Origin of the sequence: Shewanella sp. SW1 (assembly GCF_025653545.1) — a bacterium.
GTDB lineage: Bacteria > Pseudomonadota > Gammaproteobacteria > Enterobacterales > Shewanellaceae > Shewanella > Shewanella oncorhynchi.
Genome location: NZ_JAKKSG010000018.1, coordinates 57672 through 115342 on the forward strand (window position 1 = coordinate 57672; position 57671 = coordinate 115342).

Genomic DNA, 57671 nt, shown 5'->3' on the forward strand with positions numbered 1-57671 from the left:
GCTTGGTGTATGTTGTGGCCGGCGCCGTGAATACTATGGACGAGGATGGGCGCGTGTAATTGCCACTCTTGGGCGAGGGCGTGGAACTTAGCATCTTGGTTGCCAGCAAAGAAATGGCACTCACAGGTAAGCTGCAAAGGTACATCCCACATCGATGCTTGGTGTGCGAGTGAGGTGGCTATGAATACCTCTTTAAGCCGCTGTTTAGGATGCAGATCTAATGCTGGAGAACGATGCTCGATTAAGGTTTTTCGTTTGGTAGCCGTCATATCGGCAAATACGGGCTGCTGATACCACAAGCTTAAAAAGTCTTTGCTATTCAGATGCAGTAAACGCTCGGCCCACTGAGTATCATTTTTGATTCTGGCAAGTTTTTCTTGCGGGTCTGTAAGTCCAGGATGGCAGGATTCGAGGTTTAGGCTCAGTAGTCTTTCTGGATAGGCTTTGGCAAGGTGCAGAGCAATACGGCCACCGAGAGAATAACCGTAGAGATGGAATTGACCAATGTGAAGGTCATTCAGGTGTGCCAACACATCTTCAACACATTGGTTAAATCCATTTAATTCGGTTGGCTTCAACTCCCTTTGGTTATCCCCATGGCCCGGCAGATCTAAGCAAATACAGTGAAAGTGCTGGCTTAGCGCAGGCATTAACGGCAACCAGTCGGCCTTAGTGCCTAAAAATCCATGCAGTAGCACTAAGGTCGGTAGTGAAGAATTGCCGTAACGGGCCATGGTTGGCATTAGCTTTGTTTCACCCACAAGTTGAGCTCGGCGATTTGGTCGCTGGCTTGTGTTTGACTTACATTGACTTCAATGATCGAAGCCCCCTGAAAATCCAGCGCTTCATTATAGCTATCTTGAAAATCGGCTAAATTATCCACTTGATTATAGGGCAAATTAAACATAGCTGCGGCGTAGCCAAATTCTAAACCGTGGCTGAGTCGATAATAATCGCTACGGACTTGTTCATTGGGAACGGGCAATAAGTTAAAGATGTTACCGCCATCGTTATTGAGGATCACGATCACCAGCGGGCTGGTTAAGCCTTTAGCGATGGCCAGCGAGTTAAGATCGTGCAGTTGTGATAAATCACCGATGATTAAACTCGTGGGTTTGCCTTCATGGGCCGCAATACCGCAGGCGGTGGCGAGTAATCCGTCAATACCCGATGCGCCACGATTAGTATAAGTGGTTGCCGTACAACAACTGACAGGGGCATACATGTCGTACAAGCGTACAGGCAGGCTGTTGCCGATAAAAAGCTGCTGTTCTAGCGGACGAGTATTGGCGATGGCGCGCACAACTTGTGCTTCACCAAATTCCCCTTGGTCGATATTGCGCACAAATAAGTTATGCAATTCATCGTTATAGGTGATTAGGGTATTCGCCCAGTTTGCCGAGGATGAGCGATACCAATTTAAGGCTGCAAACTGCTGTGCATTCGCGTGCCAAATGTGTTTAGCATTGTGGCTAGGGTCAAGCCTGTCTTGTTCTGGTAAAACCTGCCAATAGCTGTGCCAATTTTGCTCGGCGAGATAACCTATCAAGCGTTTTGATAATAAACGGCCGCCGAATACGAGTACACGATCCGCTTCCTGCAATAGATTGCGCGCCCTTGGATGTTGCAGCAGTTGATCAATATTACCTATTGCCGCGGGATGCTGACGCAGTTGCGACTGGGCATCGGTAAGTAATGGCCAGCCGATTTTTTGCGATAGGGCAATGAGCTGTTGTGGATCTTGTTCAGGCGTGAGAGTACCGACAACGATCACCCCTTTACCGTGGACGAACCGCATAATGGCATCGTCACTTGGGCCGCTCACCTGTTTGCTCTTACCGTATTGGGTATACGGGCGTGCGAGCTGTAGCCAAGTTTGCAATGGTTTGAGATAAGGTGATTCGGCATCGAGAATCGCGCCACCGAGTTCACTCGGATACAAGGGCTCCCGGTACATGCAGTTGATATGCACTGGGCGAGTTTGATTCGCCACTGCTTCATCCACTGTGGTAAGCAACGCCTGCGGTGCGATATGTGTATCCGGTGTTGGCAAATTCACTTGAGTGGCATAATTCGCAAAAATTCCCGGTTGGACTATGGCTTGATTAGCACCGCAGCCGAGTAATTCTGGCGGACGATCGCCACTTAAGACGATTAAAGGTACATGGGTCAGCCACGCCTCCACAATGGCAGGGTACAAGTTGGCGACTGCTGTGCCTGAGGTCGTAATGATGGCGACCGGTGCGCGGCTGGCTTTGGCTAGACCTAAGGCCATAAAGCCGAGCCCACGCTCATCGAAATGTAAGTGACGCTGGAGTTTAGTTTGCTGGGCGGCGGCGAGGGTTAACGGTGTTGAGCGCGAGCCCGGCGCCATACACACATGTTGCACGCCAAGACGTGCTAACTCCTCAAGAATAAGGGCGCCCCAAATAAGATTAAGAGTGGCTGTATTTTCGGTCCGCATAGCTGAATCTATTAGGATAAAGATGGGCTTAGTGTAACGTGTTTATGCTCCAAGATGTATGCTTGGTTTAACAATTCTCGAGTGGATCGCATGGGGGCTGAGGTGGAGCCTAAGCTAAGGCAGAGGATGCCTGTCACCTCGTGTATCGGTGGTTTGTTGTTTGGATATGTTGAGCTATTACTTGGCTAGATAATACGATCGACGATTTTTTTAATCTCTCCGCTTAACCATTTCAAGTCCTCATTGATTGCATTAGGCTGATTTTTTTGCACTAAGAAAATCGTTGGGGTTTCTGTATCTGCATATAAACGTTCTGCTTCATACTGCGATAGTTGACACGCATGCAGTTCAGGAACATCGCTCACCATTTCGTAAACTATCCGATAAGGCAATAGGGAGACTGCATTACTTTCGCTTAGATATTCAAACAAACTTGAAATACTGGTAATGGTAATTTCAGTATTGAGTTTAATGCCATTCGTTATGCAAAACTCTTGGTATGGACTCAATTTGGTGCTGGGATTACCAAGATCCGTATTGACATAGGGGTATTCCGCAATCGTTTCTAGGGTGATTTCCCGTTTAAAAATAGGATGATGCCTGCTAGCAATCAGGTAGAGTTTGTCCATACGTTGCAATTCTGTCGTTAGCAGTTTATCGCCGAAGGCGGCAACATCGGCAGCACTTTTATTGCAACAAATACCTAGGGTTGTATCACCATTAATAATGTCTTGAGTCGTATGCATAGACCAAGGGTTTATATTAATGTGCATGGGTTTTTGCTCTTCTTTAATAGCCTGCATCAAGGCCTTAGGGAAGGTGTAGGCAATTAATCCTGGCGCTGCTATTTCGACATGCGTCTTAACTTGGCGAGTGTTTGCTATTCTGGCTTTTTGAAACTTATCAGTACACTCAATTGCTTCTTTTGCAATTGGATATAAATGAGTAGCAAACTCATTTGGGAATAAGCCATATTTACGACGGATAAATAACTCATCACCAAAAATTTCCCGTAGATTTTTAAGGCTACGGCTGATTTTAGGAGCTGGAATGTCTAGCGCTTTCGATACATAGGTTGCTGACTTGTTCTCATATAATGAAACAAGTATTTTTAAACTCAGAATATCGAGGCCATCCATGTTACTAATGTGCATTTTTTATATTCCTTAATATTGAGCAAATACTTAAATCAACGCCTAATTATGGTGCTAATTAATAATTTTAATGTGAAACTAATCCCAAGTTTTGGATCTAGATTTTATCTATGTGTATCAAAGGTTTTTTTGTTTTATTTTTAATGTTTAAAATGGTTTTTCATAAAATTTAAAATTTCAAAAACTAATATTTACATATTTAAAATGCAAATGCTGAATTATCAAGTATCAATATTTGTATTTAAGATTTACATAATTTTGCAATGTGACGCGCAATGTAAATCATTGTTTATATTTAAGTTGTTGTTTGCAAGTGTGACATGCATCAAGAAAAAATAAGTGTTTTAAAATAATACTAAAGTTGCTTTAAAGGAGATAACAAAAAATAAATTAGTTTTTGGAGGCGTGTATGAATACTTCAGTCATTTTCAGCTATGCGTTTATGTACTTCGTACTATTCGTAGCAGTACCATTCGTGTTTGTGATGTTTGTCATGACTTGCATTAAGTTTTTTAAAGCAGGTCCTGATGAAGCCGCACATCATGAGATGAAACTTAAACCAGTATTGTTTGATAAACAAAGCTTCAATTTTTTTAAATCATTAAAAACAGTTGTTGAAGGTAAATACGATGTTTGTTGTAACGTGCCATTAGACACTGTATTTGAGATGGACAAACATGATACGGAATTAAATCATGAATGCCGACTCGATTATGTATTGATCGACCATGATTCATCTGAAGTGAAAATGGTGATCAGTGATTTTGGCAAAGAAACTAACTCACCACTGAAAAAACTGTTTAGCAAGTTCAATATCAGTTTCATTGAAATGAACCAGCATAAACAGTGGGATACTCAGAGTCTTAAGCAAGCCTTGGCTGTGTGATCTTGACCGTCGGGTTCGGAATTATCCGAACTCGACCCCTTCTTTACCTTCCTACGGATAAATGTGAGGACTTCCTATGTCCAAAAGACAATGGCTGTGGTCGTTACGCTTAGGTGCTGCTGCGTTGCTTTTAAGCTTTTCTGCAATGAGTGCTGAGCCAGCCAATCAAATTAACAGTGATGCTTGTATGAAGTGTCACAAGCGTAATGGTCAAATGTTAGGGCATCATGGTCAAGATGCGATGAAAATGAGCTGTTCTTCCTGTCATGGAGAAAAGGGCGACCACCCTAAGAAACCGAATGATATGGTGGTCTTTGGTATGGAAGAATCGTCGGATCTGACGGTTCAGCTGAGAGTGTGTCAGAAATGTCATACCAAGAAAAAACTCAGTGGAGCAGATTGGACGCATAACGTACATGCTCAAAAAGTGCCTTGTGCCGCCTGCCATAAATTACATAGCCCAACGGATCCAATGGCGGATATGACGCCGAAGATTCGCAGTGAGCTATGTAGCAGTTGCCACACTGGCAAGCAGGAGTAGGTTATGGAAAATTCAAAAAGAAGATTTCTAAAAGGCACCTGTGCCTTATTTGCCGGCGCTACAGGTGCATCATTACTCGCCACAGTGAATGCATCGGATAGTGTTAAAGCAGAACCTGATGTCAAATATGCACTTATTCATGATGAAACTAAGTGTATAGGTTGCCAAGCGTGTGAGGTGGCCTGCCGTGAAGTGAATAATGTACCCGAAGGTGTGTCTAGGCTTCAAATTAAGCAAGCGGGTCCTTTTGGCGAATACCCTAATCAGTTTTATCACTTTAGTCGCAAGTCTTGCCAGCATTGTGAAGACGCGCCCTGTGTAAATGTATGTCCAACGGGAGCTGCATTTATTGATAAAGAAACGGGTATCGTTTCTGTCGATGCATGGAAATGCGTAGGTTGCCAATACTGTATTGCAGCTTGTCCTTATCAAGTCCGTTTTATTAATCCTGTCACCCATGCGGCGGATAAGTGTGATTTCTGCCGAGAAACTAACCTAGCTCAAGGTAAACAACCTGCCTGTGTTGCTGCTTGCCCAACAAAGGCACTCGTGTTCGGTAATTTAAAAGATCCGACTTCTGAGGTTGTTCAAGTTCTGCGGTCTAATCCAACCCAGCGCACTAAGGTTGATCTTGGAACGAGACCTAAATTGTTCCGTATCGTTGCAAAATCAGGGGAGGTGATACTATGAGTGCCCTACATTTTGATACCTTAGTGTGGCATTGGCCGATTGCAATTTACCTGTTTTTAGCGGGTGTATCTGCGGGAGCCATGTTCTTCGCCGTACTGTTGAAACATTTTGTTTTGAAGCAAAACGCCTATCAGTCTGGTTTTGTGCGAGCCGCTTGTATTGTCGCGCCTGTAGCTGTGATGGCCGGGTTAGGGATATTGGTCGCAGACTTAACTAAACCTCTCGATTTTTGGAAGATTTTGGTGTTCTACAACCCTAAATCTGTCATGTCGATGGGCGTGCTTATTCTGCTGATTTACCAAGTATTTATGTTTATGTGGATTGGTTTGACCTTCCGTAAACCTGTTGATGCTTGGTGTGAAACACGCTTTCCTATTGTGCTTAAGTTGACCGCATTATTGGCTCGATTTGAAGCGACAATTACAGGATTGCTCGTGATTCTATCCTTGGCATTGGGCGCGTATACAGGCTTCCTGCTCTCGGCCTTGCCAGGCTATCCCATGCTTAAAAACCCTGTGTTACCTCTGCTGTTTTTGGCATCTGGTTTGTCTTCCGGTGCGGCATCATCTTTACTCGGTGGCGTGTTGATGAATGGTAAACCTAATGACAAAGAGGTGCACTTTATCCACAAGGTTGAAATCCCACTGATTTTAGTTGAAATCGTGCTGATTTTTACCTTCTTTATGGGCTTAGTGCTAACAGGTGGACAGAGTAAAATAGCCGCCTTTAATGCCTTAGGGTATGGCTTCTGGGGATGGATTTTCTGGCTTGGTATTATTGGACTCGGTTTGTCTGGACCATTGGCGATGAATCTGTTTATGACGGCGACATCTAAACGGAAATGGGCCTATGTGGCGGGGACGGCTTGCTTGAGCTTGATAGGGGTATTACTGCTACGTAACTTCATACTCTATACAGGACAAATGACGATCGCTTAAGGCGTGCCGTTAATTAATGACGAAAAAATCATAATAATCAATGGAATCGACGGATCGCGGAAACAATGTCAAAGGAAAACATTGTAGATGAGGCCCTTGCGGCGCTGGCTGAGCTCTCAAGGGTTAAGTCTAGCCGCGGTTGGTTGTGTAACAGGGAGGTCGCTGGGCAAGGATGCCATATTTTACACTTCAATATTTTGCCCTGCCTCCAAACGGGCCTCGCCACCTTATTCCTAAGGGTGGCGTTTCTTGTTTTAGGGAGGCACGATTTACTCGCCGAGGTTATTAATCCATTCACTCATTACCACATGGGTTTTGATCTTGATGATGTCAGTGTGAGTGTCGATATACTCACGGATCTCATGCAGGCGGCGCATCGAAGGCGCATGCACGTACACGAGTAAATCCATATCACCAGAAATACCACGGCAGGTAATCACTTCGGGAATCGCTTGGAATACGTGTACCACGTCGGCGCAACGTGGACATTGATGCTGGATTTCGAAATAAGCCGATACTCCTTCTTTTTGCGACTCACTCAAGAGCACTTGATAGCCACGGATCACTCCCGTTTGTTCGAGCTTTTTTATGCGCTCGGCTACCGCGCTGCGGGAAAGGTTCACCTGTTCGGCGATATTCGACACGCTCTGGCGTGCATCCTGACGCAAACTATGAATGATGGCCGTATCGAATTTATCCAAGGGTGACTCCAGTGAAAATGGCTATATTGAATCTGTGTGTTATTTTGCCATTGGTTTGAATAACCACAGAATTTGCTGAGTATTTTTGCTTAAAATTTTACCAAAATTTAAGCTGGCCGTCATTTTGATGGAAATAACGTTATTTGCCGCGATTTTGCCGGTATTGGACGTGGAGAACACTGAAATTAACGGCAGATTGTAGGGCGAAATCTCATTATACTGACAGCTCAAAAACCACAGAATATTAACAGATGAATTCAAATAGCGGAACTATAGGTCGTTGGCAAGGTGCGGGTTTAATGGCGACCACTTTGCTCGGTACAGGGGTATTTATTTTGCCTCAGATGACTATTGAAAAAGCGCATTCTGGCGCCTTAGTCGCATGGATCTTGTTAACCTTGGCCATTATTCCAGTGGCACTGGTCTTTGGTCGTTTAGCGAGTGTATTTCCACATGCCGCAGGCCCCGCTTACTTTGTCGAGAAAGCCTTTGGTCGCACTGCTGGTCGAACAATTGGACTGATCTTTTTACTGGTTGTGCCCATGGGGGCGCCGGCCGCGATTTTGATGACCTTCCAGTTTGTGAATGCCTTAATACCGATATCTGGTTGGTCCAAGGTTGGTGTTGAAATACTCGTGATTTTTGGCTTGTTTCTGATTAATTTAAGAGGCATCCAAGTGTCGGCTAAGCTGCAATTTGGCCTGACACTTTGCATTGTCGCCGTTGTTGTGGTTTTGTTTGGTGCGAGTAGTTTTCAGCAAGGTCATCTCACGACACTTGCTAGCCATGGTATGCCTGAAATGCCAACCGTGATGATTGCCGCTGGCATCGCTTTTTGGAGTTTCTTGGGTATAGAAGCTATGACGCATCTTGCCGATGATTTTCGTCGTCCGCAGCAGGATATGATCCCCGCTATGATGATGGGCACAGTGCTGGTGGGCGTGATTTATGTGGCTTGTACACTTTTATTGCTATTAGTGCCGACAGATAAAAGTGTTGCCATGATCGGCGTGTTTGACCAACTACTCGGTGGTTACGGCGCACAAGTGATTGGTGTGTTAGGTATCGCAAGTGGATTGGCAACCGTTAACGTGTATGCGGCCAGTGCGGCACGTCTGGTCTGGAGTTTTAGTTGTGAAGGCATTTTACCGCGCTTCTTTGCCGTTAAGAATGCTCATGGTGTACCTATTCGAGCACTTGCTGCGCTGTTATCTGTGATGGCAAGCGTTATCGTACTGACTTATTTTACCGGGCAAGAGTTAGAGCACCTTATTGCATGGAGCAACGGCGTATTTGTGGTGATCTATTTGATGGCTATGCTCGCTGCCGCTAAGTTATTACCACGGCACAATTGGCCGCTGGTGGCGCTGGGTTGTGCGTTTTGCTTAGTATTAGGTTTTGCCCTAGGTGCAAGTATGTCCTACGTGCTTGTGTTGATCTTAGTGGTCGCGCCATTTTTGTGGTGGCAAAAGACCCATATTAGTCGCAAACAAAGTTTGGCGTTACCTGAGTAATATTCGCACCCTCTGGGGCTAAATCAACATGATGGGTTAATTAAAAAAGCCCCGAACTCTTTATTGTCATAAGAGTTTGGGGCTTTTTTGTGTGGCTTAGTGGATTTCGAAACTGGATATGATTGAGTGCGATTAAATTGAATGAAATAAAGAGGTAAACCTTAAGTCTGATGGCCGCCAAGCTTTGTTGCCGAAGGACTGCACATTACTGATATTTAATGTATCTCGGTGAGCGAGGCGATAACTTGTGTTCTATATTTTGATCATTCATACGGAAGGAGAATAAATATGGATTCAGCTGCGTTGCTCAATCGTGTCGATGAGTTACCTAGGTTACCTAAGGCGATCAGTGAATTGTTAGATGCGGTCAATGATGACAATGCGACAGTAAAAAGCATTGCCACTAAAGTTTCACACGATCCCTTAATTAGCGCTAGGGTGTTACGCCTTGCTAACTGTGCCCACTATGGACGCAGTCGAGAGGTTGGCACTATCGATGAAGCTGTTGTGCGTCTTGGGATGCAAACCCTACGAACCTTAGTGCTAGCATCGGCGGTGATTGGTGCCGTCCCTAAGTGTGAAGGAATAGATTTAGCCCAGTTTTGGGGGCAAACCTTTGAGATTGCGCTTTATAGCCAAGAAATGGCAAAGCGTTGTGGCGCAGTCCCAGAAGAAGCTTTTACTTGCGGTATCTTACATCGTATTGGCGATCTATTGATTGCGGCAGTATCGCCTGAAGATGCGGCGAAAATTGCCGAAGCTGTGGCGCAGGGTAAAGATAAGCATCAGTTTGAGCGCGAGTTACTTGGATATGATTCCCCTGATATTGGCGCATTACTAGCGAAAAATTGGAAGTTTACACCAGCGTTAGTGCAAGGCATTTTGTATCAAGACCACCCTAAGGATTCAAACCCATTTTCAAAACTTGCTGCGTTATTATGCTTATCTTACAAAGTTCTAGATGAGTGGGATACGATTGAGGATGATGAAAAAACCAGTTGGTTATCTCAATTAGCGACTAAGAAAGGATTGAAGATGGAGATGGGCGGGCTAAGGACTAAGTTGACTGAATTACACGGTTCGGGATATGAAATCGGTAAAGCGTTAGCTTAGGAGCTTGTTTAGCTTAGTGTTTTGGTGAGTAGGGCGGCAGTAAAAATATTTTTAGCCAAAGAGCGATATCAATTTAGTCTTAAGAAAGCAATCGCGTGAATGGGGAACGGGTGTTTCGCATTCACGCTTTTTTATGGGCTTTTGTTGATTTGCACTTTGATTGAATAGTGGATGTGGCTAGCCAGTTTGTTGGGTTGCAGCTATGGCAAGATTACGCATTTGGATCAACTCGCTGTGTTTGAGGTGCAACAAATCGGCGGTGCGTCGAATGATCTGGTCTTCATATTGGGATAGCTGGCCATCGGCGTAGGCCAGTTGCCACATTGCGAGCAACAATTGCTGCTTTTGCGCTAGGCTAAATTCAGCGTTAATGGCTGAGGTGAATTCAAAGAGTGAGGTCGCGCTGCCTTGTACGCTTTTAGCTTCATCAATCAGTATCTTAGCGTCTACTTCTGACATTGATAAGGTATCGGTTAGCAGCTTAGGTAATAAGGCTTCTTCCTCTGCCGTTAAGGTCTCATCGGCAAACACGACTTCAAGTAACATACTCGCTGCGGCCAGTTTAAGTTGATGTGCCTTGTCTTCAGGGGAGACTGCTTGAGTATGAGCTTCAAAAAATCGTCTTAATTTCGCAATCATATTTGGCGGTTCTCATGCTGGAGGGAATATAAAGTAGAGTCGATTGGGAAGTGAAAGTTCACCCTAAACCTTGTATTGCTTAGGGTGAGGTAAGACTGAATTACAGTAGCGAGTTCAGACCTTTCACCAGTAAGTCTGAGGTGCCTTCAGTGCCATTGGTATCTAAGTAAGACTTAGCTATGTTGATCATTGGCATTGCTAGATCTTTAGAAATGCCCAATTTTTCAAAGGCGTCTAAAACCATAGCACTGCCTTGCAGTGATGAACCTAAATCACCCGCTTTGGATAATAAGCCAGAAACACCCGATTTTGAGTCCAATTTAGGCGCAGCGGCGAGCAAACTATCGGCATTAGGAATGCTGGCAGCCAGTTTTGAGTAGTCGGTTGTTCCTAGGCTTGATTGCGCTAAGCCTAATAAACTGCCTAAGCCACCTTCGGCTTGAGTTTGGTTTAAACCCAATTGTGACATGACGCTGCCAACTAAATCATTCGACTGAGTTGCCGCTGCTGTAGTGGTCGCTTTTTCAGTTTTGGCTTGAGTTCCTGCCAAGTTATCTAACCAGCCTGCACTGGCGGGCGCCGCTAAAATACAAGTGCTGAGGAGGATAGAGAAGGTCAGAGTGTGTTTCATATGGAAGCGTCCTTTGATGGTTTGCGCACGAGTTCGCTGGACAGTTTAGCGGGTTTGTCACTTTTGTTGCAGTAGTTTTCTGTGATTTACGGTTCACACTGGTGATTTCTACTGTGCATTGCCAAGGGATTTTCGGTATCCTTAGCGGCAATTCTAAGTGTTAATTCATTTCAATTATTTGGAAAGTCGCATGTCACTATCCGCAATTTTGTCAGAAGCCTATAACTTCTTCCGTAATCATCTGGCGCAACTCGCTATGCTGACGATCCCATTACTCTTGATCCAAGTGGGGATCCAGTTATGGCTTGGTATAGAGATGAGTAAAGTTGATCTAGAAAACCCACAGTTTGGCGCGCCGCATATGATCGCCATGATGCTGTTACTACTTACTTTTTCGGTATTAATTGCCGCTTTGACTCTGTTTTTAGAACTGCGCTCACAAGGGCATAGTCCTTCAGCGGGAGTGGTGTTGAAGGCGAGTTTACCTTTTGTTCCACCATTATTATTGGCTGGGGTGTTTTCTGGTCTAGCGATTTTAGCACCAGTGATGCTGTTTGCCGCCTTCGGTCCTGTGTGGCTGGTAGGATTGGTAATTAGCTTCTATCTCTTTGCGCGTTTAGCCTATGTGAACTTTATGGTTGTGGTTGAGCGCTTAACACCGCTAGAAGCGATTAAGGGTAGTTTTAGTTTTAGTGGCCCTATCGTACTGAAAACCATTGCATTATTGATGTTATATTTACCACTCTCAGTCATAGGTAGCCAGCTTTCTGGGTTAGCGTCCATGGGCGGATTACCTGTGCAAATGTTAGCGGATACTTTTATGTCTTTTATTGGATTATTCGTTAACGTCGCTTTGTTCCGCTTATATATGGTGTCGAAAAAACCAAGCGTCGAATAGTGCAACATCAATTCAGCCTGCAGGGAATCACTCATGGGGACGAAAACAGTCATTAAGGATAGTGAGTTTATCCACGATTTTTCGGTCTCCTTGAGTGATGATTACCTCAAGGCGAAAAGCTATGTGCAGGATGTGCCGACACAGTCGCTGCTGCACATTCGCAGTTTTACCCATAAACTTACAGAGTTACTGGGGCAAGATAAGCAAATCGCGTTTTCCAGTCCGAATTTATACGATAGGATCGAACAGCTAAATCAGCGGCGCGTGATTGATGTGAAGACCACTCGTGCCCTGCATCGATTGCGTGCCGACGGTAACCGCGGTGCTCATCCTGAGAAATACCATCTCACCCAAGAACAATTACTCGCGCTAGCGCAAAAATCCATTAAAGATGTCCTGACTTTAGTTGAGCACTTGTATCCTAAGGTTAAAGGTCGAGTTGCCCCTGACTACTGTTATGAAGCGACTGACGCAATGACGGTGAGGGACTTATGTTACCGCGCTGTGATGGAAGATGACCCGCAAGCGCAGTATTTGGTGGGGATATCGTTTAAGATCAAGGCTTTGATACTGAAAGAACAAGAACTGCTCAAAGAGCAAGAACTTGCGGCAGAAGCCGAAGCTATATCAAGCCAAGATTTATCCACAGTTTCACCTCTAAATACCATTTCTCACATTAGCGCAGCTGACAGTTTTGCCCGAGCGGCCTATTGGTTTTCCCTTGCGGCACCTAAGCACATGGAAGCCTTACATGAGCATGGCGTAGCACTGATCCACGGTTATCAAGGCGCGCCAGAAGTGGCTAAAGGTGAACAGATCATTGCCACTGCAGCAGCAGCAGGTGTGGTCAATGCGATGGCGTTATTGGGATATTTTTATCTTGTAGGCAGTGAGTCGTTTCAACCCGACAGCAAGTTAGCACAGCAATATTTACAAGGTGCGGCAGATGGCGAGCAAACCGAAGCGATGGCGAATCTAGGTGTATTGCATTACCAGCAAAAGAACTTAACTCAAGCTTATCATTTTATAAGCAAAGCCGCGCAAGCAGGTTATCCCCATGCTCAGTATCATTTAGCATTAATGCTTGCCAATGGAGATGGTTGTACTCGAGATATGATTGCCAGTGAGCATTGGATGGCCGAAGCTGCCGAGCAAGGACAACTCGATGCTATGCTCACGCGGGCGCAACATATGCTCAATGATGACAATGCCTTTGGCAGTGATTTGACTCAAGCTGAGGATTATTTGCGCCAAGTGATCAAATATAGCCACAGTGTGCCTGCGATGATTGAGCTGAGTATGGCACTGGCCGACGGTATCTTAGGGCGAATTGATGTCGTTGGATCTGCGGCTTTACTTAAGCTGGCACGGCAAAATGCCAATAAAAAAGAGGCGGATATTATCGAGCCTCTGTGGCGTTCACTGGTATTACAGATTGAAAATGTGCTTGAGGTAACCCAAGATCCCGCCGAAATTCATAGCCTTAAACGCGCCCAGACCTTACTCGCTTGAGCGCAGTTTTGCTTCGATTGAACTAGTGTTCATCCTCTTTATGCTCAAAAGTGCGCCCTTGATGGCGTGCCGCATTAGATTCCCTAACAATAGTGTCAGATCCATAAACCTGACTCTGCGGCTCCTCTGTCGCGTGGGCATGCTGCGTTGCGTTTGCCTGAGCCTGATTAAATTTAGCCAACTGACGTGCCATATAAAAACGGCTAAATAGGACTAAACAACCGAGCGCAATGGCGCCAAATAAGAGCACGAAGGGCAATAAAAATAGTGATAAACAAATTAGGCTAATGCTAATTGCCATCGCTAACCAAGCCCGTGGGCCAGAAATTCGGGTCTGCAGTGGGCTCTGTTGGAACTGTTGAAAAATCATAAGAACTCCTCGATAGGCAGTGGACATTTAGTGTGCAATAGCGAGTGCGTCTAGGTCACGTTAATCTTGATTAATTTACTTTATTTTACTCCAGAGGCCATTTGGGTGTTGCGCATTACTTTGATATGTGATCGCATGCCTATCTATATGTTGTTGCTCGAATAACGGTTGGTTAATTATATGTGTTTGCTAAAATCTTTTTGATGTAAATCTGAGCAATTTCTTTGCTAACTGTACAGAATATGAGAAAATTCAGCTCAAATTTAACTGCAGTTTTAACTCAGTTAGCCGCCTTATTATATTGGTTGTAAATGTTCGTTCGACCCGCTCAAACACCCTCTTGTTTCACTGCTTTGTTAATTAATTAGACGCCAACATGAACTCATATTCGCTCAAGCAAAAAATTCTGTTCTCTGTCGTGGCAGCCCTTTCACTCGTGATTGGTTTGTTGTCATGGCAAAGTTATTCCAGCCAAAAATCCCAGCTGTTACAAAACAGCCTAGAACAAGTGCAGCGCTTAGGTGAACAGCAGGCTGAGCGGATCCAAGAATGGTTGGCTGGCCGCCAAGATATTATGGGAGCCCTGGCGAACAAAGTTGAAGGTGACAGCCTCAATACACTTCAACAAGCACAGGCATCGGGCCGTTTTCAGCTGACCTATTTTGGCTCTCAAGCAGGGCAAATGTTGGATTCTGATCCGAGTATTGATCGTACGGGCTATGATCCTCGCAGCCGCCCTTGGTATCAACAAGCCATCAGTGAACGCGGTCTTATTTTGACAAAACCTTACGTGGATGTTGCATATAACATTCTGGTTGTGACTATGGCGCAGCCTACCGCACAAGGTGTTGTGGGTGGTGACTTATCTATCGCAAGCCTAGTTGACGGTGTTAATCGGATGAAGTTACCGGCAAACGGTTATGCCATCATGATGCACAAAGACGGCACAGTGATCGCTTATAAAGATCAAGCTAAGACGATGAAACCTATAGCTGAAATCGATAACGAGCTTAATCGCAACTTACCAGAACAAAGCCGTGCAGCGGGCACTCTGTTACCTATGTATTTTGAAAATGAAGGACGTGACAAATTAGTCTGGAGCGTTGATATCCCTAATACAGATTGGGAATTAGTGTTAGTGCTTGATAAGGAAACGCTAGAGTCGCCACTGTCGAGCTTGTTACTCACTCAGTTTGGGCTTTCTGCACTCGTGTTGATCTTAAGTGTATTAGCCATTTCTTGGCTAGTAAGTGTCTTGCTGGGTCCTCTGAGTCGAGTATCGCAAGCACTTGCGCGTATTGCCGATGGCAATGGTGATTTAACTCAACGTATTTCTGTTGATACTCAAGATGAAGTGGGCGTGCTTGCCGACAGCTTTAACCGCTTTGTGGGTAGTCAACATCAGCTGATCAGCCATATTCGCCAATTAGCGAATGAATTAGATGCCGATGCTGAACGTAGTCTTGCCACCACGCAAACTTCTGTTGCGGAATTACAACGTCAGCAGCAAGAAGTCGCTATGGTCGCGACTGCGGTAACTGAAATGGCGAGTGCGACTAATGAGATCGCAGCCAATGCTGAGAACACGGCAACAGCGGCTCAACAGTCTGCAGCGAGCAGTTTACAGGGCAAAGAGTTAGTCAATAAAACTCGTAACTCGATTAATTCCCTCGCCGATGAAGTGACTCAAGCAACGGATGTCATTGAAGACTTGAGCCGTCATGCTAAATCTATTTCGAGCATCCTGGCGACAATTCAAGGGATTGCTGAGCAAACTAACCTGTTGGCGCTTAACGCAGCTATTGAAGCGGCTCGTGCTGGCGAGCAAGGCCGTGGTTTTGCGGTCGTTGCCGATGAAGTTCGAGTACTGTCACGTCGTACACAAGATTCGACTCAGGAAGTACATACCACGATTGAAACGCTACAACGCACTACTGCTAGAGCAGTCAGCTTGATGGAAAGCAGCCAAGCATTAGCGGGTCATAGCGTAGAAGATGCCAATGCGGCGGCGAAAGCCCTTGAAGAAATTACGCAAGCGGTCAACGTGATTTCAGATATGGCAGGCCAAATTGCTACCGCAGCGGAAGAACAGACTCAAGTGACGGGTGAAATAACCCAGAATACGGTTGCGATTAAAGATGTGACTGATGAGATTACCGCATCGGCCATGGCAGATTTGGCACAGGCGAGGGGCTTAAAAGCTCGCGCTAATGACCTGAATGCGCAAGTCGCGACATTTATTCTGTAATCGCTATTCTTAATTGTTTGTCTCGATATTAGCCCGATAAAGCCTTTACTTTGTCGGGCTTTTTACTGGCCGTTTTGTCGTGTTAAAGCATTTCTGTGGGATTGAATAACTTAGCCACACTTTGACAAATGGTTTCTCTAATCCATTTATGTCCTTGATCTTCATCATTTCTTTGATGCCATAACAGTACATAGGCCATTGGCATAAATTCGAAAGGCAGTGGCAGTTGTTTGAGCGGATAAAGTTGGCAGGCGTGACGGGCAAAGCTTGAAGGCAGAGTGAAGATTAAATTGCTGTGGGCGCAAACGCTGGCGGCACCATAAAAGTCGGGTACAGTCGTGCTGATCCGGCGTCTATGCCCAAGATCGGCAAGAAAGTAATCCAGTGCCCACCAATCACTACCTTCACAACGAACCTGCACATGGGCCATATCGAGGTAAAGGGGTAAATTCCATTGTTCTGAGGTGAGCGCCGCCATCAGCGGGTGATCCTCTCGCACTAAGCAGACTTGTTGATCGGTAAATAATGTTTGATAGGCAATCCCTTCTGGCAAGCGATCCACTTGAAAATCCGACAGTGGATGCAAATCCCGCCCTGAAATGCCAAAGTCGATTTGCCCTTGCTGCAAATCCTGCATCGATTTTTCGGTCCAGACATAGGAGTCGAGTTTGACGTTGGGTGCCGTGGTCAGCATAGGGCCGATAAAATATGGGATTAAGGTTTCATAGGCGCTTTCCACCATGGCAAAAGAAAATTGTCGATTGCTACTGGCAGGATTAAAGGTCGGAGGCTGAGTGAGTTGATACAAGTCTTGCAATATATTCGGCAGTTTTTGCCCAAGAATGAGGGCGTGCGCGGTGGGTTTTAAGCCATGTGCCGTGCGCTGAAATAGGGGATCATCTAAGGTTTCTCTGAGTCGATTTAAGCTCTTACTTAGGGCAGACTGACTTATATGTAATCGGCTGGCTGCGCGAGTGACACTCTGCTCCTCTAGCAGTACTTTGAGTATGACCAGCAAGTTCAAATCGATTCTGGCTAAGTTGTCGATATTCACAGATATTCCTCAGAGGAAATTTACTTTGGAAATTATACCATTTCTGTTCATACCTTGAGTTAATTAAAATAGCGCCCACTGAAATACCTTTCCCTGATCAACTGAGATTATTTATGCGGCGCAATCTGTTACCTATCCTGATGTCTATGGTGCTGCTCAGCCCATTAGCCATCGATATTTATTTACCTTCAATGCCAACTATGGCGACAGAATTCGCCGTATCTGCCAGTGATGTGCAATCCACGCTCGTATTGTTTTTATTCGCCATGGGCTTAGGCCAAGTGTTGATTGGGCCATTAGCCGACCGTTATGGCCGCCGTCCTGTGGCCATTTTCGGGGTCTTACTCTACGGCGCAAGTAGTCTTCTCGCTGCCGCGGCCATCGAGTTTCATTGGTTACAGATTGCTCGTGTGCTGCAAGGTTTAGCCGCCTGTTCAACTTCTATCGTGGTGTTTAGTGCGGTGCGCGACTGCTACTCACAAAAAGAAGGCGCTAAAATTTACAGTTACTTAAATGGAGCGATTTGCGTGATCCCAGCTTTAGCACCAACCTTAGGTGGCTTGTTAGCGATGCAATTCGGCTGGCGTTCAACCTTCGTTTTCATGACGTTATATGCCATGTTGATGATGCTCGTTGTCGGTTATCGCTTACCTGAGACTCGTCCAGCCAACACTGTTACTACTGGTCCACTTTACCGTTGGGGTAGATTCAAACCTGTACTCGGTAACACCCACTTTTTGTTTTATGCCTTTGCTTGTATGTCTGCTATGGCGGCTATTTTGAGTTATGTATCTTATGCGCCTGTGTGGTTGATTGGGCATTTAGGGGTTTCTGAGCTGGCGTTTAGTGGTTTATTCGGTCTCAATGCTGTGTTCAATATCGTGGCCTGTTTTGCGGCACCGATCGTCATTCGCAAACTGGGTAATCGTCCAACGGTTATTTTGGCTCTGTCCTTACTCGTTCTGTCTTCAGTGGCGACAGTGGCGGGCCAACAGTTTGGTCCAAATACAGGGATGGCAGCAGCTTTTAACTTCATGTTACCTATGATGTTGTTATGTGTGGGATTTGCCTTCTTACTCGGCCCTGCGACGAGTATGGCACTGTCAGCTTTCGGTGAACGAGCGGGGACTGCCGCGGCTATGCTAGGTTTTATTCAGATGAGTGGTGCATCCGTTTTAGCTGGACTTATACAGCAAACGAATTTAACTGCACCTTATGCAGTGGCACTCGTCATGGGCGTGTTTTCTATCGGTTTATTGTTGATGATGGCGCTGAGTCGATTCGACCACTGGCACCAAGAGCAGTTAGTTGGCGAGCATTAGTTCGCGGCACTGATTAATTACAGAGTACACCCTTTACCCACAGTTTGTTTGACCGCGAACTGTGGGTATTTTTTGTTGTGTCTTATACCCTTTTATCCTTTGGTATACTCGTAAAATAACTCACTACGAGGGTAAAGCTTGTCTCGTCACTATTGTTCTATCTGTCGTTATCCGCAAAATGCTTGCTTATGTGCGAGTGTTCAGCCTATCTCTCCAATGACTCAGTTGGTGGTTTTACAGCACCCGAGTGAAGTCGAACATAAGAAGAATAGTGTGCGGGTATTAAGTCTTGCTGTACCTAAAACGCAAGTTTATGTGGGTGAAAGTGAGTCTGATTTCAAAGGCTTACGAGAATATTTAGCGGCGTGTAATATGCCGATTTATCTCGTCTATCCCTCTGCGTTAAGTGTAAGTGTTGAACAGCAACGTATTAATCCTGATTGTATATTGCTGTTGCTCGATGGCACTTGGCGTAAGGCATTCAAAATGCTGCAGCTGAATCCTTGGTTAACCCAGTATCCTGCGGTGCATTTGGCTGAAGGTTATGAATCGCGCTATCGGATCCGTAAATCGAGTCGTAGCGATAGTTTATCGACCTTAGAAGCTTGCGCTTATATGTTAAGCGCCCTCGATCCTACCCTTGATGTTCAGCCGTTAATGATGGCATTTGATGCTATGGTGGAACTGCGGATTAAGGCGATGCCGAGTACAGTGCAGGTTCGTTATCAGAACTCAAATGAATCCAGTGGTAAGGTATAGTTGATGGGGTTAAGGCTATTGAGTCTTAGATTTTTTAAGTATGAATTAGTGCTTTTAAGTTATTGAGTTTTGAGACTCCGTACGAATTAAAATAGTCAAAATCTTATTCAGATCACGCTAACTTAATGTGAAATACGGTTTAATAACTAGGATTCATTTGCGCAGCAAATGATGAGATAGCTTTGCCAGCCAATTGCTTTGCAGGGGAGTAATTCCATTCATTACTATTAGTAAATGGCGTGCTGGCAGGGCTATCGAGCTTTAAATATGGTGTTTTCTGCAAGAAAATCTTTCCCCTTAGTTCGCGACCCATCAAAATATTTCGATAAAACCTTAGCGGAATCTTTCGTTTTCCGTTGTAAACGTTGAGAGCGTTAATTTGGTACGCAAGTCGGATTATCGAGCTGATGCGAACATCGGCAGTCCTAAATCTGTTCTAGGCTAAGCGTTTTTCCGCAAGAAAGGCTTGGGTGAAGTTTTCGACTGAACTCGGGTAGCCAAATAGAAATCCTTGGGCGAAACCTTGGCCCATATCTGTCATTATGTCTTTTTGTTGTTGAGTTTCAATACCTTCTGCGACGAAGTGAATGTCGAGTGCTTGTGCGAGTTGCACTATAGCATTGCAGAGCTTTTGTCCTGAGACTTCGTTTAAGCGCAAGGCAAACTCGGCATCAATTTTGACGCTGTCTATTGGCAAAGTCCCTAAGCGACTGAGTGACGATAACCCAGTCCCAAAATCATCGATGGCTATGCTGACACCTAACGCTTTGATACGATTGAGTGTGAGTCGTGCTTGCTCCGGTTGCCGTAACAATGCCGATTCGGTAATTTCTAAAATCAGTGCTTCAGCGGGTAACTTCGCCATTTCTAAGGCATTTATCACTTGGTCGATAAAATCTAAGTGTTCCAATTGCAGTGGTGACACATTGACTGAAATTCTAAAGTCGGGTTGATAATGTGCTCGCCAGAGGGCCGCTTGTACACAGGCCTGTTCTAATACCCATTGGCCAATGCTGACAATTAATCCTGTTTCCTCAAGCAATGGCACAAAGTCGGCAGCTTCATAATATTCTGTCGGTGACTTCTGCCAGCGGAGCAGGGCTTCGGCAGCAATAGTTTGATTTGTGTGTAAATCGACTATGGCTTGATAAGCGAGAGTGAATTGTTTTAGGCTATGCGCATGTCTTAGGTTATTGATTAACTGTAATTTTAACTCGGCTGCTAGGCTCATCTCCTTATCGTAAAACACGAGATGCGGTAAGCTCTTTTTAGCGCAATACATGGCAGTATCGGCAAGACTAATCAGCTGTCCCGCTTGGTTACTGTGGGTAGGAAATAGCGCGATGCCTATGCTGGTGCCGAGGAAGAACTTTTGGCCTTCAATTTCAAAGGGGCTCTCAAATAAGCTGAGAATCTGCTCTGCAAACAGCTGAATTTCATCTTTACAGCTACAGTCTTGCAGCACTAAGGTAAATTCATCTCCTCCCATACGGGCTATATCGGCCTTTTCGATACAACCTGCTTCGAGTCTGGCTGCGACGAGTTGTAATACTCTATCGCCCATGGAGTGACCGAAGCTGTCATTGATATTCTTGAAACCATTGAGATCTAAAAACATCAACGCGCCCAGTGCGAGGGGATCAGTTTTAAGTTTTTCGAGGGCACTATTGAGGATCTGTTTGAGATGGAACCTGTTAGGTAATCCAGTCAAGGTATCGTACATAGCCCGAGTTGTTAGCTGGGTTTCTAATAGTTTCTTCGTACTAATATCACTGAAAATATTCACATTATAATGAGCATCATCTTCAGTGACGATTTTACGACTGCTTTGCCAAGCAGGGAAGTTACTGCCATCTGAACGTCTTTTCCACGTTTCGCCCTGCCAAAATCCCCTTTGTTTCAAGGCGATTTGGCATTCGGTTTCTTCCCCCATATTATGGGTTCTTACCTCTAAAAATTCAGGGGTTTTACTGATGAGCTGCTCAGCGCTATAGCCGCAAATACGGCACATGGCTTTATTGACAGCCAAAATTTGATTATCAGTGTCAGTGATATACACAGCTTCGGCACTTTCTTCGAGCGTGGTCGACAAAATTTCTTTGGGAATATGAGCAAAACCATCAGAAATCGTTTCGCGCATTTGATTGCGGCGATTAAGAGCTTGTAATTCAACGAGTACCACGGGCTGTTGTTGCAGATAACAGCGATAGAGATTAATTCGAGTCGGCAGTTCATTGCCTTGTTGGCTCATGTGCAGCCAGTTGAATTCAACATTATTGCCTGCAATGGCTTCGAGGATCATTTCCCGCGCAAATTCAACACTATTGCGGCCTGAAGATTGGATTCTCGGAGAAAAATCATAGGGAGTCGCATTCACAAAAGCATCGTATTCAGTCTCAAAATAACTGAGGGTGGCTTGGTTGGCACTAATAAAGCTAAAGCCTTGAATTAAGGCTAAGGGGGTTTTATGGGGATGTGCTTGCCAGAGAGACAGCTTTTCTTGCAGTACAGGATCATCTGTACTGAGTTTCTTAAGTAAGTGTTGCCATCTGATCATTCAGGATACTCCCTTGTGACGCAAAATAGTCACATCCCATTTTAGGTCTTCGTTGAACACGAAGTTGCCCAATAGTACATCATTCCAATGGGGTTAAAAATAAACCTAATTGTTGTTTCACTCAAATAGAAACTTAAAAAGTGTAGTTTAAGACTTGTATTCAAGCATATTTTTTAAGAACACCTGCTGCATATTTCAAGCTTAGGCAGATTTTATGCTATGTTTTGCACATCTTGCGTGAATTGGCTTTTATCATTGATTCATTCAATTATCGAATACAAGGAGACATGGAATGGCGTATTTATTTAAAGTGTTAATCTCTAAAATATTAATATCGCTAGTCCTCATCTTTAGTTTTCATCTCGCGTTAGCGAATGCCGCCGAGGCGCCAAAGCCTAGATTGACCCTAGAGCAAAAAGCCGATAAGGCTCGCATCGACTCACAGCGATTAGAACAGGCTCAATTAGAAAAGGCCCGTCAAGCCACTAAAGAGACGGCAGAGCGGGAAGATAAAATTAAGCAACAATCTCAAACCAACGATTGGGAAGCGCAGCAAAAACTTAAGGCACAAAAACAGTTCGACGAAAGAGAAAGTCGCGAGCAAAAATATTTACGGGAAGCAAAAGAAGCCGCCGCAAAAGAGCGTAAAATCCCTAAACCTTAATCAGGCCATCGACACAGTCGATTTCAGCTAGTCAGTGCTAGCATTATTTGTGGGCATTACGACTATTCTCATTACTATGCACCTTACTATCCCTAGGAATTGTTGTTGAATATCTGCCCCTTATGTCATGGCGTTGAATTACTCGCTTATCATCAAGATAGGAAGCGTAGCTACCAGCAATGCCAAACCTGCCAACTGGTGAGCGTGCCTTCTGAGTTTTATCTTTCGGCCGAGGCAGAAAAAGCCGAATACGATAAGCACGAGAACCATGCCGATGATCTCGGCTATCAAACATTTTTAAATCGCACACTCGAGCCACTACTTAGCCGTGTTAGCACTTTGGCCCAAGGGCTCGATTTTGGCTGCGGAGAAGGTAAGGCATTGAGTCTAATGGCAAAGGCGCGCGGTTATCAGATAGATAATTACGACCTTTATTACGCTAATAATCCCGAAACGTTAGCCCGCCAATACGACTTTATTACCTTAACCGAAGTCATTGAACACGTGAGTGGTGCCGCAGGGTTACTTGCCCAGCTTGATAGGTTATTAAAACACAACGGCATTTTGGCGGTTATGACCAAACGCGTGCAAGATCAAACCGCATTTACGCGCTGGCACTATAAAAACGATCCCACCCACATCAATTTTTACGCCGAAGCGACCTTTGAGTGGATCGCACATCACTATGGCTGGCGACTCGAAATTATTGATAAGGACGTAGTCTTCTTGCATAAAGGGAGGCATAAAGAGATGCATAAAGGAATTCATCAGTCGAGTTAATGCAGTTGTCGCTTAAATGTACTTATCATCAATTTGTGACGCTATAGATACCTGATTTTCTATGGTTTTTGTTGCAATGCCAGTGGCTATTACTAATATCTCAAGCTCTGACTCAAGATTAGGGTTAACCGTTAGCCCGATAATCACTAGGGCATCGTAGGGGAGTTTTTTGTTTACTGCACGCCTATCTGATTGTATTAACTGAGTTCTATGGTGTTCCTCGCGACTACACTCACAATTGCCGCCAGTGCTTGGTCTATATCATCGAGTAGTGGATGTTGCACCCGTATTCTGCGTGTGGTTTGCAAGACGCTCGATTAATTCATTCACCGATATTTTGTGGGGTGAGCGAGGGCTCAAACTGAGTAAGGGTCACTTGACGCTGAAAATTAGGCTGTATATCTAGTTAATAAGGTATGGCTGGAATAGCGGCATAGTAAGTAATAGAAGGCTGCGACAGAATCTGTCGTAGCAATATGAAAATAGAATTTATGTGGTTAATTCGATTAACTAAGTTCGCCAAGTGTATATGTTCGCGGTATAAAGCAAATGGATTAACACTGCGGCCAAGTGTCAAGATGAAGGAATAAATACAATGGATGTTAAGACGTATCTACAAGCATTGAGTGCTATTTACGCCAACATGAATCAAACATTAGAACTGGATCGTGGCTTATCAAACTCAGTCTTAGATGAAGCCGAAAAACAATTAGGTTTTAAATTTGTTTCTCCGTTAAGGGAGCTTTGGGGATATGCCAATGGCGGCAATGAGTGGAGCACAGTCTTTGCCCGAAAAGATTACTTTTGTCGGTATGATTTTTTGTCATTAGCCTCATCACTTACATATCGTGACCGAATGAAAAAACGGGCACAGCATTACGCTAATTACCACGAGCCAGAAGTGCGGGACCCCAAAATTCAATCGGGGTGGTATCAAGAAGGTTGGCTGCCCTTTGCCCAATTTGGGGGTGGCACATTACTCTTGATTGCAGATCATTCGCCCTCGGCATTAGGCAAAATCGGCCAAGTCATCGCATACACCCATGACCCCGATATGATGGACTTTATCAGCCCAAACCTAAACCAATTTTTTGAGCAATCCTTGGCGCAAATAACGCTATATCCAGTTGAATTAATTGAGGATTAATGATAACAAAAATGTACGACCCATTATTCAACAAACCTAGTGAACTGATTATTGAAGGTGAGCTTCAGGGCAACGATAAGTTACGCATAAAAATGCTCGAAGACGTTTCTTTGATGACACCAGAAACGAAGCATCAAATTCTAAATGCTATGCTCAAAATGCATAAGTACTTTGAAGATTATTGCGGTGACTTAGATATTTCTTTAAATACCATCAATGAAATAGCCACAAATACCCAGCCGTTGTACATTATATTGGATGACACCAGCACAATGGAGACTCGGGCAATTCGTTATCATTACTCCTGCAACTGGGAAACCGATCATGGGGTAGAAGTGATGGTACTCAATGGTAATCAAGTGATTTTTGTGGGCAACTGCGGTTACACCTATGGCGTGTTATTAACCTCCATTGATAGTGCTTTATCCCTTCAAGATGAAGAGCTTAATTTTCTGTGAGTTGCTGACTAAATTTCATTACCGTTATTCCCGCGCAATACTGTGTTACTCAGAAAGGCAATTTTAGCTAGGCATTTTAGCCAGACATCCATATATGATGGCTCTTGTTCAAGTAATTTTAGCCAGTACAGGTGGTAGAGAAACCGAAAGTGCATTATGTTGTTGATTTAGAATGGGTGGCTAGACTTTGGCTGGTAAACCAAGCTAAGGAGCAAAACGTAACAAAGCGTTTAAAATCCTTCGCTTTACTCACTGGAAGTTCAAACTGCTGATTCAGTTTGAAACTCCTTTAACACGGAGTTAACTTCCTATGACACCTGAATATCTAGCCAAACAAGTTGAATTTATTGACTGGCTCTCGGCTGCAAGTCCGATTGAAGGCGTATTGGGTTCTACATATGGATGGGAGTGGCTGCCTACAAGCAGAGATCAAGAGGATCCTTTGAATGGTCCGAAAAAATGTGAGGAAACAAAAGACGCAGAGATGCTTGTGTATAAATCGGCGCTCAGATCTCTGAGAAAAATTGGCCGGTCACATCCTTTGCTTGTGTATGGTCCTCATGATTTTACTGAGAGCTTTAGAGGCGGCGCACTCTTTGCCTTCAAAATGGCAGCGAGAGAAGCAGCTCTCAGACAAAAGGGCGTATGGAGTGAGGTGGCTGAGTTGTATAGCCAAGGCCGATGGCCATGTGGTTTTAAAGAAAATCGTGAATTTGTTGTTTTGTGACTAAAGCTAACGATGCCAAGCATTAGGACAGCTTTTCCGTTGCCTTGAGTTTCTTTAACTGAGATCCGCCATCCCTATCTTTTTTCAGGTTGATTTATCTAAAAGCTGGATTCCAGCCCACAAACATTGCGGGAATGACGGTTAAAGACAGCCTCTAATGAAGCACAGTCTTTTTTACCTTTATCATTAAATCTATTAACAATTCCTCAGTGTCCGTGTAGTTTAGGTAGCTTATAAAAACAACAATAGGCTATCGCTATGACTTTACCCTCTGTATCATTTGCTGCATCAACATCATCATTTGAATTTAAGCCCCTAGTAAACCAATCTCGTTTTTCTAAGACCTTACTCGCGTCGGCCTTAGCCTTAAGCTTTATGGGCACAGGTTTAACCTCAGTGCAAGCGGCGACCAGTGCTATGCCTGATGCGGCTAAGTTGGCGGCGGGTGTGGAGCAAAAGGTGATCGACTGGCGTCGTGATTTGCATCAACACCCTGAGTTGTCTAACCGTGAGTTTCGTACCAGCAAGATTATTGAAAAACATCTGAAATCCTTAGGATTAGAAGTGCAAACGGGTGTTGCACATACGGGCGTGGTGGCCATTTTGAAAGGCGGGAAGCTGAAGGGCGGCAAGCCTGGTCCGTTGATTGCGATTCGAGCAGATATGGATGCACTGCCTGTGACTGAAGTGGTCGATGTGCCTTTTGCCTCTAAGGCGACTGACACTTATCGCGATCAAAAAGTGGGGGTGATGCATGCCTGTGGTCACGATACCCATGTGGCTATGTTGATGGGCGTGGCTGAAAACTTGGTTAAAGTGAAAGACAGTCTAGCGGGGGATGTGATGTTTATCTTCCAACCCGCTGAAGAAGGTGCGCCAGAGGGTGAAGAGGGCGGCGCGGAATTGATGCTCAAAGAAGGGCTGTTTGCTCAGCGCAAACCCGAGCAAGTATTTGGTATGCATGTCACCTCGAGTATGCCGAGTGGCATGGTTGGCCTGCGCAGTGGCCCAGCAATGGCGAGTGAAGACTCTTTTATAATCAAAGTGAAAGGCAGCCAAACCCACGGTTCGCGTCCTTGGAATGGGGTTGATCCTATCGTCGCTGCGGCACAAATTATCACTAACGTGCAAACGATCGTCAGCCGTCAGGTGGATATCACTAAAGCGCCGGCGGTGGTGAGTTTTGGCGCGGTCAATGGCGGTATTCGCTCTAACATTATTCCCGATGAAGTCGAGCTGATTGGCACGATTCGCACCTTCGACCAACCCATGCGCACCGATATTAAAGTGCGTCTAGCGCAAATGGCCGAGCTGTCGGCGAAAACCTTAGGGGCGACTGCCACTACTGAGATCCATCAAGGTTATCCTGTGGTGGTCAACAATCCCGAATTAGTCGCCAGTATGCGGCCTGTGCTTGCGAGTGTGGTGGGCGATAAGATGCTGATTGAACCTGGGTTAATCACAGGTGCCGAAGACTTTGCTTACTATGCCTTAGAAACACCGGGGATGTTTTTCTTCCTTGGGGTTACGCCAAAGGGAACTGACCCTGAAACGGCGGCTAGCAATCATTCCCCGGCATTTTATGTGGATGAAAGCGCGCTAAAAGTGGGCGTTGAGGCCATGACCAAAGTGGCGTTAACGGCGCTCAAAGCCCAATAAGTGGCTAACGTATTATTCCGTAAGCACTGCGGTATAACTTGAGCTTACAAAAAATCGGCGCGGGATACGCTTCCTGCGCTTGATTTGTTAAACAATTTACCTCTATATGTGGATATTTACAGCAAGGAGCGAACAAGATGAAGCGCACGCTATCGGCTCTGGTGTTGGCCATGGGACTTTTGAACCCCCTAAGCCAAGCACAGGCCACCACGGCAGAAGACATTAAGAGTTTCACGCTAGATAACGGCATGAAAATCATGGTGCTAGAAGATGCCTCAATTCCCAATGCCAACATGTATTTATTTTGGAAGGTCGGTTCACGTAACGAAGTGCCCGGCATTACCGGTATTTCGCACTTTTTCGAACACATGATGTTCAACGGTTCGAAAAAGTACGGCCCAAAAATGTTCGACCGTACTATGGAAGCCGCAGGTGGCGCGAACAATGCGTATACCACTGAAGACATGACGGTTTATACCGATTGGTTCCCCGCCAATGCGCTCGAAACTATGTTCGATCTCGAAGCTGACCGCATCGCTAACTTAGATATCAACCAAGCCATGGTCGATAGCGAACGTGGTGTAGTGCAGTCGGAGCGTTCCACTGGCTTAGAAAACTCTAACTGGAATGCTCTCGAAGGCGAAATCAAAGGCGTGGCATTTTTAGCCCACCCTTATTCTTGGTCGGTGATCGGCCATGAGTCGGATATCGCCGCTTGGTCGCTGGAAGATTTAGTCCAGTACCATAAAACCTATTACGCGCCGAACAATGCCGTGGTCGTGATTGCCGGTGATGTAAAGCTTGCCCAAGTAAAAGCCTTGGCAGACAAGTACTTTGCGCCTATTCCGGCACAGACTCCGCCTCAAGCGATTCGCACTGTCGAACCTGAGCAAAAGGGTGAGCGTCGCACCTTTGTACAAAAGGCATCGGTCAGCACACCTAACGTAATGTTGGCGTACCATATTCCGGCGGCAACCCATGCGGATTTTTATGCGCTGGATTTATTAAGCTCGATTCTAAGCCAAGGTAATAGCTCGCGTTTATATCAATCATTGGTTGATAAACAAGTGGCCTTAGAAGCGCAAACCTACATGCCGATGTCGGTCGATCCTAACCTCTTCTATGTGATGGGTGTTGCTACACCTGAGGTGAAAGCCTCGACGCTGGAGCATGCGTTGATTGAACAAATCGATGCGATTGCGACAACGGGTGTTACCCAGCAAGAACTGGATAAAGTTAAAAATATTAAGTTGATGGATTTTTATCGCTCGATGGAAACCATTAATGGTAAGGCTAATACCATAGGCACCTATGAGATGTATTTTGGCAGTTACGACAAGTTATTTAATGCACCTGAAGCCTATAACAAGGTGACGCCTGCGGATATTCAACGAGTTGCCCAAACCTACTTACGTAAATCGAATCGCACTGTGGCTGTGCTGGCGGCAACTGAGGAGTCTTCCCTATGAAATCGACAGCAGTGAAATCACTTAAGATGGCATCACTTGGGAAATCGTCTAAGTTAATGGCCGCATTAGCCCTAGGCACAAGTTTAGCCTTAGCGGGTTGTGCTACGACATCGGCACCAAAACGGGTCGATACTGGCAGCTTTGCGATGCCAAGTTACGATAAGTTTGTGTTAGATAACGGCTTAACTGTGTACTTAATGCCGCAGCGCGAAGTGCCGTTAATTACCTTAAATGCCGTGGTACGCGCTGGTGCAGTGAATGACACCACCGCAGGCGTGGCACAAATGACAGCAGAAGGCTTGCTGTTAGGTGCGGCGGGGAAATCTAAGGCTGATATCGAGCAGCAAGTGGATTTTCTCGGTGCAAGCTTAGTGGCCGAAGCGGATAAGGAAGGCAGTTATCTGAGTGCTGACTTTATGGCGAAGGACATTGACTTGATGCTGGGCTTATTTAGCGCGGCGATGTTAACGCCTGATTTTGATGCCGCCGAGTTCGATAAACTCAAACAGCGCGCGATTGCTGGGCTGCAGCAGGATAAAGAGAGCCCGCGGGCGGTGATTGGTCGTTACTTCGATAAGCTCGTATTTGGTGCACATCCTTATGGTAATGCGGCTTCGGGTAACAGTGATTCGCTTGAACAAGTGACTGTGTCGCAGCTGCGCGCCTTCCATAAGAGTTACTATCAACCTTCCAATACCGCGATAACTGTTGTGGGTGACTTTGATGTGGCGACGATGAAAGCCAAGCTGGCGCAAGCCTTTGGTCAGTGGCAGGGCAGCGAAAAGCTGGTGCAGCCTGATTTAAACCAAGGTTTGCCTCAGTTGAGTGAGGCCAAAGTCTTGCTGGTGGATAAACCCGATGCAATCGAAACTACTTTTGTGATTGGGGGCTTAGGTATTAGTCGTGACAATCCAGACTATGTAGGTTTAACGGTAGTGAACACTATTTTAGGTGGTCGTTTCACCTCTTGGCTTAACGACGAGCTGCGGGTGAACGCGGGGCTAACCTATGGCGCGCGCTCAGGTTTTAGCCCTTATACCGATTCGGGCGTATTCACAATCAGCACTTTCACTAAGACGGAAACCACTCAAGAAGCGATGGATCTAGCCTTAAAAACCTATGCACGTTTATGGGAGAAAGGTGTAGATCAAGCGACTTTAGATTCGGCTAAAGCCTATGTTAAGGGTCAGTTCCCGCCTCAGTTTGAAACCTCAGGTCAGCTGGCAGGGCTCTTATCTGGCATGTATTTGTACGGTTTCGATGATAAGTTTATCAATGAGTTCCAAGCTAAGGTGGATGGTTTGACCTTAGAAGAAACCCAAAGGTTAGTGAAAACTTACTTCCCGCAAAAAGATCTGCAATTTGTGCTGATTGGCAATGCGGCTAAGATTGCACCGATTGCTGCTAAGTACGGCAAAGTGCAAACCGTCGATATTAAAGCCACGGGATTTGGCCAATAAGCCATCATTGCGAGGCTTGATTCAATAAAGAAAAGGTCTGCATAGTGCAGACCTTTTGCTTTTCTGTTCTTGGTGCTAGATGCAGCGTTTATTGTCCACCCGGCTTAGCATAATGGGTCATCCAATCCTTCACTTGGTTATACCAATAGATAGAGTTATTGGGTTTCATAACCCAATGATTTTCATCGGGGAAGTAAATCATCCGTGATTCCACATTGCGAGTTTGCAGGGTGCGGAACAGTTCAAATCCTTGTCCCACAGGTACCCGGTAGTCGAGCTGACCGTGGCTGACTAAGGTCGGAGTGTTAAAGTTAGCTGCAAAGTAATGCGGAGAAATGGCTTTATACAGCTCAGGATTATCCCAGTAGTTGCCAAATCGGGTGCTGTGCACGGCAAAATCCGACGCCATTTGTGAATACATGTCGTAAACCGCAGCGTGGATCAACAAGGCTTTAAAGGGATGTGGTTGGCCTAAAATAATTGAGGTCAGATAACCACCGTAACTTGCGCCACCCGCCACCATGCGGTCGCTGTCTATCCAGCTTTGCTGTTTAAACCAGTCGGCAGCCTTGAGCACATCTTCGAGGGATTTATTCTTCCAATCTGGGTTAATCGCATCGGCAAACGCTTGTCCGAAGCCGCTAGAACCATGGAAGTTTGGCCAAGCAGTGACATATCCCCAAGAGGCGAAGGTTTGTGCGTTCCAACGGTAATGGAAACCGTTAGTAATGGCGTTGTGTGGCCCGCCGTGAACTAGCATAAAGAGTGGATATTTTTTACTGCGATCGAATCCGGGGGGATAGTGAACCCACATTTGAATATCTTGATCTTGATATCCCTTGTAGGTCACTGATTCGTAAGTGCCTAAATCAACATCTTTGAGAATATCGTCATTAAAATTCTCTAGGCGTACCGTCTTACCATTGCGGGGATTAATGCTGACCAAGCGCGCTGGGTGCAAAAAGCTCTCGTTGGTGGCAATCAGTTCACCGTCTTTGCTTATGGCGGGTTGGCCAAAGTCAGTTGCCTCTGTAATGGCTTTGACTTTACCGTTTTTGGCATCGATATGATAAATGCGGTTAGTGGCGGCATCTTCGATGGTGGCATAAAAGCCTTTACTGTCGGGGGTCCAATTAAATTGGCTGACCGAACGATCCCACTCTGGTGTTAGCGTATTAAGTTTACGGCTATCGATATCCAGTAACATCAGCCTTGAAGTATCGGCATAGAAACCGGGGATTTTCTGACGGGTAAAAGCCAACGTTTTGCCATTGGGGCTAAAGCTGGGATCAGCATCAGCGGCTTGATTTTCTGGGGTGATATTCTCTGCTTTACCACTGCCAATCGTCGCAAGGAAAATATCCAGTTTAGGGTCGATACGGTTGTCTGAGCCATAAGTACTGAAGGCAATTAAGCGTTCATTAGGCGAAATATCGTAACTTGAACTGCTTTGGCTCGAGCGTGGTAACTCATGGCCGAGTGCTTGCGTCACGGCTTCGACTTCGCCGCCCGAAGCGGGGAGCCTAAATACATGGGCTTGGCGACGTTCATCTAACCAGTGATCAAACTGAGCGTAGGGCAAAGCGTTCCACTGGCGAGCGGAGACCTTATTGTCTTCGTCGGCTTTTAGTTGGGTCTTCATCTCGTCCCATGTTTGATTTGGGAATATATTGCTGATGAAATACAAATGCTTGCCAACCCATTTAATACCATTTACGCCAGTAGGTATGTCGGTTAAGCGCTGCGCTTCACCCGGACCGTCCATAGGCAATAGGTAGATTTGGCCTGCGTCGTCTTCATTTCGCTCACTCACAAAGGCCAAGGTTTTGCCGTCGGGCGAAAACACGGGCTCGCTCACCTTTAACCCTTTGACTGTAATCGCGCGATTATTTTTACCTTCGCCATCAAAACGCCATAACTGGGTCGAACCTTTATCTTCCTTCAGATCATATTCTGTGACTGGCGCAATAATATGCTCACCAGAGGGCGATACGACTGGGCTACCAATACGCTTAAGTTGCCAGAGCAATTCCACCGAGAGCGGTTTACCCTGCTCCGCAAATGCTGAGCCGAATGGCATCAACAGACAGAGCAATAAGATTCCTGTCTTCTTCACTGTGAGTCTCCTTATCATACATATAGTTATAATGATTTTATTTGTGGTGCAGATTCGAGAGTATAGAAACCGAGCATGAAAGCAAACTGAGTGATAACCCATAGCGGGACGCTTTGTGTAAGCATCTGTGAATAGTTGTCGGCTAATTGTGATTTGTTGATGGCAGAATTACAGGCTAATCTAGGGTGATATTTCGGCTGAGGACTAGGTAGATGCAGAATAAAATCAACCGATTAAGACTATTATGGGGAGTGGCAATTGCACTGAGTGCTGCTATTCCTCTGGCTGCACACGCGGCTAGGGTAAGTTTTAGTGAGTTTTGCCCTCAGTTTACCGGTCAATGGGTGGGCGATGCCGCCAAAGTGGGGGAAGTGCCACGAAAAGTCACAGTCACCGGATTTTGCTCCCATGATAAGCGGCAGCTGTTATTGTCTGTGAGTGTTGGCACGCGTGCGCCCTATAGTGAAACCTGGTGGTTTAGGGAGCAGGGCGAGCAAGTGTTGTTGACCTATTACGATGGCGTGTCCCAAGAGAAGCAGCAGGTCTTTAGCTTATATCGTCAAAATGGCGATTATTCTTTGCTGGGTGAGGGCGTGGTGACTGCTCGGTCTGCGTTAATTCAATTACTGTTCGAGGCAAAGGGGGCGGGTGCTCAAGCTAACGCATGGCAATGGACGCAGAATATTCAATATTTAGACGATGATGTTGATCGCTATCAGCTTTTTCGCGGGATAGAGATGACGCCAGTCGCGCCATCTCCATAGTCGCCAATCCGATTTACCTTCGATAGCGCTTAAAGTGCGCCAGCAAAATCCAGTTGGCGCCATGCTTCATAGCTGATAATTGCCACCGCATTAGACAGATTCAAGCTACGGCTGGTGGCCGCCATGGGGATGCGTAGTCTCTGCTCAGTGGGGATGGATTCGATAATCGCCATCGGTAAACCTCGGGTTTCTGGGCCGAATAGCAGCACATCGTCTTTGGCAAAACTCAGCTCAGTATGCGGGCGACTCCCCTTAGTGGTGCAGGCCATAATGCGCTTGCCAGCCATGGCTTCGAGGAAAGCATCGAAGTCTTTATGGCGAGTCACATTGGTTAAGTCGGCATAGTCCAAACCCGCGCGGCGTAGCTTTTTCTCTTCTAGATCAAAACCTAATGGCTCAATCAAATGCAGCTGGCAGCCATTGTTTGCGCAAAGGCGAATGATATTACCTGTGTTAGGTGCGATTTCTGGCTCATAGAGTGCGATATGGAACATACTGGCCCGCCTGTAGAAAATGACGGCCGATTATACGGCAAACTGTGCCCAAGCGCAGTGTCTGTTGTGGGTGGATTTGGCTAAGTTCATGCAATAGAGGTTGTGATAGGTGGAATTGTTATCTCAAGGCTTGCCTGTTTTATTATCTCAAAGTAATATATCTCAACATCGAGATACTTTTTAAGAAGTCATTATGCCCTTTATTATTGCGTTACTCGCTCCTGTATTTTGGGGGACGACCTATGCGTTAGTGAGTCTCTACTTACATGACATGTCGCCCTACTGGGTAGCCGTGTGGCGTGCCTTGCCTGCGGGGATATTAATGCTGATGCTGCGTCCTCGTTTGCCAACGCTGGTGTGGTCAAAGCTTGGTTTGCTGGCTTTTTGTAATATCGGTGCCTTCTTCACTTTGCTATTTATCGGCGCGTATCGTTTGCCGGGCGCGGTGGCGGGAACCTTAGGGGCTACTCTGCCGCTCATCTTCTTAATACTGGCTTGGCTCATTGATAAAAAACGCCCAGGAATGAAGTGGTTATTATTAGGTTTGATGGGATTAGGTGGGGTCATTTTACTGCTTAACCCTTCGGCGGATCTCGATCCTATCGGCGTACTTTGCATGCTGAGTGCCACGACGTTAATTGCCTTTTCTTCTCGCTGGATGCAAAAGTGGGATGTGGGTGACTTTTTAGTGCTGACCGCGTGGCAGCTATTATTGGGCGGTTTGATGCTGATCCCACTGGCTTGGTTTATGGCAGGGCCACCGCAGCTACCGAGTATGACGCTTGTACCTTCACTGATATGGTTAGTGATTGCCAACACCGCTGTTGCCTATTGGGCTTGGCTGTGGTCTATGCGAAACTTAGGGCCAGAAATCATGGGTATGGTCGCTTTAGTCAACCCTGTGGTTGCCGTATCATTAGGGGTCATGATTGTGGGGGAAACTTTAGATATGCGCCAATGGATGGGAATAGCGGTGATTTTATTGTCACTGTTATTGATGAAGTTACCGCAGAATTTAAGGTTAAATCCATTTAAAAAAGTGCAACCCTAGTCATTATTTTGGGGTGAATGAGGCATAGATGCTAAAACGTTTGGATCTGAATTTACTGCCCGTACTCGAAATCCTACTTGAGGAACAAAGCGTGACCGCTGCAGCTGCGCGGTTGCATTTGAGCCAGTCGGCGGTGAGTAAACAGCTCACACGTCTGAGGGAAGTATTTGATGATCCTTTATTTGAGCGTACCGCCTACGGCCTAAAACCGACACCCAAGGCTTTGTCACTCGCGCCTGAGTTGCGCCAATGCTTACAGCAATTGGCGCAATTTACTCGGCCGGACACCTTCGAACCCGCCTTGAGCCAACGACAGTTTAGAATGCATTTGGTCGAAACCACCTATTCACTGACCTTTCCTCATTTTATGCCCATGTTGCTCACTCAAGCGCCCGGTGTGAGTCTCAATTGCCAAACGTGGCGACTCGATACCATGGACAGATTACTGCGCTGCGACATCGACTTAGCCATAGGTTGCCGCGAGTGGGATGAGCGCTCGCCCATGCATGTGAATAATATTCCCGATGACTTATGCCATGTTGAGTTAGTGCAGGATTATCCCGTGTGTTTGATGCGTCGTGATCATCCGGCGTTAACACAAGAATGGAATTTAGATACCTTCTTGAGTTATCGCCATCTGCAAGTGGCCTTTGGCGGTTTAGAGCATTGGTTGCTGGATGATGTGTTGCAACTCGAGGGCCGTCAGCGGGATATTGCCGTGAATATGACCGACTTTCAGAGTGCTCTCACCCTGTGTGAACAGAGCGATTTGATCCTCTGCGCACCTTCGCGCTATGCCTTGGCTGTGATGAAGTCTTTTGAGCTTCAGTCTTTACCATCACCCATCAAGCTGATCCCCGGTGCGTATTTATTGATGTGGCACAAACACTTCGAACACGACTTGAGCCATAAATGGCTGCGAGAGTTGATTATTAGCCAAGTGCTGCGTTCGATTACACCTCAGTTTTAGGCACTTTTGGTGCGGCTAACCAAGTGATTAATGTGGGCAAGATATTTTGCCCATCTGCTAAGCCTTGCTGATAGACGACGGTTACTTTACCGATATTGCGATCGAGCCGCGATAGGTTAAGTGGTTGCGCTGGGCGGATCACAAAGGCGTTATTATTCGCAACGGCTTGGTTTAACTCGACTAATGCTTGATTATAAACACGATGGCGTTCACTTAGCGCATGGGCAACGGCGGGGTAGCGTTTATAGGTTTTGCGGGCTAACCAATTCATTTTCATCGCGGATTTTTGGTAATGCTGATCTTGAGTCAAGATCACCACTTGGCGTGCATAACCATCTTTGCGTGATTGCGCTAACGGTATCGGTTCGCCGATGCCGCCATCGAGGTAATGGTGTTGGTTAATCACGCTGGGTTTAGACATAAAAGGCAGGCTAGAGGAGGCAATGAGCACGTTGAGTAATTTATCGTGGTCGTTAAAATCAGCCATACCAAAGTAATCGGTGTTTCCTGTATTGCAGTTAAAGGCGCCGACCTTGAATTCGGTATTACTATTTAAAAATGTATCAAAATCAAATGGCAGCAACTCATAAGCCATGCGACGGTAGGTAAAGTCTGTATTGACATAATTACCCGTTGCCAGCCAATGGCGGATGCCCATATAGCGTTTGTCATTGAGATATTGCTGCTGAATGTGGAGATTGCGACCAAATTGGCGGGATACATAGGACGCGGGATAAATGGCACCTGCAGATACCCCAATTACATAGTTGAAGTGAAGTGACTGCTGTAAAAACGCGTCTAATACACCTGCGGTATAAATGGCTCTGAGGCCACCACCTTCCAACACTAAGGCCACATCTTTCATCGAGTTACATCTTTTTATCGGTTTATCACCGCAGAATACCCCAGCGTAGCGCAGAAATGAATGCGTGTAAGGTATCCTCAAGATGCGTGACCAACATCAAGATGATGTGACTTTTTCTTAGTTTTAATTGGTAAGATATTGGTTACGTTATCGTTTACACCATCTTTTTGATGGCCCAGATTAACATGATAGGCTTGGTGAAAATCTGCCTGACTAAAGTATTGGCTAAGTGCATTGAGTGCTTCTTTCACTTTTGCGGGCTGCTTATCTCGCGCCGACGTTACGCTATAAACACTGTAGGTATTGAGTGACCATTCGGGTAATAGGGTGACCAGTTGGCCGCTTTCGAGGTATTTGTGTACTTCAGGTTCGGGCAGGGCGGCAAATCCTAGACCATCGAGTGTGAGTTGAATTAACGCCTGCATATTGTTGACGCTAATTCGCTGGCTTGTCAGTTCAAAACACTCTTGGCTGAAGGCGTGGGTTAAGATATCGCCTTTAGCATAAGTGTGATAGATCCGATTTAATTCAGCTAACTCCGTTGGGTGGCTAAGGTTTTTATGCATTGGCAGATAATTGGGGGAGGCGCACAGTAACATACGCCAATCGGCTAAATGGCGGGCAATTAAGTTGGAATCCGATAAGGGGCCGATGCAAATCGCCAGATCGATACCGTCGTTGACTATATCTATCGGGCCATCTTGCAGCAGTAAATTCAAACTTATCTGTGGATGTGCTGCCAATAGGTAATTAAAAGGTTCGCTTAACAGGCCGCCGCCAAATCCTATAGGCGCGGCAATTTTTAATTCCCCTGATGGAATACCTTTCAAGTTATTAAGTTTCTGCTCCGTGCTTTCGACTATCGCTATGACCTTGCGGCAATTCTCATAGAACAAACTGCCCGCTTCGGTGAGTGTGAGGTTGCGGGTATTGCGGTGGAATAGGCTGATCCCCATGTCCATTTCGAGCTTGGTCACTTGCTGACTTACCGCCGACGAGCTGAGATTTAATTGCTGCGCTGCGGCACTCATTGAGCCCTTTTCTGCGATTGTCGCAAAAACGATCATCCCTTTGATCATGTTTTTATTCATTTTTAAGTAACTCTTACAAGTGAATACCTAAAGTCTAACTTGAGCTGATTGTAACATAGAGATACATTGCCGTATTGAAAATTGTTCTCATTTACAATCTTTGCTCTAATGGAGACTTGTCGGTTATGTTGTTAAGTCGTAAGAAGTACCTCGCTCAAGTGATCACCGCTTTATGTTTGTTGCCCACAGTACCAGTAACAAATGCCCTTGCGGATACCGCGTCAGATAAAGAAAAGATGATGGAAAGAATCGTGGTGACTGCATCGGGATTTGAACAGCAAATTCGCGATGCGCCAGCTTCTATCAGCGTGATCACCCGTGAGGATCTGGATAACCGCTTCTACCGCGACTTAACCGATGCCATGTTAGAAGTGCCCGGCGTAGTGATTACGGGCGGTGCAGACCGTCAGGATATCAGTCTGCGGGGCATGGGTAGCCAATACACGTTAATTTTAGTGGATGGTAAACGCCAATCCTCGCGCGAGACACGGACCAACAGTGACGGCCCAGGCGTTGAAGGCGCTTGGACGCCACCATTGGCTGCTATCGATAGAATTGAGATCGTTCGTGGGCCTATGTCGTCACTTTATGGTTCGGATGCCATTGGTGGGGTAATTAACATTATCACTCGCAAAGTGCCAAACGAGTGGCAGGGTGAGGTGCGACTCGACAGCACTTTGCAGGAAAAATCTGACTCGGGAAATGTGTATCAAGGCAACTTTTTCGTCAACGGTGGTTTGATCAAAGATCTGCTAGGGATGCAACTTTATGGTCAATATACCCAGCGTGAAGAAGATCAAATCTATGGTGGTTACCGAGGTCGCGATGCGACTAACTTGACCGCGAGATTTGCGCTCACACCCAATGAAAATCACGATATCATGTTTGAAGTTGGTACTTCTAACCAAGAACTCGACAGCAGTTTAGGTAAAACCGTCACACCGTTAGCACCGGGCGAAGCCTGTGGTCGTCGCGGTTGCCCTGAATCTTCAACGACAGAATATGAAAACAGCACCTTCTCCCTTTCACATACAGGTCGTTGGGACTTTGGTACTTCGGATAGCTATATCAAGCATGAAGTGTTTGATAATAAAACCCGTAAGATGAAAATCACTAACACGGATGCGCAATCTAGCCTTATCACTACGTTAGGCCAAAGTCATACAGCGACCTTTGGCGCAGCATTCAACCATCAAGATCTCACCGACGAAACAGGTAACCAAGTGAGTGACTTAACTGATATTAGTCGCAAACAATGGTCGGTGTTTTCTGAGGATGAATGGCGCATTGTCGATAACTTTGCTCTGACCATGGGGCTGCGTTTGGATGATGATGAGAACTTTGGTAATCATGTCAGTCCGCGCGTTTATGGCGTGTGGGGATTAACCGACAGCACCACCTTAAAGGGCGGTGTATCAACAGGGTTTAGGGCGCCGAGTTTACGCCAGACAGTGCCCGACTGGGGACAAGTTAGCCGCGGTGGCAACATGTACGGTAATCCAGATTTACAACCTGAAACTTCAGTTAACTACGAGTTAGGTTTGTATTCTGATCTGACCGAGAGCATTACCGCTAGCGCGGGTGTGTTCTATAACGAGTTTAATGACAAGATCACCCGCGTTGCCTGTCCTGCGACTCAATGTACCGATGGTCCAAATCAATTTGGTTCTAATCCGACGACTTATGTGAACGTCGACGAAGCTGTGACCCAAGGGATTGAACTGAGTATCGACTATCGCATTCGCTCAAACTTGAGTTTGACAGGTAACTATACCTATACGGATTCGGAGCAAAAGACAGGTGTTTATAAAGGTAGCCCATTGAATCAATTGCCTAAGCATTTGATCCAAGCGTCTTTCAACTACGAGCCTATTGATAATTTAAGCACTTGGTTGAGGGTGAACTACCGTGGCGAAGAGAGCCAACCGACGACAGGACCTTCATCGAGCAGTTTAATCGCCCCTTCTTATACTCTGCTGGATTTGGGGGCTAACTACCAGTTGAACGATAGCCTGAAATTTAGCGCGGGCATTTATAACGCCTTCGATAAGAAAATTACCCAAGAGGAATACGGTTATATCGAAGATGGCCGCCGTTACTGGTTAGGTATGACTTATAGTTTTTAAATTAAAAATAGCGAGTTATAAAGAAGCCTGCACTTAGCTGGCTTCTTTTTTGATTATTCAAAATTCGGTTTACGAATAAACAGGACGCTGAGATCTTGCTTTGGCGTGAACTGTTTTTGCTGGAATTCAAAGGTGAGTGGGTCAGTTTTTTTAAGCTCACCATCAAAACACAAGCTAATGAGATCTGTGGGCTGGGATTTTTTTAGGGTGAGTTTGAAGTCCTTAATCGACCCTTGCCAGTTATTAGCTGTGACCAAAATATAGCTAAGATGGCTCCATTCGACGCCAATCTCCTGATCTTCACCGTCTTGTTTAATGATAAGGTTGCGCTTCCTAATGCCTTGCTTGGCACTTTCATCTAAACAGGCCAGTTCAGTGTAAGTATCAATAATACTACTGGCAGTATCGGGGATGCCCGTTGAGATGCTTGGCGTGTAGCTATGGCTGATAGCGACAGATTGGCCCGCGGGAAAGGTTTGTTCCCACACAAAGTAATCACTTAGGGTAAAGGTGATTTGTTGGTCCTCATCCAACCATTGTTTGGGGAGCGCGGGTTTGCCCTCGGGGACTTCGGCATATTCGGCAAAGTAAGCGACTTCATCTATCCCCCAACCAAGCTGTTTCAGCTCGGCTGAAATATCGGTTTTATCGGCAAGTTGGGCAACCAGCCTGTGCTGAGTTGGCTGGGTATTACCATTCACTTTAAGGGTGAAATTATCAATGCTGCTGTGATCGGCTGAGCCAAAAAACATCGGTGGCATGGGGAAGGCGATGGGGACGATAAGATCCTGCGAACTGGTGTTGGTAAACACATAATCGACCCTGACTTCGGTCTCGCTGATGAAGAGGGACTCTTTATCCATACTGATATTAGGCTGATATTTCAAGGTAATAGAGCCATTAGCATCGCCAAAACTGCTGTCGTTGGCAGAGGCCGTTTCTCCGTAGACGAGTAAAACTATAGCAAAAAGGGGTATGGCTAAGTGTGCTGACATGTACTTCTTAACTCTAGTTGGATGCTTTAAGTATCAATGGGGAACGATTATTGCGCGCGGGCGAGGTCGATGGCCGCACTTATCGCATTTCGCGCTTGTGGGCTATTTTTCCAGCAAGTAGTGCGCAGCATGCTGGCGACTAAGTTAGCAATATCATCCACTTCGTGTTGGGCGAGTTGTTGTAGCGAGCTGATGCCAATTTCTTCGAAGCGTTTAATTACTGTCGGGCCAACACCTTTGAGTGCTAATAAGGCTTGTTTTTCTTGTTCATTAAAACCCATAACGAATACTCCTTTATTGTTGGGATTGTGCTCAATTAATAGTACTGGGCAAGATTACCTTTAAACCGAGTTAACAAAAAGGCCCTCGAAGGGCCTGTTTAGTCTTTATGAATCAACAATCATCAATAAGTGTTACATATCACAGGGTTTGAGCGGTTTACGCAACTGGGCGCGCACGTTATCCATGCCTGAGTAAAACTCTTTCATCATCAATAGACCCATCATCTTGCCGTTGTCGGTGACGATCAGATTGTCGGGATCTGTTGGGTCGTTTTTGATGGCGCCAATCAGTTTCATTGAGGTCATTTCTTTAAATAAGGCGGTATCTAAATTGACGCCAAAGGTTTCGCGGAAATATTTACGCGATAAACGGCCGGAGAACATGCCCAGCAAAAAGCGATATTGCATCACGTCTTTTTTGCTGTAGTTCTTTTGTTGCTCGACACCCATTTGACCCGCTGCGATGCGTTCTTGGTACTTACGTAGTGAGAAAGTGTTCACATAAAGCGTGTCATTTAAGAAACTAAATGAGCCCGAACCTACCCCTAAGTATTCGTCGTAATCAATAACGTATTCGTCAAATCCTTCGTCATCGGTTTTACCAAATGCCCATGCAGACAATTGATTATATTGACCATTAAGACTGTTTAATATTTGGCGATATTGGTTTGCCATATCCGCTTGCGGCGCAGCTAATTTGCCTTTAACGCTCTTACGGGTTTGATGAGTGATCATCAGCGGATAGGTGGTAATTTGTCTTGGATCTAAGCGTGATGCCATGTCGAGATCGTGTTGGATCACTTCATCGGTTTGGCCGCGGAAACCAAAAATCAGGTCGACGTTGATAATAGGGAACAACTCTTTGGCACCCATGATCTTGTCGAAGGTTTGCTGACCCGTGCCGAATTTATCGAGTCGGTCGGTCATTTTTAAAATATCGTCATTAAAGCTTTGCACGCCGATAGACATGCGATCCACTAAGCCTTTGAGCTGTTTAAAGCCTGGGCTGTCTAAATGCTGCGGATCGGACTCGCAGGAGACTTCTTTAATGCTAGGAAATAGGGTTTTAGCGTGTTCTATGGTACGGGCTAATTCGTCTTCTAATACCGTGGTGGTACCACCACCAATATACATAGATTCAAAGTCATAGCCGAGGGCCTTGACCATTTCCATCTCTTTACGTAATGAGATGAAGTAGGCACGCGCCTTGTCTTCCTTAAACATAAAACGGTGGAAGGTACAGTAAGAGCACAGGGTATGGCAGAAGGGAATATGTGCGTATAGCATATATTTTTTGCCTTCAACCGGTGCTGGCATCATTTCTGCGGAAAGCGTATCGAGGCGAAGATTCTTATCGACATAGTACTGCATGACCCGTTCCATCGAGCCGAGCATCCAGTTAGGGACGGTAATATTCGCTTGATAAGGCGTTGCGATAGCGCCGTTGAGCGTTTGAATAACTGATGACATAACGATTCCTATCTGAGAGTGCTAACCGTAAACACCGAAATTGCTTTAGGTAATTCACGACCACCTAGCGCAATAAGACTACCTCGTATGTAATTGTTAAAACGTGAACTGGTTATAAGTTACGGTTTCCTAACAAGGAAATCACGAGCTTTTTGTTAAGCAGATCATGTTTTAGCGATTGAGAATGCATTTTTATCATGTATTTTTTAGCGGAATTTATTGTAGATTTGCGGGGTTAGCTTACCGCGTCAGTCTAAATGCTGAGATTGAAAATCACCATTCTAGGCATTTTGTTGCTGGCGGATTAGCGCTTGTCTATCCAAGGGACGGCTGTCATCATCCGAACGATAAAAATAACCTCTTGATGTAAAGGGCCCGCTATGTTGGCAAACGTAAACCGCTTCTTCCCGCTGTTGGCACTGATAGGCGCAATGACAGCTTATCTGATGCCGAGTTGGTTTACTGAGCTTAAATCCGCCATAGTGCCGCTGTTGGTGATCATCATGCTATCTATGGGGCTCACTTTAGATCTTCAGGATTTTGCTAATGCCTTCAAACAGAAACGTGCGGTACTCGCAGGACTCGTGCTGCAATTTTCTGTCATGCCGCTCAGTGCATTATTGATCAGCCTGTTATTAGGATTAGATAGGGAACTCACCATAGGCATGGTGCTAGTAGGCAGTGTTGCAGGCGGCACCGCCTCAAACGTGGTCTGTTATTTAGCGAAAGGCGACGTGGCTTTATCGATAACCATGACGGCACTATCAACCTTAGCGGGCGTGGTGTTAACACCACTGATTATTAAGCTGTTGATTGGGGAAATGATCGAGATACCCTTCGCCGATATGCTGCTGAGTTTAGTGAAAATTGTGCTGATCCCTGTCAGCTTTGGCGTGATTATCAATCATTTTTTTAAATCGCTGGTGGCTAAAGTCGCTCCTGCATTGCCACTGATTTCTATCTTGGCAATTGTGATGGCGATTACGATTATCGTGGCGTTAAATGCCAATCAGTTTGATAAAGTTGGCCCCATAATTCTGCTGGCCGTGTTCTTACATAATGGCCTTGGTCTCGCATTAGGCTATTTCTGTTGCCGTTTATTAGGCTTTAACCACACAGTTTGTAAAACTATCTCCATCGAAGTTGGCCTACAAAACTCCGGTCTCGCCACTGCTTTATGTATTAAATTCTTTAGTCCTATTTCTGCCATTCCCAGCGCGATATTTTCGATATGGCATAATTTGTCTGGCGCCATGTTGGCGGGATATTGGGCGAGGGAATCGCAAGATTAAGATGTTGCTGTCGAAAATAGACAATGCCTGTGACCTGAGCAAGCGTGGCCACAGGCTTAAATTGCTGTGACTAATTAACCGGTAATGGGGTCTCGACAGGCATGAGTGTTAGCTGCAAGATATTTTCTTGCCGGCTTAATGCCAGTGGCAGTGTGTAGTTGGGAAAGCGTAATCCGAATACAGCACCTTGTTGTAACAAGTGATACAGCTGATCTGTCATGGTAATCGTTAAACTGGCGCAGCCATGTTCATCGACTCTGCCTTCTAGTGGTAAGGCGATTTTATCAGCTAAGGTTAGATACGCCGCCATACGCCAGTGAGAGTTTTCTCCAATATTGTATGTGCTGCCATGCAGTTGGTTGTAGCCTAAACCACAGGCCTGCAAGCTTAATTGGGTTTTGGCCGCTGTTGGCAACGAAATAATCTGTTGTCGCTGCTGTGCCAGAAACTTACCCCACGTCAGGCGATGAATAACTGAGTCAAGTGAGATGGGAACATACTCATCTTGCTGTTTTAGTGCATTAAAGCGGGCAATGCCCTGTTCCAATTTAGTGAGATCGTCTTCATATTCCAGTTGTGCCTTAAGCAGATTATATGCGGGCGTTTTAGCTTGTTCCATGCCAGCTAACGCTGCTTTCTCGTAGTATACCAGTGCTTGCACTTTATCGGCTTCTGCGCCCAAACCGCGCTCTTCCATGCTGCCTAAATGATAGTTAGCGATGGCAACTTGACGCTTAGCACCTTGTAAAAATGCGGCTTTCGCACCGCTGTAGTCATTTTCATTCAACAGTAGGGCGCCGTAGTTTGTCCACGCCGTACCATCATCTGCTGCCATACCCAATTCTAGCCACTTTATGGCTTGCTGGCGTAACTGCGGGATGTCGAGACTTTCTCTTTCGCTGCCGACACTTTGCATCGCCATTAAGTACGCGCGCAGATACTCGCGTGAGGCATTATCCAGATAGAGGTTATCGGGTTGGAGTTCAAAGGCTTGCCCAAAGTAACTCCCCGCTTGCTGCGCCGCAGTGATTGCTTTCGCTAGATAGAACCTTGAGCTGGGATCTGCCGGACTGTGTGCTCGTCCTAGGTTATATAAGGTCGGTAGCTTAAGACCCTGCGCCAGTGCTTCTTCTAACAAGGGGATGGCCTGCGTTTTGCTATCATTATCCAGCGCCATGCTGCCTAGATTATGGCTGGCACGGGCCGAACCTAAGGCTCTGGCTTGTTCATAGTATTGGCTGGCGGTGGCATTGTCTTGCGTGACGCCACGGCCGAGATGGTAGGCTTTACCCAGTAAGAATAACGCCTCAGCATTGTTCTCTGCTGCTTGCTGCTGTGCTTGTTGCAAGAAAGCGTCGTATTGTTGTTGCTCAAATAACTGTTCCAGCGCGGACTTTTCTGCGGTTGCTGCAAAGCTTACGGTCAACAGTAATAGGAGAGTAGCAATAGTGAATATCTTCATAACATCCTTGTCGTTAAGCGGGTACTTGCAAGCGGTAGTGCGATTGAAGTTGGCTAACATAGTGGTTTGTTATGCTACAAGCAAGCCTTGCGGTTTACCACTGTGTTATGGACAGGCGGATGAATTGCAGCGGTAGCACTGCCGTGTGTTGGCGTTACATGGAAGCCGACGATAGCTAATCGTTGATTAGCTGAGTCCGAAGTTTTTTAGTGGTATTTAATATTGTGGGAGTGGGAGATGGGCAATACGTATCTTCATTGCTGAACTATAGGCTTCACGCCCTTATTATTGGTTTAGCACTGTTGACACTGAATCAATTTAATCATTTTTTGGTAAATAATTTTTCTAAAAATACAGTATTAATAATAGGTTATTTTTCTTGGCTGCGATTTATATTGCAGGTGTGTGACTCGCCTTATATCTCATCTAAAAATCTGACAGCCCAATAATTTTTGTTATTAGGCCGCAGATTTAAAAGCTTTTTTCAGGGAGCCTAAACCTAAAGCTTAAAATGCGAGACCACGCCGACGAGTTGTTCCTTCGTCGCGGCCAAAGAGGTTGCGCTATTGAGGGTGGCTTTACCGCTTTGATTCAGTTCATCGACCATTTCACTAATGGTGGTCAGATTACGGTTTATCACTTCGGTCACAGCGCTTTGTTCTTCTGCTGCGGTGGCAATTTGATTACTGAGCCCATTAATATCGAACACATAAGTGGTCAGGGTATCAAGGTTTTCCGTCACTAGATTGGTGGTATCGGCGGCTTGCTGGCAACTGTGTTTCGTTTGCTCCATTGCGGTTACGGCGGCATTGGCACCAAGATAAAGTTGTTCCAGCATCTGGTTGATTTCTGCGGTACTTGCTTGAGTGCGTGCGGCCAGTGAGCGAACTTCATCGGCGACAACAGCAAAGCCTCGACCTTGTTCACCTGCACGGGCGGCTTCGATGGCTGCATTAAGCGCTAGCAGATTGGTTTGATCGGCAATTTCACCTATTACATTCAAAATCGCGGCGATATGACGGGTATTTTCGTTCATATCATTAATCGCATCAGCAGCGACATCGACTTTAGCGACCAAGGCAATCACAGTGTTGGCAGCTTGTTCAACGGCTTTCTTCGATTTATCCGCTTGCGCATTTGCTTGTTGAGTAAACTGGGCAGCAGATGCTGCATCACCTGCGACATTATGGGCCGTGGCGCTCATTTCAGTCATGGCTGTCACGACTTGGTCGGTTTCAACGGCGTGGATTTGCAGTGCATGATTATTGGCATTTGACTGTACATTCAATTGCCCAATTTGGTCAGACATATGATCCGAGGCTTGGGTAATATCCGAGATAATATGGCGTAGATTATCGATAACGCGATCGAGATCTGTGGCGAGTGAGCAGAGCTCGTTGTCACCCTTAATATTTGTCTTGTGTGTCAGGTCGCCATTGGCTAGGCGTTCTATTACCCGCTTAATGTCATTGACTACCCGGACTAAGCGTTTGCTCATAAAGAGCGCGCTAAGGATCGAGGCGACGATGGCAAATAAAATCAGGCCTAGTAATAGGCTTTCTGCGATAGCAATCTTACTTCCTGCCTGAGCTCCTAACTCATGGTTACGGATAGTGATTAGTGAAACGAGTTGATTGATCTGATCGCTGACTTTAGGGCCGAGTTCACGACGTTCCTGAGTTAATTCAGCTTCTGTTGAGGTGCGTTCAGCAAGCGTAACTTCTTGTCGGTAAAGACGGACATATTGCTCTATCTGTGGCTGTAAAGTCTGAATGTTACGCGCATTTTGCCCCATGAAATTGGTATCAAACTCAGAGAGTTTCGCGACGAGTTGACCAACTTTCTGCTGATGTTCGGTAATGCCTTTTTCATTGTGAACTAACGTCGCTAAACGAATCTCAAAGAATTCAGCACGTATATTGGTAAAGGTTTCAGCTAGTTGGGTATTGTTGACTAAGCGATGGCTAGTTTCACCGAGATCGGTAAAGCTACGATAGGATGAGATACCTATGATGATGAGTAGAATACTCGCGATCACCGAGGGCAAAGCCGTCAGAGTGCTGGTTTTAGCATTATTAAACATAGTGACCTTAAGGATGTAAAACGGATAGAAGAGGTGATGTAATAAAATTACACAATATGGTCATTTTACAGCCTGAAATAAGAGGGCGCAAATTGATGGTTGTTTAAATTACACCGTAAGGCATTGTTTATTAATACTTGTTTTCATATTGTTGCATGTAATCAAACGCTGGGTTGATTATATATTGAGTTGCAAAATAACGTTGAATTCTAACTTATTGTTTTTAATTTATAATTTGTCAAATCTCCTAAATTTCGAAACATAGAAACAACACAGGTATTGCCGCTTGTGAGCGACATCACAGATTGAGTAAATGTTTTAAAATGTATCAATGTTGGCATGAAGAAAAACACCTCGACGCTGCGAGGTGTTTTAATTCAACCGACGGTTTCTTTTATGCGTTGAGACGAGTCAATGATACTAGTCTTTGTATTTCAAGGTGCCGTTAGCTTTGATTTCGTCAAACCACAGGTTGTGATGTTGGCTGGCCCAGTTTTCATCACAGTAGCCTGACACCATACATTCCATACCACCTTCTGACATCACAGTTGCCATGAAGATGTGTACGATAGAGAAAGCACAGATCACGATAGCGCTCACTGAATGCAGTACCAGGGCGATCAAGCTTAATGTACGGCTTGGCTCGAACAGGTTAGGGAAGAGTAATAACATGCCCGAGGCTGAAATGACTAATCCAAACAGGGCAAATGCCCAGAACCACATTTTCTCACCCGCGTTAGCAAAACCTGCATCTGGGTGCTTACCTTTGAACGGACCAAAGTTAATGTAACCGCCTACTACCATGAACCACTTTACGTCGTACATTTTTGGCAGTTGGTTTTTCGCCCATAGGGTGGTCATCAATGCCCAACCTATCATGAAGGGAATCGCCATCACGTCATGGATTTGCTTCGCGCCATAGACGATTGCTTCCCAGATGCCTTCGCCCAACCAAGGTTGGAAGAAGAAGCGACCCGCCAGCAAGGTTAAGCCTGTTAAAATCAACAGTAAGCATGGAATCGCGCCTAACCAGTGGATTGAAACATCAAACTTAGACCAGCGATGCACTAACTTGCCTGAAAAACCATGGTGCAGCTTGGAGATGCCATTCACCTTGATAAATAGGACAAAGATAATGATCATACCGAATAGTGCTGCCATTAAGGCGGGCGCTAACCAGTCGCTACGCAGCTCCAATACTCGTAAATCATAGGTATTGATCGGCTGAGCATGAAACTCACTTTGGGAGGTAGTGTATCCCGTGGCACCATCCTTCAGTTGCGCCCAAATTTGGGCATCAGACTGTTGAACTTGATTCGCCAGTTCATCACCACCATTGGCTATACACACAGCACTAAATAACAGTGCTATGGCTAAACCTATGTGTTTGAACCATTTGTTCATCATACATCCTCTCTCACTTAGTCGCGCCCACCTAGATAGGCGCTAAGCTAAGTCTGTGGACAGATCCTGTTGACCTGAATTAATTCCAAGCCGCGTTTTTAGCACCACGATAAGCCACACGCTCACGGAAGATGCTTGAAACCACTTCGGCATCACCCGCTAACAGGGCTTTAGTAGCACACAGTTCTGCACACATAGGTAGTTTGCCTTCGGCAATACGGTTTGAACCGTATTTTTGGCGCTCTGCATCTGAGTGGTTTTCTTCTGGGCCACCGGCACAGAAGGTACATTTATCCATCTTACCGCGGCTACCAAAGGCACCTTTTTTCGGGAACTGAGGTGCGCCAAATGGACAGGCGTACAGGCAGTAACCGCAACCAATACAGGCATCTTTGTCGTGTAACACTATGCCGTCGTCGGTTCTGTAGAAGCAGTTTGCTGGGCAAACTGCCATACAAGGTGCATCAGAGCAATGCATACAGGCGACAGAGATTGAGGCTTCACCACGTTGACCATCGTTGATCGTCACTACGCGGCGGCGTTGGATACCCCACTCGAGAGCGGAGTCGTTTTCGTTTTTACAGGCAGTGACACAACCGTTACATTCGATGCAGCGCTTGGTATCACACAAAAATTTCATTGTAGCCATAATGGCAATTCTCCTAGCTTAAGCTGCACTTACGCTTTAACAATCTGACAGAGTGATGCCTTGGTTTCCTGCATTTGTGTCACAGGGTCATAACCATAGGTCAGCGCAGTGTTACAAGATTCACCAATAACGTAAGGCACTGTTCCATCTGGATAATTAGGCGCTAAACTTTCTCCGTGCATCACACCCGCAAAGTGATATGGCATAAAGGTAACGCCGGGTTTTACCCTTGGGGTAACCATGGCTTGTACCTTAATACGGCCACCTTCGGCGCCTTCTAACCAGACGTCTTCACCGTTACGAATGCCGCGATCGGCAGCGTCGGCAGGGCTTATCTCAACGAACATTTCCTGTTGAAGTTCAGCCAGCCAAGGGTTGGAGCGAGATTCTTCACCACCACCTTCGTATTCAACCAGACGACCCGATGTCAGTACCAACGGGTACTTGCCGCTCATGTCTTTGTCTTGGATAGACTTATACAGCGTAGGGAGACGGTGTACTTGCATGTCGTCATAGGTTGGGTATTTCGCCACTAAGTCACGACGTGCTGTGTATAACGGTTCACGGTGCACAGGGACTTGGTCAGGGAAAGTCCAAACAATACAACGAGCTTTAGCATTACCAAAGGGGATACAACCGTGCTTGATCGCCACGCGCACTATGCCGCCTGACAAATCTGTTTTCCAGTTTTTACCTTCGGCTTCCGCTTTTTCCTCTGCCGTCAGATCATCCCACCAACCCAATTGTTTGAGCATATCGGCAGTAAATTCTGGGTAACCGTCTTGAATTTCAGCGCCTTTAGAATAAGTGCCATCGGCTAAAATGCTTTGACCCTTATATTCAACACCGTAACGGGCGCGGAAGTTACCACCGCCGTCTTTAACGTGTTTGGCTTGGTTATAGAGGATTTGAGTGCCAGGGTGTTTAGCTTCTGGCGTGCCCCAACATGGCCAAGGTAAACCGTAGGTTTCGCCTTTAGCTGGGCCGCCTGCGGCTTCCAACGTCTTGTTGCTGAAAGTGCCCCAGTTTTGGGTGTGTAACTTGATACGCTCAGGGCTTTGACCTGTCATACCGATAGTCCACATACCGCGGTTGATTTCACGGGTGATTTCTTCAATCACAGGTAAACCATTTTCAATCGCGATGCGTTTAGTGTACTGCTCGGCAATACCCAGTTTTTGGGCCAAACGGTACATGATTTCGATGTCGGTTTTAGACTCGAACAGCGGCTCGATGACTTGCTCACGCCACTGGATAGAACGGCCTGAGTTAGATACTGAACCGTGAGTCTCAAACTGAGTTGCCGCAGGCAGTAGATATACGCCATTCTTACGACGGTGCATAACACCTGCCATCGTTGGGTATGGGTCGACAACGACGACTGTGTCCATCTTGTCTAAGGCATCACGCACTTCACGTTGACGGGTTTCAGTGTTGACCGATTGTCCCCAGAAAAACGCCATACGGATATTATCTTTCTGCGCTAATTTGCTCTTATCTTCTAACACACCATCGTGCCAACGAGAACAAGGGATACCCGGTGTCGTCATTGGATCTTTGCCAAGGTAGGCTGTTTGATCGAAACGACCTTTCACCCATGCCATGTCCAGATCCCAAACATGGGTCCAGTGACTCCATGCTGCTGAGGTCAAACCGTAGTAACCGGGTAAGTTATCAAATAACAAACCTAAGTCAGTTGCGCCTTGTACGTTATCGTGGCCACGGAAAATGTTAGTGCCGCCGCCTGAAACGCCCATGTTGCCCAGTGCTAATTGCAGAATACAATAAGCGCGAGTGTTGGCATTACCCACGTGGTGTTGAGTTCCACCCATACACCAAATCACAGTGCCAGGACGGTTATCAGCCATTAATTTAGCCGCTTGATAAACCTCGGCTTCGCTCACGCCAGTGATGTTTTCGACTTCTTTAGGTGGGAACTTCTTCACTTCAGCACGGATACTTTCCATCTCGAAAACGCGGTGCTTGATAAAGGTTTTATCTTCCCAACCATTTTCAAAAATGTGCCATAACATACCGTAAATAAAAGGAATGTCAGTGCCTGGGCGAATTGCACAATGCAAGTCTGAATGCGCTGCAGTGCGAGAGAAACGTGGGTCAACGACGATGATTTTGGCGTTGTTTCTTTCTTTAGCGATCAGAATATGTTGCATCGAAACGGGATGCGCTTCTGCTGGGTTTGCCCCGATCAGGAAGATGGCATGAGCATTCTGGATATCGTTGAAAGAGTTCGTTTGCGCACCGTAGCCCCAAGTGTTAGCAACACCGGCTACCGTGGTAGAGTGACAAATACGAGCTGAATGGTCGACGTTGTTTGTGCCCCACATAGCCGCTAACTTGCGGTACATGTAACAACCTTCGTTAGAAAACTTAGCGCTACCCATGAAGTACACTGAGTCTGGGCCAGATTCTTTACGAATGTTGAGCATTTGGTCGCCCACTTCGTTAATAGCATCTTCCCAAGAGATTTTTTTCCACTTGCCATCAACCAATTTCATTGGATATTTCAGGCGTTTTTCACCATGACCATGTTCACGCAGTGCAGCACCTTTCGCGCAGTGACCGCCAGCGTTGAATGGGTGGTCAAATGCGGGTTCTTGGCCCGTCCACACACCATTTTGTACTTCGGCATACAGGCCACAACCGACGGCGCAGGCACTACAAATAGTACGTTTGATTTCGATTGGCGCATCATGCGGTACTTCTTTGGCTTCGACACGACGCATCATGCCTGTGCCCATCAGAGATGCTGCGGCAATACCACCAGTAGCGATACCTGCGTGCTTCATAAATTGACGACGGCTGATGCCTAACGCCGGTTTGTCTGCCACTGTGGCAACATTAGACTTGCGAGTTAACTTCATCGCTGACTTCTCCTAGATTAGCTGCGCAAGCTATCGTAATAGCTGCTGATATGCGCAGTTTCGTGGTAACCCTTTGACTCTTTAGTGGTTACCTTGCTGCTCTCGCTGACCTGTGCCACGCTCATGCCGGTTGCGGCAATGGCGGCACCCGCTACGCTGCCGACGGTGAGCGCTTTGAGCAAAGATCGGCGAGATAAATCGCTGGGTTGCTGCTTCATGCTGACTCCTGAAATTAGGGTTTAGTTTTTGAGATCGCACGGCTTTTTGTGGGGTTCATCTTGTTATCAAAAAGTGAAGATTAGCGGCGGAAAAGATAATGAAATCATCTTGTTTACCATCAATCATCGCGCGTGACGGCAATATAGTAGGAAAGGGTTGAGTAGGAATTGATCTAGGACAGTTTGCAGCCCTGAAATCGGCGGCCGTTCTCTTAAAGCGTTAACTCGCTCATAGTTTAGTGAACTACTAGGGAAGAGGGCGTTGGCGGATTTTTGTATCTCGCTGTTTCAGTTGTTAATTTTTTGTACTGTTGAATTAATGCGAGGGGTATCAGTGCGAATAAAAAACACCCCGCGAGGCGGGGTGTTTTGAGGATGTAAAAGCTGCGGTTTAACTTAGTCTTTATACTTTAAGCTGCCGTTGGCTTTGATTTCGTCATACCAGAGATTATGGTGTTGGATTGCCCAGTTTTCATCACAATAGCCTGACTTCATACACTCCATACCGCCTTCGCTCAGTACGGTCGCCATCCAAATATGCACTATAGTAAAGGCAATCAAGATAATGGCGCTGATAGAGTGGATCAGCAGCGCGCCCATAGAGGCTTCGCGGGGTAAATCTAAGCCTGGTAATACCAACATGATGCCAGATACGCTGATGAATAAACCAAACAACATCAGGGTCCAGAACCACATTTTTTCACCGGCGTTAGCGAAACCACTGTCAGGGTGCTTACCTTTGAACGGGCCAAAGTTGATATAACCACCTACCACTAAAAACCATTTCAAATCATACATCTTGAAGGTTTGTAACGGCATCCATTTCACCACACATACAGCCCAAGCCGCGATAAAAATGGGACCTGCCCAATCGTGGATTGTTTTGCTGCCATAGATCAATGGCGCCCAAAGGTCGGGGCCTAACATTGGCTGTATGACATGCTTACCTAACATTATGGTTAGACCGGTAAACATCAGTGCCAGACAGCTGCTCGCCATGATCCAATGGATCCACAGATCCGCCTTTGACCAGCGCGAAACCATCTTGCCTGAAAAGCCATGACTCAGTTTTGATGGACCATTCACCAGATAAAATAATAAGAAAGCACCAAACACACCTACCACGGCTAGCGCCATGACTGGGGTTAAGTATTCATTTCTCAGTTCTTTACCTTGGTTACCGGCAACGTTAATCAACACCCCAGTATCTATCCCTTTGGCAGTGGTATAGCCGGCATCGCCTGCTTTTACTGCTCGCCAAAGATCGGCATCGCTGGTTTGCGCTTTCGCCTGTTGTTGACTCGATTGCTGATCACTTGCGTGTACTGGGTTTGAGCTCATGACTGAACCTAATCCCAATCCCATGACGAGCACCAACAGAGCAAACAGACTGCGCAGTGATTTGTTTAACTGTTTGTTTAACATTTTCACTCCTTGCCAGAGGTTAGGGATTTCTCCCTAACCCTCGCTCTGCTTAGTTAATCTCACCTGTCTTGGGGTTGTAACCCCAAATCACGTTAGGATTGCCTCGAGAGGCCATACGTTGACGGTAAATGTTTGATACCACTTCCGCATCACCTGCGAGCAGCGCTTTAGTAGAACAAAGCTCTGCACACATAGGTAACTTGCCCTCAGCAATACGGTTGGCACCGTATTTTTTACGCTCGGCTTCGGAGAAGGTTTCTTCTGGGCCACCGGCACAGAAAGTACACTTGTCCATCTTGCCACGACTACCAAAGGCAGTCTTTTTCGGGAATTGCGGTGCACCAAATGGACAAGCATAGAAGCAATAACCACAACCGATACAAGTATCTTTGTTGTGTAGCACTATGCCGTCTTCGGTGCGGTAGAAACAATCTGCCGGACATACGGCCATGCAGGGAGCATCAGTACAGTGCATACAAGCCACTGAAATTGAGGCTTCGCCAGGTAGACCATCGTTGATCGTCACCACGCGGCGACGTTGAATTCCCCACTCGAGAGCGGAGTCGTTTTCGTTCTTACATGCAGTGACGCAACCGTTACACTCGATGCAGCGCTTGGTGTCACACAGAAATTTCATGACTGCCATAATGGCTTATCTCCTCATCAAGTAGGTTAGGCTTTGCTGATTTGGCATAGGCTGGACTTAGTTTCTTGCATCTGAGTCACAACGTCGTAGCCATAAGTTAAAATAGTGTTTGCAGATTCGCCTATCACGTAAGGCACAGTGCCTTCTGGATAGTTTTTCGCTAGGCTTTCGCCTTCAAACACCCCAGCAAAGTGGTATGGCATAAAACATTCACCGGCAATAACGCGCGGTGTCACCATAGCCTTAACCGTGATTTTGGCGCCTTCTGGACCATGAACAAAAACATTGTCACCGTCGCGAATACCGCGATCCGCTGCATCAGCAGGGTTCATTTCGATGAACATTTCTTGTTGTAGTTCAGCTAACCAAGGGTTAGAACGGGATTCTTCACCACCACCTTCATATTCCACTAGGCGGCCTGATGTGAGTGCCAATGGGAAGTCTTTAGCAAAATCCTTGTCTTGAATTGACTTATACAGTGTCGGTAAGCGTGCAACCATACGATCTTCGTATGTGGGGTATTTAGCGACTAAGTCACGACGAGGCGTGTAAAGTGGTTCGCGGTGGCGTGGAATATCGTCTGGGAATGTCCATACAATACAACGAGCTTTGGCGTTACCGTAAGGGATACAGCCGTGCTTGATAGCAACACGTTGGATACCGCCGGAAATGTCAGTTTTCCAGTTTTTGCCTTCGGCGTGTTTTTTCTCGTTTTCGGTCAGGTCATCCCACCAACCTAATTGCTTAAGCATATCGGCGGTAAATTCAGGATAGCCATCTTGGATCTCACTGCCTTTAGAGTAAGTACCTTCGGCAAGAATATTATTGCCTTCATGTTCCACACCATAGCGAGCACGGAAGTTACCGCCACCGTCTTTCACATGTTTGGCTTCGTTATACAGAATCTGGGTACCAGGATGTTTCATCTCTGGTGTGCCCCAACAAGGCCAAGGTAAGCCGTAGGTTTCGCCTTTGGCTGGACCGCCAGGGGCTTCTAGGCTGTCAGCATCAAAAGTACCCCAGTTTTCTTGGTGCATTTTTAAACGCTCTGGGCTTTGTCCGGTATAACCGATAGTCCACATACCTGTGTTAAATTCGCGGGTAATATCTTCAATCAAAGGCTCTTCACCATTGACTTTAATATGCTTGAATAGCTCTTTATCTATACCCACTTTTTTGGCGAGTTTGTACATGATCACATGATCAGGCAGGGATTCGAACAGGGGTTCTATGACCTTAGAACGCCATTGTACTGAGCGGTTAGTCGCAGAGATTGAACCGTAGGTTTCAAACTGGGTTGCCGCAGGAAGTAAATAAACCCCATCTTGACGTTGGTGCATAACACCCGCCATGGTTGGGAATGGATCGACAACGACGACGGTGTCCATTTTGTTTAAGGCTTCACGCACTTCACGGCCACGGGTTTCAGTGTTGACCGATTGTCCCCAGAAGAACGCCAGACGAATATTGTCTTTTTGCGCTATCTTGGTTTTATCTTCTAACACGCCATCGTGCCAGCGCGAACAAGGAATACCCGCAGAGGTTTGCGGTTTTTGTCCTAGATATTCGCCTTGATCGAAACGGCTCGCTACCCAATTAGGGTCGAGATCCCACACATTATTCCAATGGGCCCAAGCGCCAGTCGTTAAACCGTAGTAACCCGGTAAGTTATCAAATAACAAACCAAAGTCGGTTGCGCCTTGCACGTTATCATGGCCACGGAAAATGTTAGTGCCGCCGCCAGGTACACCCATGTTGCCAAGTGCTAACTGTAAAAGACAGTAGGAGCGAGTGTTCGAGTTACCCACGTGATGCTGAGTACCACCCATACACCAAATAATGGTGCCGGGTTTGGTTTCAGCCATCATTTTGGCGACGCGGTACATCTGCGCTTTTGGTACACCCGCAACCAGTTCAACTTCTTCTGGGGGGTATTTTTTCACTTCTTCGCGGATACGATCCATGCCATAGACACGGTGTTTGATAAACTCTTTATCTTCCCAGCCGTTTTCAAATATGTGCCATAACAGGCCATAAATGAAGGGGATGTCTGTGCCAGGACGGATATGCACGTACTCGTCAGATTTCGCTGCAGTACGGGTGAAACGTGGATCAACAACGATGATTTTGGCACCGCGTTCTTTACCAATCAAAATATGCTGCATGGCAACAGGATGCGCTTCACTGGGGTTTGCCCCAATAAACATGATGCACTTAGAGTTGCGAATATCGTTGATTGAGTTGGTTTGCGCACCGTAGCCCCAAGTGTTAGCAACACCGGCTACCGTGGTAGAGTGACAAATACGTGCAGAATGGTCGACGTTGTTCGTACCCCACAGTGCCGCAAATTTGCGATATAAATAAGCTTGTTCGTTAGAGAACTTAGCGCTACCCATAAAGTAGACTGAATCTGGGCCTGACTCTTGACGAATTGAAGCCATTTTATCGCCGACTTCATTAATCGCTTGATCCCAAGAGATCTTTTTCCATTTTCCGCCTTCTAACTTCATGGGGTATTTCAGGCGTTTTTCGCCGTGACCATGTTCACGCAGTGCAGCACCTTTCGCACAGTGACCGCCAGCGTTGAACGGGTGATCGAATGCGGGTTCTTGACCCGTCCATACACCATTTTGTACTTCTGCATACACACCACAACCTACGGCACAGTGAGAACAGATGGTACGTTTGACTTCGGTGGGAACATTATGGCCAATATCTTCTTGGGCCTGTGCTTTACGCATCATGCCTGTGCCAAGCATGGACGCCGCAGCGATCCCTCCTGTGGCAAGACTTGCCGATTTTAAGAATTGACGACGATTGAGACCCAGTGCTGGCGCTTTAGCTTCGACAACCTGGTCTGTTTTGCGGGTTAATCGCATCACACACTCTCCTCTATTTTAGTTTTAAAGCGACGCATAATAGCTACGAATATGGTCGGTTTCGCGGTAGTTCTCACTTTTAGGCTCTGTGGTCGCTGCCGTTTTTGTCGAAGCTAACGCTTGACTACTCACCGTGACCACTGCGCCTGCCGC

General features: G+C 46.1%; 50 protein-coding genes (2 of these 50 cut by a window edge). 24 read left to right on the forward strand and 26 right to left on the reverse strand.

The window, feature by feature from the left end; all coding sequences use genetic code 11:
• From menH to L5M71_RS16360, 3 genes are all read right to left on the reverse strand, one after another.
• Window positions 1–743: the 5' portion of a 2-succinyl-6-hydroxy-2,4-cyclohexadiene-1-carboxylate synthase gene (gene menH, locus L5M71_RS16350; protein ID WP_263208732.1), read on the reverse strand. 46 nt of this gene lie to the left of the window's left edge; 743 of the gene's 789 nt are visible here — the first part of the coding sequence; it begins with the start codon at window positions 741–743; the stop codon falls past the left edge of the window.
• A complete protein-coding gene (gene menD / locus L5M71_RS16355; RefSeq protein ID WP_263196362.1) occupies window positions 743–2464 on the reverse strand; it encodes a 2-succinyl-5-enolpyruvyl-6-hydroxy-3-cyclohexene-1-carboxylic-acid synthase in 1722 nt (573 codons plus the stop codon). The genes menH and menD overlap by 1 nt, the downstream gene beginning before the upstream one ends.
• A gap of 185 nt (window positions 2465–2649) precedes the next feature.
• A complete protein-coding gene (locus tag L5M71_RS16360; protein ID WP_263208735.1) occupies window positions 2650–3618 on the reverse strand; it encodes a LysR family transcriptional regulator in 969 nt (322 codons plus the stop codon).
• Between the two features lie 409 nt (window positions 3619–4027).
• Between L5M71_RS16360 and L5M71_RS16365 the strand changes: the two genes are divergently transcribed.
• From L5M71_RS16365 to nrfD, 4 genes are all read left to right on the forward strand, one after another.
• Complete coding sequence (locus L5M71_RS16365; RefSeq protein ID WP_263208737.1) at window positions 4028–4504, forward strand: hypothetical protein; 477 nt, start codon at window positions 4028–4030, stop codon at window positions 4502–4504.
• Window positions 4505–4580: 76 nt separating this feature from the next.
• Entirely contained in the window at window positions 4581–5045 is a 465-nt protein-coding gene (locus L5M71_RS16370; protein WP_173248177.1) for a cytochrome c3 family protein, read from the forward strand.
• Window positions 5046–5048: 3 nt separating this feature from the next.
• Window positions 5049–5735, forward strand: coding sequence for a 4Fe-4S dicluster domain-containing protein (locus tag L5M71_RS16375; RefSeq protein WP_105250594.1), 687 nt, complete (start codon window positions 5049–5051; stop codon window positions 5733–5735).
• Window positions 5732–6673 carry a cytochrome c nitrite reductase subunit NrfD gene (gene nrfD / locus L5M71_RS16380; protein WP_105250593.1) on the forward strand — a complete coding sequence of 314 codons (942 nt, stop codon included), beginning with the start codon at window positions 5732–5734 and terminating at the stop codon, window positions 6671–6673. Before L5M71_RS16375 ends, nrfD begins: the two co-directional genes overlap by 4 nt.
• Before the next feature lie 269 nt (window positions 6674–6942).
• Here nrfD and L5M71_RS16385 read toward each other — a convergent pair whose 3' ends face one another.
• Complete coding sequence (locus tag L5M71_RS16385; protein WP_006079646.1) at window positions 6943–7374, reverse strand: Lrp/AsnC family transcriptional regulator; 432 nt, start codon at window positions 7372–7374, stop codon at window positions 6943–6945.
• Between the two features lie 251 nt (window positions 7375–7625).
• On the opposite strand from L5M71_RS16385, the gene yjeH reads away from it, so the two are divergent.
• Window positions 7626–8888, forward strand: coding sequence for an L-methionine/branched-chain amino acid transporter (yjeH, locus tag L5M71_RS16390; protein ID WP_263185129.1), 1263 nt, complete (start codon window positions 7626–7628; stop codon window positions 8886–8888).
• Window positions 8889–9176: 288 nt separating this feature from the next.
• Window positions 9177–10001 carry an HDOD domain-containing protein gene (locus L5M71_RS16395; protein WP_173248173.1) on the forward strand — a complete coding sequence of 275 codons (825 nt, stop codon included), beginning with the start codon at window positions 9177–9179 and terminating at the stop codon, window positions 9999–10001.
• A 177-nt stretch (window positions 10002–10178) separates the two neighbouring features.
• On the opposite strand, the gene L5M71_RS16400 is transcribed toward L5M71_RS16395, so the two are convergent.
• Together L5M71_RS16400 and L5M71_RS16405 are read right to left on the reverse strand one after the other, a co-directional pair.
• Window positions 10179–10640 carry a TerB family tellurite resistance protein gene (locus L5M71_RS16400; protein ID WP_105250590.1) on the reverse strand — a complete coding sequence of 154 codons (462 nt, stop codon included), beginning with the start codon at window positions 10638–10640 and terminating at the stop codon, window positions 10179–10181.
• Between the two features lie 100 nt (window positions 10641–10740).
• Complete coding sequence (locus tag L5M71_RS16405) at window positions 10741–11271, reverse strand: DUF2780 domain-containing protein (RefSeq protein ID WP_168827259.1); 531 nt, start codon at window positions 11269–11271, stop codon at window positions 10741–10743.
• Between the two features lie 190 nt (window positions 11272–11461).
• Between L5M71_RS16405 and L5M71_RS16410 the strand changes: the two genes are divergently transcribed.
• Window positions 11462–12169, forward strand: coding sequence for a hypothetical protein (locus tag L5M71_RS16410; protein WP_105250588.1), 708 nt, complete (start codon window positions 11462–11464; stop codon window positions 12167–12169).
• Between the two features lie 33 nt (window positions 12170–12202).
• Complete coding sequence (locus tag L5M71_RS16415) at window positions 12203–13681, forward strand: DUF4145 domain-containing protein (RefSeq protein ID WP_263147478.1); 1479 nt, start codon at window positions 12203–12205, stop codon at window positions 13679–13681.
• 22 nt (window positions 13682–13703) lie between these two features.
• Here L5M71_RS16415 and L5M71_RS16420 read toward each other — a convergent pair whose 3' ends face one another.
• Window positions 13704–14051, reverse strand: a complete 348-nt coding sequence (locus tag L5M71_RS16420; protein ID WP_173497987.1) for a hypothetical protein — start codon at window positions 14049–14051, stop codon at window positions 13704–13706.
• Window positions 14052–14427: 376 nt separating this feature from the next.
• On the opposite strand from L5M71_RS16420, the gene L5M71_RS16425 reads away from it, so the two are divergent.
• Complete coding sequence (locus L5M71_RS16425) at window positions 14428–16299, forward strand: methyl-accepting chemotaxis protein (protein WP_263208740.1); 1872 nt, start codon at window positions 14428–14430, stop codon at window positions 16297–16299.
• An 82-nt stretch (window positions 16300–16381) separates the two neighbouring features.
• On the opposite strand, the gene L5M71_RS16430 is transcribed toward L5M71_RS16425, so the two are convergent.
• Entirely contained in the window at window positions 16382–17353 is a 972-nt protein-coding gene (locus tag L5M71_RS16430) for a LysR family transcriptional regulator (protein WP_113940290.1), read from the reverse strand.
• A 113-nt stretch (window positions 17354–17466) separates the two neighbouring features.
• Here L5M71_RS16430 and L5M71_RS16435 point away from each other — a divergent pair, with 113 nt between their 5' ends.
• Both L5M71_RS16435 and L5M71_RS16440 read left to right on the forward strand, forming a co-directional pair.
• Window positions 17467–18675 carry a multidrug effflux MFS transporter gene (locus L5M71_RS16435; RefSeq protein ID WP_113940291.1) on the forward strand — a complete coding sequence of 403 codons (1209 nt, stop codon included), beginning with the start codon at window positions 17467–17469 and terminating at the stop codon, window positions 18673–18675.
• Window positions 18676–18813: 138 nt separating this feature from the next.
• Complete coding sequence (locus L5M71_RS16440; RefSeq protein ID WP_263147483.1) at window positions 18814–19434, forward strand: tRNA-uridine aminocarboxypropyltransferase; 621 nt, start codon at window positions 18814–18816, stop codon at window positions 19432–19434.
• Window positions 19435–19870: 436 nt separating this feature from the next.
• Here the strand turns inward: L5M71_RS16440 and L5M71_RS16445 are convergent, their stop codons facing one another.
• On the reverse strand, window positions 19871–21991 hold the full coding sequence (locus L5M71_RS16445; RefSeq protein WP_173248158.1) for a putative bifunctional diguanylate cyclase/phosphodiesterase: 2121 nt from the start codon (window positions 21989–21991) through the stop codon (window positions 19871–19873).
• 292 nt (window positions 21992–22283) lie between these two features.
• On the opposite strand from L5M71_RS16445, the gene L5M71_RS16450 reads away from it, so the two are divergent.
• From L5M71_RS16450 to L5M71_RS16485, 8 genes are all read left to right on the forward strand, one after another.
• Window positions 22284–22655 (forward strand): hypothetical protein, encoded by a 372-nt coding sequence (locus tag L5M71_RS16450; RefSeq protein WP_263168522.1) that lies wholly within the window; start codon window positions 22284–22286, stop codon window positions 22653–22655.
• A gap of 105 nt (window positions 22656–22760) precedes the next feature.
• Window positions 22761–23435 (forward strand): class I SAM-dependent methyltransferase, encoded by a 675-nt coding sequence (locus L5M71_RS16455; protein ID WP_263208742.1) that lies wholly within the window; start codon window positions 22761–22763, stop codon window positions 23433–23435.
• Window positions 23436–24030: 595 nt separating this feature from the next.
• The gene (locus L5M71_RS16460; RefSeq protein WP_263208744.1) at window positions 24031–24582 is read left to right on the forward strand and encodes an SMI1/KNR4 family protein; all 552 of its coding nucleotides are present in this window, start codon (window positions 24031–24033) and stop codon (window positions 24580–24582) included.
• On the forward strand, window positions 24582–25040 hold the full coding sequence (locus tag L5M71_RS16465) for a DUF6985 domain-containing protein (RefSeq protein WP_263208747.1): 459 nt from the start codon (window positions 24582–24584) through the stop codon (window positions 25038–25040). Before L5M71_RS16460 ends, L5M71_RS16465 begins: the two co-directional genes overlap by 1 nt.
• Before the next feature lie 310 nt (window positions 25041–25350).
• A complete protein-coding gene (locus L5M71_RS16470) occupies window positions 25351–25767 on the forward strand; it encodes a hypothetical protein (protein ID WP_113940298.1) in 417 nt (138 codons plus the stop codon).
• Window positions 25768–26025: 258 nt separating this feature from the next.
• On the forward strand, window positions 26026–27426 hold the full coding sequence (locus L5M71_RS16475) for an amidohydrolase (protein ID WP_263208750.1): 1401 nt from the start codon (window positions 26026–26028) through the stop codon (window positions 27424–27426).
• 137 nt (window positions 27427–27563) lie between these two features.
• Window positions 27564–28895, forward strand: a complete 1332-nt coding sequence (locus L5M71_RS16480; protein WP_263208752.1) for a M16 family metallopeptidase — start codon at window positions 27564–27566, stop codon at window positions 28893–28895.
• Complete coding sequence (locus tag L5M71_RS16485; protein ID WP_263193043.1) at window positions 28892–30355, forward strand: M16 family metallopeptidase; 1464 nt, start codon at window positions 28892–28894, stop codon at window positions 30353–30355. Before L5M71_RS16480 ends, L5M71_RS16485 begins: the two co-directional genes overlap by 4 nt.
• A gap of 88 nt (window positions 30356–30443) precedes the next feature.
• Here the strand turns inward: L5M71_RS16485 and L5M71_RS16490 are convergent, their stop codons facing one another.
• Entirely contained in the window at window positions 30444–32471 is a 2028-nt protein-coding gene (locus L5M71_RS16490; RefSeq protein ID WP_263208755.1) for an alpha/beta hydrolase family protein, read from the reverse strand.
• Between the two features lie 212 nt (window positions 32472–32683).
• On the opposite strand from L5M71_RS16490, the gene L5M71_RS16495 reads away from it, so the two are divergent.
• Window positions 32684–33235, forward strand: a complete 552-nt coding sequence (locus L5M71_RS16495) for a hypothetical protein (RefSeq protein ID WP_212599557.1) — start codon at window positions 32684–32686, stop codon at window positions 33233–33235.
• Between the two features lie 29 nt (window positions 33236–33264).
• Here the strand turns inward: L5M71_RS16495 and trmL are convergent, their stop codons facing one another.
• A complete protein-coding gene (gene trmL, locus L5M71_RS16500; protein WP_006079682.1) occupies window positions 33265–33729 on the reverse strand; it encodes a tRNA (uridine(34)/cytosine(34)/5-carboxymethylaminomethyluridine(34)-2'-O)-methyltransferase TrmL in 465 nt (154 codons plus the stop codon).
• Window positions 33730–33922: 193 nt separating this feature from the next.
• Between trmL and L5M71_RS16505 the strand changes: the two genes are divergently transcribed.
• The gene (locus L5M71_RS16505; protein ID WP_173248142.1) at window positions 33923–34780 is read left to right on the forward strand and encodes a DMT family transporter; all 858 of its coding nucleotides are present in this window, start codon (window positions 33923–33925) and stop codon (window positions 34778–34780) included.
• Window positions 34781–34808: 28 nt separating this feature from the next.
• Entirely contained in the window at window positions 34809–35750 is a 942-nt protein-coding gene (locus L5M71_RS16510) for a LysR family transcriptional regulator (protein WP_113940308.1), read from the forward strand.
• Here the strand turns inward: L5M71_RS16510 and L5M71_RS16515 are convergent.
• Both L5M71_RS16515 and L5M71_RS16520 read right to left on the reverse strand, forming a co-directional pair.
• Window positions 35734–36615: a patatin family protein gene (locus L5M71_RS16515; protein ID WP_263208757.1), complete on the reverse strand. Its 882-nt coding sequence runs from the start codon at window positions 36613–36615 to the stop codon at window positions 35734–35736. The two genes, L5M71_RS16510 and L5M71_RS16515, sit on opposite strands and share 17 nt — an antisense overlap.
• 77 nt (window positions 36616–36692) lie before the next feature.
• Window positions 36693–37706 (reverse strand): LysR family transcriptional regulator, encoded by a 1014-nt coding sequence (locus tag L5M71_RS16520; protein WP_263208759.1) that lies wholly within the window; start codon window positions 37704–37706, stop codon window positions 36693–36695.
• A 125-nt stretch (window positions 37707–37831) separates the two neighbouring features.
• Between L5M71_RS16520 and L5M71_RS16525 the strand changes: the two genes are divergently transcribed.
• Entirely contained in the window at window positions 37832–39832 is a 2001-nt protein-coding gene (locus L5M71_RS16525) for a ligand-gated channel protein (RefSeq protein WP_263208761.1), read from the forward strand.
• Window positions 39833–39885: 53 nt separating this feature from the next.
• Here L5M71_RS16525 and L5M71_RS16530 read toward each other — a convergent pair whose 3' ends face one another.
• From L5M71_RS16530 to L5M71_RS16540, 3 genes are all read right to left on the reverse strand, one after another.
• Window positions 39886–40827 (reverse strand): DUF4424 domain-containing protein, encoded by a 942-nt coding sequence (locus tag L5M71_RS16530; protein WP_263208763.1) that lies wholly within the window; start codon window positions 40825–40827, stop codon window positions 39886–39888.
• Between the two features lie 47 nt (window positions 40828–40874).
• Window positions 40875–41108 carry a hypothetical protein gene (locus tag L5M71_RS16535; RefSeq protein WP_011787794.1) on the reverse strand — a complete coding sequence of 78 codons (234 nt, stop codon included), beginning with the start codon at window positions 41106–41108 and terminating at the stop codon, window positions 40875–40877.
• A gap of 132 nt (window positions 41109–41240) precedes the next feature.
• Window positions 41241–42578: a coproporphyrinogen III oxidase family protein gene (locus L5M71_RS16540; RefSeq protein WP_025008660.1), complete on the reverse strand. Its 1338-nt coding sequence runs from the start codon at window positions 42576–42578 to the stop codon at window positions 41241–41243.
• Between the two features lie 380 nt (window positions 42579–42958).
• Between L5M71_RS16540 and L5M71_RS16545 the strand changes: the two genes are divergently transcribed.
• The gene (locus L5M71_RS16545) at window positions 42959–43870 is read left to right on the forward strand and encodes a bile acid:sodium symporter family protein (RefSeq protein WP_263208765.1); all 912 of its coding nucleotides are present in this window, start codon (window positions 42959–42961) and stop codon (window positions 43868–43870) included.
• Window positions 43871–43940: 70 nt separating this feature from the next.
• On the opposite strand, the gene L5M71_RS16550 is transcribed toward L5M71_RS16545, so the two are convergent.
• From L5M71_RS16550 to L5M71_RS16595, 10 genes are all read right to left on the reverse strand, one after another.
• Window positions 43941–45332, reverse strand: coding sequence for a tetratricopeptide repeat protein (locus tag L5M71_RS16550; RefSeq protein ID WP_263208768.1), 1392 nt, complete (start codon window positions 45330–45332; stop codon window positions 43941–43943).
• A 499-nt stretch (window positions 45333–45831) separates the two neighbouring features.
• Window positions 45832–47415: a methyl-accepting chemotaxis protein gene (locus tag L5M71_RS16555; protein ID WP_263208770.1), complete on the reverse strand. Its 1584-nt coding sequence runs from the start codon at window positions 47413–47415 to the stop codon at window positions 45832–45834.
• Window positions 47416–47835: 420 nt separating this feature from the next.
• Entirely contained in the window at window positions 47836–48819 is a 984-nt protein-coding gene (locus L5M71_RS16560) for a formate dehydrogenase subunit gamma (RefSeq protein ID WP_226059963.1), read from the reverse strand.
• Window positions 48820–48898: 79 nt separating this feature from the next.
• The gene (fdh3B, locus tag L5M71_RS16565; RefSeq protein ID WP_105250558.1) at window positions 48899–49468 is read right to left on the reverse strand and encodes a formate dehydrogenase FDH3 subunit beta; all 570 of its coding nucleotides are present in this window, start codon (window positions 49466–49468) and stop codon (window positions 48899–48901) included.
• A gap of 29 nt (window positions 49469–49497) precedes the next feature.
• The gene (locus L5M71_RS16570) at window positions 49498–52350 is read right to left on the reverse strand and encodes a molybdopterin-dependent oxidoreductase (RefSeq protein ID WP_263208772.1); all 2853 of its coding nucleotides are present in this window, start codon (window positions 52348–52350) and stop codon (window positions 49498–49500) included.
• A gap of 17 nt (window positions 52351–52367) precedes the next feature.
• The gene (locus tag L5M71_RS16575; protein WP_105250556.1) at window positions 52368–52568 is read right to left on the reverse strand and encodes a twin-arginine translocation signal domain-containing protein; all 201 of its coding nucleotides are present in this window, start codon (window positions 52566–52568) and stop codon (window positions 52368–52370) included.
• Window positions 52569–52964: 396 nt separating this feature from the next.
• Window positions 52965–53993, reverse strand: a complete 1029-nt coding sequence (locus L5M71_RS16580; RefSeq protein ID WP_113940318.1) for a formate dehydrogenase subunit gamma — start codon at window positions 53991–53993, stop codon at window positions 52965–52967.
• 49 nt (window positions 53994–54042) lie between these two features.
• The gene (gene fdh3B / locus L5M71_RS16585; protein ID WP_006083566.1) at window positions 54043–54639 is read right to left on the reverse strand and encodes a formate dehydrogenase FDH3 subunit beta; all 597 of its coding nucleotides are present in this window, start codon (window positions 54637–54639) and stop codon (window positions 54043–54045) included.
• A 26-nt stretch (window positions 54640–54665) separates the two neighbouring features.
• On the reverse strand, window positions 54666–57518 hold the full coding sequence (locus L5M71_RS16590) for a formate dehydrogenase subunit alpha (protein WP_219251898.1): 2853 nt from the start codon (window positions 57516–57518) through the stop codon (window positions 54666–54668).
• A gap of 24 nt (window positions 57519–57542) precedes the next feature.
• Window positions 57543–57671, reverse strand: the 3' portion of a protein-coding gene (locus tag L5M71_RS16595) for a twin-arginine translocation signal domain-containing protein (RefSeq protein WP_113940320.1). Its footprint extends 63 nt past the window's final position; 129 of the gene's 192 nt are visible here — the last part of the coding sequence; its start codon lies off the right edge, out of view; it ends in the stop codon at window positions 57543–57545.

Bases quoted from the DNA above. Each gene is read 5' to 3' on its own strand.
- L5M71_RS16485 (WP_263193043.1), top strand. From the start codon at position 28,892: ATGAAATCGACAGCAGTGAAATCACTTAAGATGGCATCACTTGGGAAA.
- fdh3B (WP_105250558.1), bottom strand. From the start codon at position 49,468: ATGGCTACAATGAAATTTTTGTGTGATACCAAGCGCTGCATCGAATGT.
- L5M71_RS16575 (WP_105250556.1), bottom strand. From the start codon at position 52,568: ATGAAGCAGCAACCCAGCGATTTATCTCGCCGATCTTTGCTCAAAGCG.
- L5M71_RS16510 (WP_113940308.1), top strand. From the start codon at position 34,809: ATGCTAAAACGTTTGGATCTGAATTTACTGCCCGTACTCGAAATCCTA.
- L5M71_RS16375 (WP_105250594.1), top strand. From the start codon at position 5,049: ATGGAAAATTCAAAAAGAAGATTTCTAAAAGGCACCTGTGCCTTATTT.
- L5M71_RS16465 (WP_263208747.1), top strand. From the start codon at position 24,582: ATGATAACAAAAATGTACGACCCATTATTCAACAAACCTAGTGAACTG.
- L5M71_RS16535 (WP_011787794.1), bottom strand. From the start codon at position 41,108: ATGGGTTTTAATGAACAAGAAAAACAAGCCTTATTAGCACTCAAAGGT.
- L5M71_RS16445 (WP_173248158.1), bottom strand. From the start codon at position 21,991: ATGATCAGATGGCAACACTTACTTAAGAAACTCAGTACAGATGATCCT.
- L5M71_RS16400 (WP_105250590.1), bottom strand. From the start codon at position 10,640: ATGATTGCGAAATTAAGACGATTTTTTGAAGCTCATACTCAAGCAGTC.
- L5M71_RS16365 (WP_263208737.1), top strand. From the start codon at position 4,028: ATGAATACTTCAGTCATTTTCAGCTATGCGTTTATGTACTTCGTACTA.
- L5M71_RS16550 (WP_263208768.1), bottom strand. From the start codon at position 45,332: ATGAAGATATTCACTATTGCTACTCTCCTATTACTGTTGACCGTAAGC.
- L5M71_RS16555 (WP_263208770.1), bottom strand. From the start codon at position 47,415: ATGTTTAATAATGCTAAAACCAGCACTCTGACGGCTTTGCCCTCGGTG.
- L5M71_RS16540 (WP_025008660.1), bottom strand. From the start codon at position 42,578: ATGTCATCAGTTATTCAAACGCTCAACGGCGCTATCGCAACGCCTTAT.
- L5M71_RS16495 (WP_212599557.1), top strand. From the start codon at position 32,684: ATGCAGAATAAAATCAACCGATTAAGACTATTATGGGGAGTGGCAATT.
- L5M71_RS16420 (WP_173497987.1), bottom strand. From the start codon at position 14,051: ATGATTTTTCAACAGTTCCAACAGAGCCCACTGCAGACCCGAATTTCT.
- L5M71_RS16545 (WP_263208765.1), top strand. From the start codon at position 42,959: ATGTTGGCAAACGTAAACCGCTTCTTCCCGCTGTTGGCACTGATAGGC.
- L5M71_RS16425 (WP_263208740.1), top strand. From the start codon at position 14,428: ATGAACTCATATTCGCTCAAGCAAAAAATTCTGTTCTCTGTCGTGGCA.
- L5M71_RS16590 (WP_219251898.1), bottom strand. From the start codon at position 57,518: ATGCGATTAACCCGCAAAACAGACCAGGTTGTCGAAGCTAAAGCGCCA.
- yjeH (WP_263185129.1), top strand. From the start codon at position 7,626: ATGAATTCAAATAGCGGAACTATAGGTCGTTGGCAAGGTGCGGGTTTA.
- L5M71_RS16525 (WP_263208761.1), top strand. From the start codon at position 37,832: ATGTTGTTAAGTCGTAAGAAGTACCTCGCTCAAGTGATCACCGCTTTA.
- L5M71_RS16450 (WP_263168522.1), top strand. From the start codon at position 22,284: ATGGCGTATTTATTTAAAGTGTTAATCTCTAAAATATTAATATCGCTA.
- L5M71_RS16570 (WP_263208772.1), bottom strand. From the start codon at position 52,350: ATGAAGTTAACTCGCAAGTCTAATGTTGCCACAGTGGCAGACAAACCG.
- L5M71_RS16395 (WP_173248173.1), top strand. From the start codon at position 9,177: ATGGATTCAGCTGCGTTGCTCAATCGTGTCGATGAGTTACCTAGGTTA.
- L5M71_RS16360 (WP_263208735.1), bottom strand. From the start codon at position 3,618: ATGCACATTAGTAACATGGATGGCCTCGATATTCTGAGTTTAAAAATA.
- L5M71_RS16580 (WP_113940318.1), bottom strand. From the start codon at position 53,993: ATGTTAAACAAACAGTTAAACAAATCACTGCGCAGTCTGTTTGCTCTG.
- L5M71_RS16515 (WP_263208757.1), bottom strand. From the start codon at position 36,615: ATGAAAGATGTGGCCTTAGTGTTGGAAGGTGGTGGCCTCAGAGCCATT.
- menD (WP_263196362.1), bottom strand. From the start codon at position 2,464: ATGCGGACCGAAAATACAGCCACTCTTAATCTTATTTGGGGCGCCCTT.
- L5M71_RS16470 (WP_113940298.1), top strand. From the start codon at position 25,351: ATGACACCTGAATATCTAGCCAAACAAGTTGAATTTATTGACTGGCTC.
- L5M71_RS16410 (WP_105250588.1), top strand. From the start codon at position 11,462: ATGTCACTATCCGCAATTTTGTCAGAAGCCTATAACTTCTTCCGTAAT.
- nrfD (WP_105250593.1), top strand. From the start codon at position 5,732: ATGAGTGCCCTACATTTTGATACCTTAGTGTGGCATTGGCCGATTGCA.
- fdh3B (WP_006083566.1), bottom strand. From the start codon at position 54,639: ATGGCAGTCATGAAATTTCTGTGTGACACCAAGCGCTGCATCGAGTGT.
- L5M71_RS16405 (WP_168827259.1), bottom strand. From the start codon at position 11,271: ATGAAACACACTCTGACCTTCTCTATCCTCCTCAGCACTTGTATTTTA.
- L5M71_RS16460 (WP_263208744.1), top strand. From the start codon at position 24,031: ATGGATGTTAAGACGTATCTACAAGCATTGAGTGCTATTTACGCCAAC.
- L5M71_RS16480 (WP_263208752.1), top strand. From the start codon at position 27,564: ATGAAGCGCACGCTATCGGCTCTGGTGTTGGCCATGGGACTTTTGAAC.
- L5M71_RS16560 (WP_226059963.1), bottom strand. From the start codon at position 48,819: ATGAACAAATGGTTCAAACACATAGGTTTAGCCATAGCACTGTTATTT.
- L5M71_RS16520 (WP_263208759.1), bottom strand. From the start codon at position 37,706: ATGAATAAAAACATGATCAAAGGGATGATCGTTTTTGCGACAATCGCA.
- L5M71_RS16435 (WP_113940291.1), top strand. From the start codon at position 17,467: ATGCGGCGCAATCTGTTACCTATCCTGATGTCTATGGTGCTGCTCAGC.
- L5M71_RS16530 (WP_263208763.1), bottom strand. From the start codon at position 40,827: ATGTCAGCACACTTAGCCATACCCCTTTTTGCTATAGTTTTACTCGTC.
- L5M71_RS16475 (WP_263208750.1), top strand. From the start codon at position 26,026: ATGACTTTACCCTCTGTATCATTTGCTGCATCAACATCATCATTTGAA.
- L5M71_RS16370 (WP_173248177.1), top strand. From the start codon at position 4,581: ATGTCCAAAAGACAATGGCTGTGGTCGTTACGCTTAGGTGCTGCTGCG.
- L5M71_RS16505 (WP_173248142.1), top strand. From the start codon at position 33,923: ATGCCCTTTATTATTGCGTTACTCGCTCCTGTATTTTGGGGGACGACC.
- trmL (WP_006079682.1), bottom strand. From the start codon at position 33,729: ATGTTCCATATCGCACTCTATGAGCCAGAAATCGCACCTAACACAGGT.
- L5M71_RS16415 (WP_263147478.1), top strand. From the start codon at position 12,203: ATGGGGACGAAAACAGTCATTAAGGATAGTGAGTTTATCCACGATTTT.